The organism is Pseudomonas urethralis, from assembly GCF_021602465.1.
Classification (GTDB): domain Bacteria; phylum Pseudomonadota; class Gammaproteobacteria; order Pseudomonadales; family Pseudomonadaceae; genus Aquipseudomonas; species Aquipseudomonas vlassakiae.
This window is the reverse complement of sequence record NZ_BQIJ01000003.1, coordinates 336702-394100: the sequence shown is the minus strand read 5'-3', so window position 1 is coordinate 394100 and position 57399 is coordinate 336702. Positions and strand designations below refer to the sequence as shown.

The 57399-nt window shown below is 62.4% G+C and carries 49 protein-coding genes (2 of these 49 running past the window's edge); 33 read left to right on the top strand and 16 right to left on the bottom strand.

The genetic code is table 11. The features are described from left to right. From L6D64_RS07350 to L6D64_RS07335, 4 genes are all read left to right on the top strand, one after another. Positions 1-433 carry the 3' portion of an RnfABCDGE type electron transport complex subunit G gene (locus tag L6D64_RS07350; protein WP_176506034.1) on the top strand. The gene continues 170 nt to the left of window position 1, outside the view, so only the last 433 of its 603 coding nucleotides appear in the window; its start codon lies off the left edge, out of view; it ends in the stop codon at positions 431-433. Then, positions 426-944: an Rnf-Nqr domain containing protein gene (locus L6D64_RS07345; protein WP_176506033.1), complete on the top strand. Its 519-nt coding sequence runs from the start codon at positions 426-428 to the stop codon at positions 942-944. Before L6D64_RS07350 ends, L6D64_RS07345 begins: the two co-directional genes overlap by 8 nt. 4 nt (positions 945-948) lie before the next feature. Then, complete coding sequence (nth, locus tag L6D64_RS07340) at positions 949-1587, top strand: endonuclease III (RefSeq protein WP_054885856.1); 639 nt, start codon at positions 949-951, stop codon at positions 1585-1587. A gap of 104 nt (positions 1588-1691) precedes the next feature. Continuing rightward, entirely contained in the window at positions 1692-1868 is a 177-nt protein-coding gene (locus tag L6D64_RS07335) for a PA3496 family putative envelope integrity protein (RefSeq protein WP_027918964.1), read from the top strand. Positions 1869-1912: 44 nt separating this feature from the next. On the opposite strand, the gene L6D64_RS07330 is transcribed toward L6D64_RS07335, so the two are convergent. Next, positions 1913-2539 carry a response regulator transcription factor gene (locus tag L6D64_RS07330; RefSeq protein WP_176506032.1) on the bottom strand — a complete coding sequence of 209 codons (627 nt, stop codon included), beginning with the start codon at positions 2537-2539 and terminating at the stop codon, positions 1913-1915. Positions 2540-2843: 304 nt separating this feature from the next. Between L6D64_RS07330 and L6D64_RS07325 the strand changes: the two genes are divergently transcribed. After that, positions 2844-3272: a hypothetical protein gene (locus tag L6D64_RS07325; RefSeq protein ID WP_176506031.1), complete on the top strand. Its 429-nt coding sequence runs from the start codon at positions 2844-2846 to the stop codon at positions 3270-3272. A gap of 78 nt (positions 3273-3350) precedes the next feature. Here L6D64_RS07325 and L6D64_RS07320 read toward each other — a convergent pair whose 3' ends face one another. Then, on the bottom strand, positions 3351-4568 hold the full coding sequence (locus L6D64_RS07320; RefSeq protein ID WP_054885859.1) for an argininosuccinate synthase: 1218 nt from the start codon (positions 4566-4568) through the stop codon (positions 3351-3353). Between the two features lie 259 nt (positions 4569-4827). Next, positions 4828-5775 carry a flagellar protein MotY gene (locus L6D64_RS07315; protein ID WP_176506030.1) on the bottom strand — a complete coding sequence of 316 codons (948 nt, stop codon included), beginning with the start codon at positions 5773-5775 and terminating at the stop codon, positions 4828-4830. 130 nt (positions 5776-5905) lie between these two features. Here L6D64_RS07315 and pyrC point away from each other — a divergent pair, with 130 nt between their 5' ends. Then, positions 5906-6952, top strand: coding sequence for a dihydroorotase (pyrC, locus tag L6D64_RS07310; RefSeq protein WP_085675229.1), 1047 nt, complete (start codon positions 5906-5908; stop codon positions 6950-6952). Between the two features lie 59 nt (positions 6953-7011). Then, positions 7012-7623, top strand: a complete 612-nt coding sequence (gene rnt, locus L6D64_RS07305; protein ID WP_225923474.1) for a ribonuclease T — start codon at positions 7012-7014, stop codon at positions 7621-7623. 96 nt (positions 7624-7719) lie between these two features. Here the strand turns inward: rnt and L6D64_RS07300 are convergent, their stop codons facing one another. Then, positions 7720-8322, bottom strand: a complete 603-nt coding sequence (locus L6D64_RS07300) for a peroxiredoxin (protein WP_027918971.1) — start codon at positions 8320-8322, stop codon at positions 7720-7722. 214 nt (positions 8323-8536) lie between these two features. Between L6D64_RS07300 and L6D64_RS07295 the strand changes: the two genes are divergently transcribed. Continuing rightward, on the top strand, positions 8537-8758 hold the full coding sequence (locus L6D64_RS07295) for a bacterioferritin-associated ferredoxin (protein ID WP_054885863.1): 222 nt from the start codon (positions 8537-8539) through the stop codon (positions 8756-8758). Between the two features lie 201 nt (positions 8759-8959). After that, on the top strand, positions 8960-9433 hold the full coding sequence (gene bfr, locus L6D64_RS07290; RefSeq protein ID WP_176506029.1) for a bacterioferritin: 474 nt from the start codon (positions 8960-8962) through the stop codon (positions 9431-9433). Positions 9434-9490: 57 nt separating this feature from the next. Here bfr and grxD read toward each other — a convergent pair whose 3' ends face one another. Both grxD and L6D64_RS07280 read right to left on the bottom strand, forming a co-directional pair. After that, on the bottom strand, positions 9491-9826 hold the full coding sequence (gene grxD, locus L6D64_RS07285; RefSeq protein ID WP_054885865.1) for a Grx4 family monothiol glutaredoxin: 336 nt from the start codon (positions 9824-9826) through the stop codon (positions 9491-9493). Positions 9827-9917: 91 nt separating this feature from the next. Then, complete coding sequence (locus L6D64_RS07280) at positions 9918-12026, bottom strand: molybdopterin oxidoreductase family protein (protein ID WP_176506028.1); 2109 nt, start codon at positions 12024-12026, stop codon at positions 9918-9920. Between the two features lie 384 nt (positions 12027-12410). Between L6D64_RS07280 and argF the strand changes: the two genes are divergently transcribed. Together argF and L6D64_RS07270 are read left to right on the top strand one after the other, a co-directional pair. After that, positions 12411-13331, top strand: a complete 921-nt coding sequence (argF, locus tag L6D64_RS07275; protein ID WP_176506027.1) for an ornithine carbamoyltransferase — start codon at positions 12411-12413, stop codon at positions 13329-13331. Then, on the top strand, positions 13328-14437 hold the full coding sequence (locus L6D64_RS07270) for an ABC transporter ATP-binding protein (RefSeq protein ID WP_054885868.1): 1110 nt from the start codon (positions 13328-13330) through the stop codon (positions 14435-14437). Before argF ends, L6D64_RS07270 begins: the two co-directional genes overlap by 4 nt. 37 nt (positions 14438-14474) lie before the next feature. Here the strand turns inward: L6D64_RS07270 and ybaK are convergent, their stop codons facing one another. Continuing rightward, on the bottom strand, positions 14475-14945 hold the full coding sequence (ybaK, locus tag L6D64_RS07265) for a Cys-tRNA(Pro) deacylase (RefSeq protein ID WP_054885869.1): 471 nt from the start codon (positions 14943-14945) through the stop codon (positions 14475-14477). Between the two features lie 302 nt (positions 14946-15247). Between ybaK and L6D64_RS07260 the strand changes: the two genes are divergently transcribed. The 4 genes from L6D64_RS07260 (at position 15248) to glpD (ending at position 20288) form a co-directional block, all read left to right on the top strand. Then, positions 15248-16099, top strand: a complete 852-nt coding sequence (locus tag L6D64_RS07260; protein ID WP_176506026.1) for an MIP/aquaporin family protein — start codon at positions 15248-15250, stop codon at positions 16097-16099. Positions 16100-16141: 42 nt separating this feature from the next. Beyond that, on the top strand, positions 16142-17641 hold the full coding sequence (gene glpK, locus L6D64_RS07255) for a glycerol kinase GlpK (protein WP_176506025.1): 1500 nt from the start codon (positions 16142-16144) through the stop codon (positions 17639-17641). Between the two features lie 101 nt (positions 17642-17742). Continuing rightward, entirely contained in the window at positions 17743-18498 is a 756-nt protein-coding gene (glpR, locus tag L6D64_RS07250; RefSeq protein ID WP_054885872.1) for a DNA-binding transcriptional repressor GlpR, read from the top strand. Positions 18499-18749: 251 nt separating this feature from the next. Next, a complete protein-coding gene (gene glpD, locus L6D64_RS07245; protein WP_176506024.1) occupies positions 18750-20288 on the top strand; it encodes a glycerol-3-phosphate dehydrogenase in 1539 nt (512 codons plus the stop codon). Between the two features lie 20 nt (positions 20289-20308). Here the strand turns inward: glpD and L6D64_RS07240 are convergent, their stop codons facing one another. Beyond that, positions 20309-24427, bottom strand: a complete 4119-nt coding sequence (locus L6D64_RS07240; protein ID WP_176506023.1) for an NEL-type E3 ubiquitin ligase domain-containing protein — start codon at positions 24425-24427, stop codon at positions 20309-20311. Positions 24428-24756: 329 nt separating this feature from the next. Here L6D64_RS07240 and L6D64_RS07235 point away from each other — a divergent pair, with 329 nt between their 5' ends. From L6D64_RS07235 to aauR, 6 genes are all read left to right on the top strand, one after another. Continuing rightward, on the top strand, positions 24757-25674 hold the full coding sequence (locus tag L6D64_RS07235) for a glutamate/aspartate ABC transporter substrate-binding protein (RefSeq protein WP_176506022.1): 918 nt from the start codon (positions 24757-24759) through the stop codon (positions 25672-25674). A gap of 145 nt (positions 25675-25819) precedes the next feature. Continuing rightward, positions 25820-26566: an amino acid ABC transporter permease gene (locus L6D64_RS07230; protein WP_176506021.1), complete on the top strand. Its 747-nt coding sequence runs from the start codon at positions 25820-25822 to the stop codon at positions 26564-26566. Then, on the top strand, positions 26567-27238 hold the full coding sequence (locus tag L6D64_RS07225; RefSeq protein ID WP_054885876.1) for an amino acid ABC transporter permease: 672 nt from the start codon (positions 26567-26569) through the stop codon (positions 27236-27238). After that, positions 27235-27969, top strand: coding sequence for an amino acid ABC transporter ATP-binding protein (locus L6D64_RS07220; RefSeq protein ID WP_003258023.1), 735 nt, complete (start codon positions 27235-27237; stop codon positions 27967-27969). The genes L6D64_RS07225 and L6D64_RS07220 overlap by 4 nt, the downstream gene beginning before the upstream one ends. Before the next feature lie 69 nt (positions 27970-28038). Continuing rightward, positions 28039-29943, top strand: a complete 1905-nt coding sequence (aauS, locus tag L6D64_RS07215) for a two-component sensor histidine kinase AauS (protein WP_054885877.1) — start codon at positions 28039-28041, stop codon at positions 29941-29943. After that, entirely contained in the window at positions 29940-31268 is a 1329-nt protein-coding gene (gene aauR, locus L6D64_RS07210; protein ID WP_176506020.1) for a two-component response regulator AauR, read from the top strand. The genes aauS and aauR overlap by 4 nt, the downstream gene beginning before the upstream one ends. A 10-nt stretch (positions 31269-31278) precedes the next feature. Here the strand turns inward: aauR and L6D64_RS07205 are convergent, their stop codons facing one another. Next, positions 31279-32274, bottom strand: a complete 996-nt coding sequence (locus tag L6D64_RS07205) for an alpha/beta fold hydrolase (protein WP_176506019.1) — start codon at positions 32272-32274, stop codon at positions 31279-31281. Between the two features lie 198 nt (positions 32275-32472). Here L6D64_RS07205 and metR point away from each other — a divergent pair, with 198 nt between their 5' ends. After that, positions 32473-33390 (top strand): transcriptional regulator MetR, encoded by a 918-nt coding sequence (metR, locus tag L6D64_RS07200; protein WP_003258025.1) that lies wholly within the window; start codon positions 32473-32475, stop codon positions 33388-33390. Here the strand turns inward: metR and L6D64_RS07195 are convergent. After that, entirely contained in the window at positions 33374-33787 is a 414-nt protein-coding gene (locus tag L6D64_RS07195; RefSeq protein ID WP_176506018.1) for an NUDIX hydrolase, read from the bottom strand. The two genes, metR and L6D64_RS07195, sit on opposite strands and share 17 nt — an antisense overlap. A gap of 90 nt (positions 33788-33877) precedes the next feature. Between L6D64_RS07195 and L6D64_RS07190 the strand changes: the two genes are divergently transcribed. The 4 genes from L6D64_RS07190 to L6D64_RS07175 all read left to right on the top strand — a co-directional run bounded on the left by L6D64_RS07190 (position 33878) and on the right by L6D64_RS07175 (position 40949). Next, the gene (locus L6D64_RS07190) at positions 33878-38158 is read left to right on the top strand and encodes a DEAD/DEAH box helicase (protein ID WP_176506017.1); all 4281 of its coding nucleotides are present in this window, start codon (positions 33878-33880) and stop codon (positions 38156-38158) included. A 330-nt stretch (positions 38159-38488) separates the two neighbouring features. Next, a complete protein-coding gene (locus tag L6D64_RS07185; protein ID WP_176506016.1) occupies positions 38489-38770 on the top strand; it encodes a hypothetical protein in 282 nt (93 codons plus the stop codon). A 143-nt stretch (positions 38771-38913) separates the two neighbouring features. Continuing rightward, complete coding sequence (locus tag L6D64_RS07180) at positions 38914-39177, top strand: DUF3077 domain-containing protein (protein ID WP_176506015.1); 264 nt, start codon at positions 38914-38916, stop codon at positions 39175-39177. 161 nt (positions 39178-39338) lie between these two features. Next, complete coding sequence (locus tag L6D64_RS07175) at positions 39339-40949, top strand: FMN-binding glutamate synthase family protein (protein WP_176506014.1); 1611 nt, start codon at positions 39339-39341, stop codon at positions 40947-40949. A gap of 6 nt (positions 40950-40955) precedes the next feature. On the opposite strand, the gene L6D64_RS07170 is transcribed toward L6D64_RS07175, so the two are convergent. From L6D64_RS07170 to L6D64_RS07160, 3 genes are read right to left on the bottom strand one after another with little or no spacing between them, the layout of a single operon-like run. Further along, on the bottom strand, positions 40956-42488 hold the full coding sequence (locus tag L6D64_RS07170) for a glycosyltransferase family 39 protein (RefSeq protein WP_176506013.1): 1533 nt from the start codon (positions 42486-42488) through the stop codon (positions 40956-40958). Continuing rightward, positions 42485-43450 (bottom strand): glycosyltransferase family 2 protein, encoded by a 966-nt coding sequence (locus L6D64_RS07165; RefSeq protein ID WP_176506012.1) that lies wholly within the window; start codon positions 43448-43450, stop codon positions 42485-42487. The genes L6D64_RS07170 and L6D64_RS07165 overlap by 4 nt, the downstream gene beginning before the upstream one ends. Next, positions 43435-43803, bottom strand: coding sequence for a GtrA family protein (locus L6D64_RS07160; protein WP_176506011.1), 369 nt, complete (start codon positions 43801-43803; stop codon positions 43435-43437). Before L6D64_RS07160 ends, L6D64_RS07165 begins: the two co-directional genes overlap by 16 nt. 216 nt (positions 43804-44019) lie before the next feature. Between L6D64_RS07160 and L6D64_RS07155 the strand changes: the two genes are divergently transcribed. Continuing rightward, positions 44020-44520 (top strand): DUF417 family protein, encoded by a 501-nt coding sequence (locus L6D64_RS07155; RefSeq protein WP_176506010.1) that lies wholly within the window; start codon positions 44020-44022, stop codon positions 44518-44520. 36 nt (positions 44521-44556) lie between these two features. Here the strand turns inward: L6D64_RS07155 and L6D64_RS07150 are convergent, their stop codons facing one another. Beyond that, complete coding sequence (locus L6D64_RS07150; protein ID WP_176506009.1) at positions 44557-45975, bottom strand: amino acid permease; 1419 nt, start codon at positions 45973-45975, stop codon at positions 44557-44559. A 389-nt stretch (positions 45976-46364) separates the two neighbouring features. Here L6D64_RS07150 and L6D64_RS07145 point away from each other — a divergent pair, with 389 nt between their 5' ends. The 3 genes from L6D64_RS07145 to L6D64_RS07135 all read left to right on the top strand — a co-directional run bounded on the left by L6D64_RS07145 (position 46365) and on the right by L6D64_RS07135 (position 50885). Beyond that, entirely contained in the window at positions 46365-49502 is a 3138-nt protein-coding gene (locus L6D64_RS07145) for a transglycosylase domain-containing protein (RefSeq protein WP_176506008.1), read from the top strand. 86 nt (positions 49503-49588) lie between these two features. Next, positions 49589-50134, top strand: a complete 546-nt coding sequence (locus L6D64_RS07140) for a PadR family transcriptional regulator (protein WP_176506007.1) — start codon at positions 49589-49591, stop codon at positions 50132-50134. Then, positions 50127-50885 carry a siderophore-interacting protein gene (locus tag L6D64_RS07135; protein WP_176506006.1) on the top strand — a complete coding sequence of 253 codons (759 nt, stop codon included), beginning with the start codon at positions 50127-50129 and terminating at the stop codon, positions 50883-50885. Before L6D64_RS07140 ends, L6D64_RS07135 begins: the two co-directional genes overlap by 8 nt. A gap of 119 nt (positions 50886-51004) precedes the next feature. On the opposite strand, the gene L6D64_RS07130 is transcribed toward L6D64_RS07135, so the two are convergent. Beyond that, positions 51005-51640: a Pr6Pr family membrane protein gene (locus L6D64_RS07130; protein WP_176506005.1), complete on the bottom strand. Its 636-nt coding sequence runs from the start codon at positions 51638-51640 to the stop codon at positions 51005-51007. A 1-nt stretch (position 51641) separates the two neighbouring features. Further along, complete coding sequence (locus L6D64_RS07125) at positions 51642-51863, bottom strand: VF530 family protein (RefSeq protein WP_023378991.1); 222 nt, start codon at positions 51861-51863, stop codon at positions 51642-51644. A gap of 163 nt (positions 51864-52026) precedes the next feature. Between L6D64_RS07125 and L6D64_RS07120 the strand changes: the two genes are divergently transcribed. From L6D64_RS07120 to L6D64_RS07110, 3 genes are all read left to right on the top strand, one after another. Further along, complete coding sequence (locus L6D64_RS07120; protein ID WP_176506004.1) at positions 52027-54066, top strand: TonB-dependent receptor; 2040 nt, start codon at positions 52027-52029, stop codon at positions 54064-54066. 326 nt (positions 54067-54392) lie between these two features. Then, positions 54393-55739, top strand: a complete 1347-nt coding sequence (locus L6D64_RS07115) for a carbohydrate porin (RefSeq protein WP_176506003.1) — start codon at positions 54393-54395, stop codon at positions 55737-55739. A gap of 27 nt (positions 55740-55766) precedes the next feature. Beyond that, positions 55767-57399, top strand: partial view of a glucose/quinate/shikimate family membrane-bound PQQ-dependent dehydrogenase gene (locus L6D64_RS07110; RefSeq protein WP_176506002.1) — the 5' portion only. It continues 779 nt past the right edge of the window; 1633 of the gene's 2412 nt are visible here — the first part of the coding sequence; its start codon is at positions 55767-55769; its stop codon lies off the right edge, out of view.

The following is a 57399-nucleotide window of genomic DNA, read 5'->3' as shown; positions in this document are numbered from 1 at the left end:
CCCTTTGGACAGCGCGTTGCCATTGCCCGCCGAACAGCCGCAGCACAGCAAGGTACTCGCGGCTTATCGCGCGAGCCACGGGACTTTGCCAACAGCCATCGTGCTGGTGAGCCAGGTGCAGGGCTATGCCGGCCCCATCAAGCTGGCCATCGCCATCGCTGCCGATGGCCGCCTGATCGGCACTCGGGTGGTCGAACAGCAGGAAAGCCCTGGGTTGGGCGGCCAGATTGCCGATCCGCAGTCTGGCTGGCTGAACCAGTTTGCCAAGCACGGTCTTGGCGACCGCTGGGCAATCAGACGCGACCAGGGCGATTTCGATCAGTTGGCCGGCGCGACCGTTACGTCCCGGGCCGTCATCGATGCCCAGCAGGAGGCCTTGCGGTTTTTTGATCAGCATCGCAGCGAACTGCTTGGAACCTCTCCCCATGAATAGATTCTGCCTGCTGATCACCGGCCTGGCTCCGCTGCTTGGCGCGACTGGCACTGTCACCCATGCACTGGCCATCGCCGCGTCCATGTGGGTGATGATCCTTCTCCACCAAGCCTTGCTTGGCCCGCTGCGGGCATCACTCAGCGGCGCCAGGTACTGGCTGGCAAGCCTGCTGCTGCTGGCTGCGCTTGGCAGTTGCCTGCAATTGGCCCTACGTGCCTGGGCATTGCCCTTGGCGCAGACGCTTGGGTTTTATCCGGCGCTGATTTGCCTGCAGTGCCTTGCCGTCGACAGGTTGCTGCCAACAGCAGGGCGCTGGCGGCATCTGTTACGTCATCTGAGTGGCCTGCTGCTCACCTGCCTGCTGCTTGGCGCGGCGCGCCAGTGGCTGGAGGCGTTCGCAGGCATGCACCTGGCCCACCTGCCATCCGGTGGGCTGCTACTGCTCGGCGCGCTGCTGGCCTTGTACAATCGGCTTTGCCTCACCCTCACTCGTCGTCAAGGAAAGCGTTGAAACCATGAATGCCGCCAAACGCCTGGAGATCTTTCGCAGGCTGCACGAAGACAATCCCGATCCGAAAACGGAATTGGCTTACACCACCCCCTTTGAGCTTCTGGTTGCCGTGACGCTTTCCGCACAGTCCACCGATGTCGGGGTCAACAAGGCCACCGCACGCCTGTTTCCGGTCGCCAATACACCGCAGGCCATCTACGCGCTGGGTGTCGAGGGGCTGAGCGAATACATCAAGACCATCGGCCTCTATAACAGCAAGGCCAAGAACGTCATCGAGGCGTGCCGCCTGCTGATCGAGCGCCACGGCGGCGAAGTGCCGCAAACCCGAGAAGCACTGGAGGCGTTACCAGGCGTTGGGCGCAAGACCGCCAACGTGGTGCTCAACACCGCCTTCCGCCAGCCAACCATGGCGGTGGACACGCACATATTCAGGGTCAGCAACCGCACCGGTATCGCGCCTGGCAAGACCGTGCTGGAAGTCGAGAAGAAACTGGTCAAGTTCGTACCCAAGGACTACCTGCTCGACGCTCACCATTGGCTTATCCTGCATGGCCGCTACGTGTGCCAGGCACGCAAGCCTCGTTGTGGCAGCTGCCGCATCGAAGATCTGTGCGAATACAAGCACAAGACCTGCGACGATTGAGCCAATAGCAAAAATGGCTGCGTTGCGATTGAAAAAATCTTTTTTACCGGACATCGCTTTCTCGTTATAAGGACGGCCAATGGCCCTTTGGCTTGGAGCGACTCATGAGTACCGATAAAGACGACCTGTCGATCGAAGATGACTTTGCTACCGCTGACGACGAAGCGGAGCCTCAGGTAGAAACCGCGAAAACCAACCTGAGCAAGCGTCGTACCATTGACAACCTCCTCGAAGAGCGACGCCTGCAACGGCAACTAGCCGATTTCGACTACGACCTTTAGCCCCCACCAAAGCCTCCCTTGCGGAGGCTTTGTCCATGGCTGGTTCAGCTCAGGCCATGGCGGCGGGCCAGCTCGATCAGGTCCACCAGTGAATGGGCATTGAGCTTCAGCAACAGGCGCGTCTTGTAGGTGCTGACCGTCTTGTTGCTGAGGTACATGCTGTCGGCTATCTCCTTGTTGGAGCGTCCCCGCGCCAACTGCTGCAGGACCATCATCTCCCTGGCAGACAGGCGATCGACCATTTCCGTTTCGTTTACTCCTCCAACCCGGCCACGTGACTTGTGCAAGGCCTGGTTCGGGAAATAACTGTAACCAGAGAGCACAGCCTTGATGGCGCTCAGCAGCTCGGTGAGCTCCTGCTGCTTGTATACATAGCCAGCGGCGCCCGCTTGCATGCAGCGCATGGAGAAATGCCCGGGCGCCTGCGAGGTCAGTACCAGCACACGACTGCCAGGACTCGCTGCGGCCATCCGGCCAATGACCTCCAGGCCGTCGAGCTTGGGGATGCCGATATCCAGTACGACAATGTCGGGAAGGTGTTCGCGAGTGAGCTGCAAGGCCGCTATGCCGTTGTCTGTTTCCGCGACAACATCGTACCCATGCCGCTCCATCAGCATGCGCACTGCCAAGCGTATGACCGGATGATCATCCACGATAAGGACTTTGTTCATACGATATCCATCATTCGTTATTTTACTTTGACGACGGCTTCACAATAACCGAGCAGAACGCTCAATGGCGCATCCATTCCCCCCTCAAATAACCGAATAGATGAACCCTACGTCGGTTTGGGAATTTTCCTACACGAAAAAATTTACAACCTTGTCTGTAGAGTGGTTGAGAACTCCTGAATGAGTTTGAGCGATTTGTTCCCGTCACATGCGCCGAACAATTACCGCCCCCGGAAAAAGTCCACAATTTGGTTGAGGCAGTCAGTGGGTTATTCATAGGCAACACATGCAGGAGGCCACTAACATGACTGAGAACCAACCTGTCGCTCCGCTGACGATAATCGCCATATTTGCAGGCATTATCGAAGCCTCTGCCTTGGCTACCTTGCCTTTCCTCAGCGATAAAAGTCAGACCTACTACACCTGGTTCCTTGTAGGATTTCCTTTCTTCCTCACGGCACTGTTCTTCCTCACCCTGAACTTCAACTCCAAGTCCTTCTACAAGCCTGATCAGGCCGGGCCTCAGCCAAAAGCCGAGCCAGCGCTGCGCTCCGATACACAAGAAACAGTGACCGTGATGTTCTCCGGCCCTGACGCCCAGAAACGGATAGAACAACATGTCATGCAAGCCATTGCCCAACCGCTTGCCGAAAACAGGCACTGGCGCTTGTGCAATATGGATCTGCAACAGTGCGTACACCTATCAACCACCCGCCTGAGGGATGAGCCATGACATCGATCAGCCCCCATTCAAGAGGGCAAAAAAAACCCCGGCCAGAGCCGGGGTTCGTTTGCCGCTTCAGCCGGGTGCTCAGAGCATCCCACGACCTTTGTTGGCAGCGATGCGCATGCGCAGCGCGTTGAGCTTGATGAAGCCGGCAGCATCGGCCTGGTTGTAGGCGCCGCCATCTTCTTCGAAGGTCGCGATGTTGGCATCGAACAGCGAGTCGTCCGACTTGCGGCCAACCACGATGACGTTGCCCTTGTACAGCTTCAGGCGCACGACGCCATTAACGTTGACCTGCGAAGCGTCGATCATCTTCTGCAGCATCAGACGCTCCGGACTCCACCAGTAGCCGGTGTAGATCAGGCTGGCGTATTTCGGCATCAGCTCGTCTTTCAGGTGAGCGACTTCGCGGTCCAGGGTGATCGACTCGATGGCACGGTGGGCCTTGAGCATGATGGTGCCGCCAGGGGTCTCATAGCAGCCGCGGGACTTCATGCCCACGTAACGGTTCTCTACGATGTCCAGACGGCCGATACCGTTGGCGCCGCCGATGCGGTTCAGTTCGGCAAGCACGGTGGCCGGGGTCATGTCGACGCCGTCGATGGCGACGATGTCACCATTGCGGTAGGTCAGTTCGATGTAGGTAGCCTGGTCCGGGGCGTTCTCTGGCGAGACGCTCCAGCGCCACATGTCTTCTTCGTGCTCGGTCCAGGTATCTTCCAGCACACCGCCTTCGTAGGAAATGTGCAGCAGGTTGGCGTCCATCGAGTATGGCGACTTCTTCTTGCCGTGACGCTCGATCGGAATGCCATGCTTTTCGGCGTAGTCCATCAGCTTTTCGCGGGACAGCAGGTCCCACTCGCGCCATGGAGCGATGACCTTGACGCCAGGCTTGAGCGCGTAGGCACCCAGCTCGAAACGGACCTGGTCGTTACCCTTGCCGGTCGCGCCGTGAGAAATGGCGTCGGCGCCGGTTTCGTTGGCGATTTCGATCAGGCGCTTGGCGATCAGCGGGCGGGCGATGGAAGTACCCAGCAGGTACTCGCCTTCATAGACGGTGTTGGCGCGGAACATCGGGAAGACGAAATCACGCACGAATTCTTCGCGCAGGTCGTCGATGTAGATCTCTTTTACGCCCATCGCCTGAGCTTTGGCGCGAGCCGGCTCGACTTCTTCGCCCTGACCCAGGTCAGCGGTGAACGTCACCACTTCGCAGTTGTAGGTATCCTGCAGCCACTTGAGAATCACCGAAGTATCAAGGCCGCCGGAATACGCCAGTACGACCTTTTTTACGTCCGCCATGCCATCACTCCACGGGGTTGTACGGAAAGGGACCGATTCTACCGGCGTTGCGGATAAATTTACAGTGGGGCGACAGCTTCTGACGACAAAGCGACAGGAACTGTCGGTAGCGCGACGTGCTTGCCGTAAAGGGTTCAGCGCCTATCAGATCGAGCGCCGCGCGGGCGGCGCTCGATCTGATAGGCGCTGAAGATGTTGTGGCAAGCACCCTGTGGCGCCGATGCAACCCCGAGTCATACCCCAGGCATACACCTTGAAATCAGGGTGCCTTCGCTCCGGGCGCTGGCGCAGCTGGCGCAGGCGGAACAGCAGATGCAGCCGGCACCGTTTGCTGCACCACCGGTTTCTCTGCCATCGCCACCCGATCCAGCTCGATATTCACCCGCCGGTTACGTGCCCGATTGGCCGGACTGTTGTTTTTCACCAGCGGATAGCGCTCGCCATGGAAGCGCACGACGATCTGTTCTTCCGGCACACCATGGGCCTTGAAGTAATCGGCAACGGCCAAGGCCCGACGTCGCGAAGCATCGCGATTGGTCAGGCGGTTACCACTGTTGTCGGAATGGCCGTTGAGTTCGATGTGGTTCACCGTCGGGTCAGCCTTGAGGTAATCGAGGATCACGTCCAGCCGCGCACGGGCATCGGCGTCCAGGTCGAAGCCACCGCCCGGGAAGCCCACCTGGGTCTGGCGCACCTGGTCATAGTTCATCGGCAGCATCTTGCTGGCACAGGCCTGATAGTCGCCGTAGGCCTTGGCGAAGCTGACCGGCAGCACGCGTACTTCCATCGCCCTGCCGCCTTCGCCGGTGTAATTGCGCACCACCGTGCTGCGTCCATCGAGCAGGCCGTTGATCAGGCGGCTGGCCTGGCTCTGCGACGAGCTGAACAGCACGCCGCTGCGGGCCATGCGCACAGCGCCGAGGTTCACATCCGCGCGGCCCGGCTGCCAAGGGGCAGCGGCAGCCAGCAAGGTGGCCGAACCTGCGCCAAGCACATTACTGTGCGAACGCAGCTGGAACACCGGCTGCTCACCGGCCTTGCGCACGAACTCGCCACTGCCGAAACCGTCGATCGGCTGGATCAGGCGGCATTCGAACTGGTCACCCTCGACTTTCCAGGCGACATTCTCCATGCGGGTCTGGAAGGTCAGTGCACCGGCCGGCAGGCTGGCGACAAGGGTCAACAGGGCTAGGTAACGCTGGCGCACGGGTGGCTCCACAAATTCTGACGGCTTACAGGCAGGCTATCGGACGCTCGCCGGAAAACTTGATAGCCGTGCTCGGACCGGGGTTTTCCGGTAGCATTGGGGCCTGAGTTCGACCCGCCTGGAATTCCCAATGTCCGATCGCCTGACCCTCCTGCGTCCCGACGACTGGCACATCCATCTGCGCGATGGTGCCGTCCTGCCCCATACCGTTGGCGATGTGGCGCGTACTTTCGCCCGTGCCATCATCATGCCCAACCTGGTTCCGCCGGTGCGCAACGCCGTCGAAGCTGGCGCCTACCGCGAGCGCATCCTTGCCGCACGCCCGGCTGGCAGCCGCTTCGAACCGCTGATGGTGCTGTACCTCACCGACCGCACCAGCCCCGAGGACATCCGCGCGGCCAAGGCCAGCGGTATCGTCTACGCCGCCAAGCTGTACCCGGCCGGCGCAACGACCAACTCCGATTCGGGCGTGACCAGCATCGACAACATCTTCCCGGCCATCGAGGCCCTGGCGGAGGTCGGCATGCCCTTGCTGGTGCACGGTGAAGTCACCCGCAGCGAAATCGACGTGTTCGACCGCGAGAAGCGCTTCATCGACGAGCACATGCGCCGCCTGGTCGAGCGCTTTCCGACCCTGAAAGTGGTCTTCGAGCACATCACCACAGGCGACGCCGCGCAGTTCGTCACCGAAGCCCCGGCCAACGTCGGTGCAACCATCACTGCCCAGCACCTGCTGTACAACCGCAACCACATGCTGGTCGGCGGTATCCGCCCGCACTTCTATTGCTTGCCGATCCTCAAGCGCAACACCCACCAGGTGGCGCTGCTGGACGCGGCCACCAGCGGCAACCCGAAGTTCTTCCTCGGCACCGACTCGGCACCGCATGCCCGTCACGCCAAGGAAGCCGCCTGCGGTTGTGCCGGCTGCTACACCGCATACGCTGCCATCGAGATGTACGCCGAGGCGTTCGAGCAGCGCAATGCGCTGGACAAGCTGGAAGGTTTCGCCAGCCTGCATGGCCCGGCCTTCTATGGCCTGCCAGCGAACACCGACACCATCACCTTGGTTCGCGAAGAATGGACCGCCCCGGACAGCCTGCCATTCGGCGAGCAAACCGTGATCCCGCTGCGCGCCGGTGAGAAACTGCGCTGGCGCCTGCTGGAGGACAACGCGTGAGCGAAGACCTGTACGAAGACGACCAGGACGGTCAGGTCGGCGGCGGCTCGCGCCACCCGATGGCCGAGCGCTTCCGTGGCTATCTGCCGGTAGTCGTGGATGTCGAGACTGGCGGCTTCAACAGCGCCACCGACGCCCTGCTGGAAATTGCCGCAGTGACCATCGGCATGGACGAAAAGGGCTTTCTGTTCCCGGAGCACACCTACTTCTACCGGGTCGAACCGTTCGAAGGGGCCAACATCGAGCCGGCCGCGCTGGAGTTCACCGGCATCAAGCTGGATCACCCGCTGCGCATGGCGGTGAGCGAGGAAAGCGCGCTCACCGACATTTTCCGCGGTGTGCGCAAGGCGCTCAAAGCCAACGGCTGCAAACGGGCGATCCTGGTCGGCCACAACAGCAGCTTCGACCTTGGTTTCCTTAATGCGGCGGTCACGCGTAACGACATCAAGCGTAACCCGTTCCACCCGTTCTCCAGCTTCGACACCGCGACCCTGGCTGGCCTGGCCTACGGCCAGACCGTACTGGCACGAGCCTGCCAGAGCGCCGACATCGACTTCGACGGGCGTGAAGCGCACTCGGCGCGTTACGACACCGAGAAGACGGCCGAGCTGTTCTGCGGCATCGTCAACCGCTGGAAGGAAATGGGCGGCTGGCGCGACTTCAACGACTGACCTGAAAAGCTTCGCGGGCGAGCCCGCGAAGCGGCCAGAACAAGCTGGCACAAAAAAAACCGGCCACGTGGGCCGGTTTTTTCATGCGCATGGCAATTACAGCTTGCCAGCGTTCTCGCTCAGGTAAGCAGCCACGCCTTCTGGCGAAGCGGTCATGCCCTGGTCGCCTTTCTTCCAGTTGGCAGGGCAGACTTCGCCGTGCTCTTCGTGGAATTGCAGGGCGTCGACCAGACGCAGCAGCTCGTCCATGTTGCGGCCCAGCGGCAGGTCGTTGACGATCTGCGAACGGACAACACCGTTGGTGTCGATCAGGAAGGCGCCGCGGAAAGCTACGCCGCCTTCGGACTCGACGTCGTAGGCCTTGCAGATTTCGTGAGTGATGTCGGCAGCCAGGGTGTACTTGACCTGGCCGATACCGCCGGCATTGACCGGGGTGTTACGCCAGGCGTTGTGGGTGAAGTGCGAGTCGATCGAAACGCCGATCACTTCGACGTTGCGCGCCTGGAAGTCAGGGATGCGGTTGTCCAGGGCGATCAGCTCGGACGGGCAGACGAAGGTGAAGTCCAGTGGGTAGAAGAACACCAGGCCGTACTTGCCCTTGATAGCCGAAGCCAGGTTGAAGCTGTCGACGATTTCGCCATTGCCCAGGACAGCTGGGACGGTGAAGTCGGGGGCTTGTTTGCCAACGAGTACGCTCATTGTAATCTCCTGATGAGGGTGAAGAACCGTTTGCCGGGCCAAGGCAGGCTTGCCCGACATCCAACAAAGGCTGACCATCATACACGGCTTCCAGTGACAGGCCGAATGCAACCGTCGGTCGCTCAAGCACGGCCCTTTCAGAAAGTCCTTTGACAAGCATTCTCATTAACATTAAGCTCCAACCCATCGACTCAACCCGCGATGGTCAGCCCTTATGTATGTGTGTCTTTGTGTCGGCGTCACCGACGGACAGATCCGCGATGCGATCTATGAAGGATGCTGCAGTTACAAGGAAGTCCGTGCAGCGACCAACGTCGCCAGCCAGTGTGGCAAATGCGCCTGCCTGGCCAAAGAGGTGGTCCGTGAGACCCTCACCGAATTGCAGGTGAGCCAGCACGCCGCCCTGCCCTATCCGGTGGAATTTACTGCTGCCTGATATTACCGAATTCGAAGAACCGGACCCCGTGTCCGGTTTTTTTATGCCTGAATATCAATAAGTTAGCGTTCCAACGCGGTTCACAAACATTCTTATTCCTATTAATTTTCACTTATTATTCAAACACTTAGGTTTGACAGTCCCCCGTTGCAGGCTCAAACTTCGCTGTATTGGCACACCTCTACAGGGCAGGAACCCGACATGAAAGGCGACGTAAGCGTCATCCAGCATCTCAACAAGATCCTCGGAAACGAGCTGGTCGCGATCAACCAGTACTTCCTGCACGCGCGCATGTATGAAGATTGGGGCCTGAACAAGCTCGGCAAGCACGAGTACAAGGAATCCATCGATGAAATGAAGCACGCTGACAAACTGATCAAGCGTATTCTTTTCCTCGAAGGCATCCCCAACGTCCAGGACCTTGGCAAGCTGCTGATCGGTGAGCACACCAAAGAGATGCTCGAGTGCGACCTGAAGATCGAACAGAAAGGCCTGGTCGACCTGAAAGCCGCCATCGCCCACTGCGAAACCGCTGGCGACTTCGGCTCGCGTGACCTGCTCGAAGACATCCTCGAATCCGAGGAAGAACACATCGACTGGCTGGAAACCCAGCTGGGCCTGATCGACAAGATCGGCATCGAGAACTACCTGCAGTCGCAGATGGGCGAAGAGTAAAATTCCCGCCCATGAAAAAACCCGCTCTGAGCGGGTTTTTTCATGGCTGCCTGATGATCAGGCTTCGGAGGCCTTGGCCTTGGCGGTGGCGTCCTTGATCAGGGTCTGCAGCTCACCCTTCTCGAACATTTCCAGCATGATATCGCTACCGCCAACCAGCTCGCCGGCTACCCACAGTTGCGGGAAAGTCGGCCAGTTGGCGTATTTTGGCAGGTTGGCGCGGATTTCCGGGTTCTGCAGGATGTCGACGTAGGCGAACTTCTCGCCGCAACCCATCACAGCCTGCGAAGCACGCGCGGAGAAGCCACACTGCGGGGCATTCGGCGAGCCTTTCATGTAAAGCAGAACGGTGTTGTTGGCAATCTGCTCTTTGATCGTTTCGATGATATCCATGTAGCACCTCGGCTGAACTTTCCGACGCGATCGTCGGCACGGTGAGGCATTGTATCGGAAAGCCGAGCAGCGTGCTCGGCCTTACCGTTGCTCAGGCAGCCTCGACCTGCACGGGCACGCCATTGAGCGCAGCATTGCCGGAAACCGCGTCACGCAGGCGCTCGTCCGTCAGGTCATTGGCGCTCACACCGGCTTGTGCCTGGGCGATCTGCAACTGAACGCCCTGGCGACCATGACCGAAACCATGGGGCAGGCTGACCACCCCGGGCATCATGTCTTCACAGGCCTGCACCTCGACTTCCAGCAGGCCAGTGCGCGAACGGATACGCACCCGCTGGCCATCCTGTAATTGCCGGTCGTGCATGTCGTGGGGGTGCATCAGCAGGTGATGACGCGGCTTGCCTTTGACCAAGCGATGATAGTTGTGCATCCACGAATTGTTGCTGCGCACATGGCGTCGACCGATCAGCAGCAATTCGCCCGGCGCATGAGGCGCCTGCGAGGCCAACCGCTGCAGGTCATCCAGCAGCACCTGCGGCGCCGCCTCGACGGCTTTGCTGGCGGTTGCCAGGCGCGTCGCCAGGTTGGCGCGCAGCGGTCCCAGGTCAAGCCCGTGGGGGTATTGCTCCAGTGCCTGCAGCGACAGGTTCCAGGCGCTGGCCTCGCCATAGCGCCCCTTGCGCAGGGCCAGATCGATCATCTGCGCTGGCGGCCAGGTCGGTTTCAGTTCAAGTTCTGCGCGCTTGGCGAAGGCCTGGGCGAGGCCTACGAAAATCTCCCAGTCATGCAGGGCACCTGCCGGCTTGGCCAGGATGGCGCGATTGAAACGGGTCACGTTGCGCACGGCCAGCAGATTGAAGGTGCTGTCGTAATGGTCGTTTTCCAGCGCCGAGGTCGACGGCAGGATCAGGTCGGCGTGACGGGTAGTTTCATTGATGTAGAGGTCGATGCTGAGCATGAACTCGAGGCCCTCCAGCGCCGCATCCAGCTGCCGGCCATTGGGGGTGGACAGCACCGGATTGCCGGCGACCGTCACCAGGGCGCGTACCTGCCCCTCCCCCGGGGTCAGCATCTCCTCGGCCAAGGCCGCCACGGGCAGCTCGCCCGCGTACTCCGGCAAACCCGAGACGCGGCTCTGCCAGGCATTGAAATGGCCACCTGAGGTGGTCGCCACCAGATCGACCGCAGGCTCGGTGCACAGTGCTCCACCCTCTCGGTCGAGGTTGCCGGTCACCAGGTTGATCATCTGCACCAGCCAGTGGCACAACGTGCCGAACGCCTGGGTCGAAACCCCCATGCGGCCATAGCAGACCGCCTTGTCCGCAGCGGCAAAGTCCCGCGCCAATTGACGTATTTGACTGGCGGCGATGCCACAGTGTGCGCTCATCGCTTCTGCGCTAAACGGCGCAATCGCTTCGCGTACAGGCAGCAGGCCGCTGACCGGCAAATGCGAGCCGCGCGTGAGCCCTTCATCGAACAAGGTGTTGAGCAGGCCACAGAGCAAGGCAGCATCGCCGCCGGGCCGGATGAACAGATGCAGGTCGGCCATGGCAGCGGTTTCGCTACGGCGGGGATCGACCACTACCAGGCGCCCCCCTCGACCACGCAGGGCTTTCAGGCGTTTTTCCACGTCGGGCACGGTCATGATGCTGCCATTGGAGGCCAGCGGGTTGCCACCCAGGATCAGCATGAAGTCGGTATGGTCGATGTCCGGTATGGGCAACAGCAGGCCGTGGCCATACATCAGATGGCTGATCAGATGCTGTGGCAACTGGTCGACCGAGGTGGCAGAGAAGCGGTTGCGGGTCTTGAGCAGGCCGAGGAAGTAATTGCTGTGGGTCATCAGCCCATAGTTGTGCACGCTGGGGTTGCCCTGATATACCGCCACGGCATTGCGCCCGTGGGCCTGCTGGACCGCCCACAACCTGTCGGCGGCCAAGGCGAAAGCTTCATCCCAGCCAATCGGCTGCCACTCGCTCCCGACCCGTCGGTGAGGCTGGCGCAGGCGGTCCGGGTCGTTCTGGATATCCTGCAGGGCCACTGCCTTGGGGCAGATGTGGCCCCGGCTGAACGGGTCTTGCGGGTCCCCCTTGATCGAGCTGATCAGCGCCTGCCCGTCTTGTTCATGGCTGACTTCAATGTTCAAGCCGCAGATCGCTTCGCACAGGTGACAGGCACGGTGATGCAGGGTCTTGGTCATGGCCGCTTCTGCCTTGGTGGTGTAAGGGCTGGTCGAGCAACGACTATGCGCCGCAGCACTCGCCCCGGCCAGCGTGCTTCGCGGCGTGAATCCCGCGACATCAGGCGTACGATTCGCGACAGCCATTTGCCAAATTGCCAGCAAGCCGTGTACAACCTTCTGTAGCAAATAAAAAACAGCACTGGCTCAAGGGGGACGACACCCTTTGTAACCTGTCAAGCACCCTCTGCTGTTTCCCCCTCTTGGTTTCAGGCGACATTTAATTATAGTATTGCGCCTTTCCCCATTTCGTCCGCCCCGTGCGGCTTACGCCGCAGGTCACCCCCGTTGTCAAAAAAAACCATACGGTCGACCTGCATACCGTTGCAGATAAGGTAGTCAATCATGAGCGCTAGGCACTTTCTCTCCCTGCTGGATTTCACCACCGACGAATTGCTCGGTGTGATCCGCCGAGGCATCGAGCTGAAGGACCTGCGCAAGCGAGGCGTGCTGTTCGAGCCTTTGAAGAATCGTGTGCTGGGCATGATCTTCGAGAAGTCCTCGACCCGTACCCGTGTGTCGTTCGAAGCAGGCATGATCCAGCTGGGTGGCCAGGCCATCTTCCTCTCGCCGCGCGACACCCAGCTGGGCCGTGGCGAACCGATCGGCGACAGCGCCATCGTGCTGTCGAGCATGCTCGACGTGGTGATGATCCGTACCCACGCCCACAGCACCCTGACCGAATTCGCTGCCAAATCCCGCGTGCCGGTGATCAACGCCTTGTCCGACGAGTCGCACCCGTGCCAGTTGCTGGCCGACATGCAGACCTTCTTCGAGCACCGCGGCTCGATCCAGGGCAAGACCGTGGCCTGGATCGGCGACGGTTTCAACATGTGCAACTCGTACATCGAGGCGGCCAGGCAGTTCGACTTCCAGCTGCGCATCGCCTGCCCGGAGGGCTACGAGCCCGATCCGCGCTTCATGGCCCTGGGTGGCGATCATGTGCAGATTGTCCGCGATCCGCAGGAAGCCGTGCGCGGTGCGCACCTGGTGACCACGGATGTCTGGACTTCCATGGGCCAGGAAGAGGAAACTGCACGGCGCCTGGCGCATTTCGCGCCTTACCAGGTCACCCGCGCATTGCTCGACCTGGCGGCACCCGACGCCCTGTTCATGCACTGCCTGCCCGCCCACCGGGGCGAGGAAATCAGCCATGACCTGCTCGACGACCCTCGTTCGGTCGCCTGGGATCAGGCTGAGAACCGCTTGCATGCACAGAAGGCCCTCCTCGAATTCCTTGTCGAACCGGCTTACCACCACGCATGAGTCAACCCCTACTGCTCAACCTGCGCAACCTCGCCTGTGGCTACGGCGAGCAGCGCATCGTCCAGAACCTCAACCTGCATTTGAACGCAGGCGACATCGGTTGCCTGCTGGGTTCATCGGGTTGCGGCAAGACCACCACCCTGCGTGCCATCGCCGGCTTCGAGCCGGTGCACGAGGGTGAAATACAGTTGGCCGGCGAGGTGATTTCCCGCGCTGGCTTCACGCTGGCTCCGGAAAAACGCCGGATCGGCATGGTGTTCCAGGACTACGCCCTGTTCCCGCACCTGACCGTGGCGCAGAACATCGCCTTCGGCATCGCCAAGCACCCGAACCAGGCGCAGGTGATCGAAGAGATGCTCGAACTGGTCAAGCTCGCCGGCCTTGGCGGGCGCTACCCACATGAGCTGTCGGGTGGCCAGCAACAGCGTGTCGCCCTGGCGCGTGCCCTGGCACCGGAGCCACAGCTGTTGTTGCTCGACGAACCGTTCTCCAACCTCGACGTGGAACTGCGCCGGCGCCTCAGCCACGAAGTGCGCGACATCCTCAAGAGCCGCGGCACCAGTGCGATTCTGGTGACCCATGACCAGGAAGAAGCGTTTGCCGTGAGCGATCACGTCGGTGTGTTCAAGGAAGGCCGGCTCGAACAATGGGACACGCCGTACAACCTGTATCACGAACCACAGACGCCGTTCGTGGCCAGTTTCGTCGGCCAGGGCTACTTCATCCGTGGCCAGATGAGCAGCCATGAAGCGGTCAATACCGAATTGGGCGAGCTGCGTGGCAACCGCGCCTACAGCATGGCGCCGGGCAGCTCGGTGGATGTGCTGCTGCGCCCTGATGACATCGTGCCGGCGCCAGGCAGCGCCCTGCAGGCCAACATCGTCGGCAAGAGCTTCCTGGGTGCCTCGACGTTGTACCGTTTGCAACTGCCCACTGGCAGCCAGCTCGAAGCGATCTTCCCGAGCCACATCGACCACCAGGTGGGTGAGGACGTAGGTATCGCGGTGAAGGCCGATCACCTGGTGCTGTTCCCCGTGCCGGGCAGTGTCGCGACGCAGTCGGCGCGCCAGGAGAATGGGGTTCGCCGCTACAGCTCGGCGACCTGATTGCAGAACCCGGGGCCGCAGTGCGGCCCCAATGGTTTCAAACCTTACCGATGGCGGCGAATGCCCCCTGGGTATGCTCGGCCAGCACCGCCGCCGCCAACTCGACCTCCAGCCCCCGCCGTCCGGCGCTGACATGGATGGTGGCAAAATCCTGCGCCGAATCATCGATGAAGGTGCGCAGCCGTTTCTTCTGCCCCAAGGGGCTGATCCCACCCACCAGGTAACCGGTTGCCCGCTGGGCCACAGCCGGGTCTGCCATTTCGCACTTCTTCACGCCAGCCGCATGGGCCAGCGCCTTGAGGTCCAGCGTCCCGACCACCGGCACCACCGCCACCAGCAACTCGCCCTTCTCGCTGCTCGCGAGCAAGGTCTTGAACACCTGCTGCGGTTCGAGGCCGAGCTTTTCCGCCGCCTCCAGCCCATAGGACGCCGACTTGGGGTCATGCTCATAGCTGTGCACGCGATGTTCGGCGCGGGCTTTTTTCAACAGGTCGAGTGCGGGGGTCATGCATTGCTCCGGTCCGGGACAGGTCGCGGCTACTTTAGGGCAAATCCTGCATCCCAGCCAGCCAACGGCTGACGCGGCCGTCTACGACGGGCTTCAGCCCTTGAAACAGGCGAGCAAAACGTGACTACCCGTTCACTTTCGACCTTTGACATCAGCGTTTCTTGTCTATATTTTTTCGTTTCTGAATAAATGGTGCACTTTTAAGGTGCGCTTCTTAACACCCGCCTGAGGTCAATGGGGATAGACATCAGGCTTTGCTGTCGAGCGCTTTGCGCCTCACAACAAAAACAACGAGGTCATACATGACGACTGCACTACGCGAACCCACTCTATCCAGCCAATGCCTGGCCGAGTTTCTCGGCACCGCCTTGCTGATCTTCTTCGGCACGGGTTGCGTCGCCGCCCTCAAGGTCGCCGGCGCCAGCTTCGGCCTGTGGGAAATCAGCATCATCTGGGGCGTCGGCGTAAGCATGGCGATCTACCTCACCGCGGGCATTTCCGGCGCGCACCTGAACCCGGCCGTGAGCATCGCGCTCACCCTGTTTGCCGGCTTCGACAAGCGCAAGCTGCCGTTCTACGCGCTTGCCCAGGTCTGTGGCGCATTCTGTGGCGCCGCGCTCGTTTACACGCTCTACAGCAACCTGTTCTTCGATTTCGAACAGGCCCACGCCCTGTTGCGTGGCAGCACCCAGAGCCTCGAACTGGCCTCGGTATTCTCGACCTATCCGCACCCATCACTGTCCACTGGCCAGGCATTTCTGGTCGAGGTGGTGATCACGGCGATCCTGATGGCGGTGATCATGGCCCTGACCGACGACAACAATGGCCTGCCGCGCGGCGCCATGGCGCCACTGCTGATCGGCCTGCTGATCGCCGTGATTGGCAGCGCCATGGGCCCGCTGACCGGCTTTGCGATGAACCCGGCCCGCGATTTTGGGCCCAAGTTGATGACCTTCCTGGCTGGCTGGGGCGAAATCGCCTTCACTGGCGGTCGGGACATTCCCTATTTCCTGGTTCCGGTGTTCGCACCGATCCTCGGCGCTTGCCTGGGTGCCGCTGCCTACCGCGGCCTTATCGCCCGCAACCTGCCGACGGCGCAAGGCGCAAGCGCCGAGACAACCGACAATCGCCAGGGCGATACTCAAGCCAACTGATACTGGCGCCCTGAACTCCTCTTTTATGCAAGGCCTACGACCATGACAGACACCCAGGATAAGAACTACATCATCGCCCTGGACCAGGGCACCACCAGCTCGCGAGCGATCATCTTCGACCGCGATGCCAACGTGGTCGGTACCTCGCAGCGCGAGTTCGCCCAGCATTACCCGCATGCCGGCTGGGTCGAGCACGATCCGATGGAGATCTTCGCCACCCAGAGCGCGACCATGGTCGAGGCCCTGGCCCAGGCCGGCATCAGCCATGCCCAGGTGGCCGCGCTGGGGATTACCAATCAGCGTGAAACCACCGTGGTGTGGGACAAGGAAACCGGCCGACCGGTGTACAACGCGATCGTCTGGCAATGCCGCCGCAGTACCGAGATCTGTGCCCAGCTCAAGCGAGATGGCCATGAAGACTACATCCGCGAAACCACCGGCCTGGTCACTGACCCGTACTTCTCCGGCACCAAGCTGAAGTGGATCCTCGATAACGTCGAAGGTGCCCGCGAACGCGCCGAGCGCGGCGAACTGCTGTTCGGCACCATCGATACCTGGCTGATCTGGAAGTTCTCCGGCGGCAAGGTGCATGTCACCGACTACACCAACGCTTCGCGTACGCTGATGTTCAACATCCACAGCCTGCAGTGGGACCAAAAGCTGCTGGAAATCCTCGGCATCCCGCGGCAGATGCTGCCCGAAGTACGCCCCTCGTCGGAAGTGTACGGCCACACCAAGAGCGGCATCGCCATCGCCGGTATCGCCGGCGACCAGCAGTCGGCGCTGTTCGGCCAGATGTGCGTGGAGCCAGGCCAGGCCAAGAACACCTACGGCACCGGCTGTTTCCTGTTGATGAACACCGGCAACCAGGCCGTGAAGTCTTCCCACGGCCTGCTCACCACCATCGCCTGCGGCCCGCGTGGCGAGGTGGCCTATGCCCTGGAAGGCGCGGTCTTCAACGGTGGTTCCACCGTGCAGTGGCTGCGTGACGAGCTGAAAATCGTCAACGATGCGCTGGACACCGAATACTTCGCCAGCAAGGTCAAGGACAGCAACGGTGTGTACCTGGTGCCTGCGTTCACCGGTCTCGGCGCGCCCTATTGGGACCCGTATGCCCGCGGCGCGCTGTTTGGCCTGACCCGTGGCGTGAAGGTCGACCACATCATTCGCGCCGCGCTGGAGTCGATTGCCTACCAGACGCGCGACGTGCTCGACGCCATGCAGCAGGACTGCGGCCAGCGCCTGTCGGAACTACGCGTGGACGGTGGCGCAGTGGCCAACAACTTCCTCATGCAGTTCCAGGCCGACATCCTCGGTACCTGCGTCGAGCGTCCGAAAATGCGCGAAACCACCGCCCTCGGCGCCGCCTACCTGGCTGGCCTGGCCTGTGGCTTCTGGAGCGGCCTGGACGAACTGCGCGACAAGGCGATCATCGAGCGCGAGTTCAGCCCGCAGCTGGACGAGGCCGCCAAAGAAAAGCTGTACGCCGGCTGGAAGAAAGCCGTCGAGCGCACCCGTGACTGGGAAGATCACGAAGCGTAAATCAGGCCGGGGCCGCCACGCGGCCCCACTGGTCTACTGGCCGTCATCCCCTTCCTACGGCATCATTGCAGAATTTGCCCGGCAGCCCCAAAGGACCGCCCATGAATCTGCACCCACGCCAACAACAAATCCTAGAACTGGTGCGCGATCGCGGCTACGTCAGTATCGAAGAAATGGCGCAGCTGTTCGTCGTCACACCGCAAACCATCCGCCGCGACATCAACCAGCTCGCCGAACTCAACCTGCTGCGCCGCTACCATGGCGGTGCGGCCTATGATTCGAGCATCGAGAACACCGCCTATGCCATGCGCGCCGACCAGATGCGCGATGAAAAACAACGCATCGCCGAAGCGGTGGCGCGGCAGATTCCCGACCATGCCTCACTGTTCATCAATATCGGCACTACCACCGAATCGATTGCCCGGGCATTGCTCAACCACAACCACCTCAAAGTCATCACCAACAACCTGCATGTGGCCGCGATTCTCGCCGCCAAGGATGACTTCGAGGTGCTGGTAGCCGGCGGCACTGTCCGTCGTGATGGCGGCGTGGTGGGCCAGGCCAGCGTCGACTTCATCAACCAGTTCAAGGTTGATTTCGCCCTGGTCGGCATCAGCGGCATCGATGAGGACGGTAGTCTGCTCGATTTCGATTATCAGGAAGTACGGGTTTCCCAGGCGATCATCGCCAATGCCCGCCAGGTCGTGCTTGCCGCCGACTCCAGCAAGTTCGGGCGCAACGCCATGGTGCGCCTGGGGTCGATCAGCCTGGTCGACTGCCTGGTGACCGACCAGGCACCTGCGCCTGCCCTCACTCAATTGCTGAACCAGTACAAGATTCGGCTTGAGGTGGTGTGAGGGCCTCTGGGCGCATGCAATATGCCTTTAGCGCCTGTGAGATCGAGCGCCGCGCAGGCGGCGCTCGATCTCACAGGCGCAAAACATCTCAAATCGATCACCCAGAATTTTCGCAAATGTTCACTTTCTTGTCATCTGATCAGTTTTTTCTATAAAGACTGACTGGCGACCGGCTTTCTGTTGCGCTAGTATTTTCGAAAACGAACATAAATGTTCATATTCGATGTGAGCAGCCACAGGAGGCCTTGCCCGTGTCCCAGCCCGTTTCGTCCAAGCCCCCAGTCGCCGACTGCTACGACCTCGCCGTCATCGGCGGCGGCATCAATGGTGTGGGTATCGCTGCAGACGCCGCCGGGCGCGGCTTGAAGGTGTTTCTTTGCGAGAAGGACGACCTGGCCCAGCACACCTCGTCGGCCAGCAGCAAGCTGATCCACGGCGGCCTGCGCTACCTGGAACACTACGAATTCCGCCTGGTGCGTGAAGCGCTGGCCGAACGCGAAGTGCTGCTGGCCAAGGCCCCGCACATCGTCAAACCGATGCGCTTCGTGCTGCCGCACCGCCCGCACCTGCGCCCGGCCTGGATGATCCGCGCCGGCCTGTTCCTTTACGACCACCTGGGCAAGCGCAAGCGCCTGGGTGCCTCGCGCAGCCTGCGCTTCGGCCCGGGCTACCCGCTCAAGCCGGCAATCACCCGCGGATTCGAATACGCCGACTGCGCCGTGGACGATGCCCGTCTGGTGGTGCTCAATGCCATGAGCGCCCGTGAAAACGGCGCACACATCCACACCCACACCCGTTGCCTGCGCGCTGAGCGTGTGGATGGCCTTTGGCAGGTTGAGCTGCAGCACGCCGATGGCAGGCTGCAGAGCATTCGCGCCCGCGCCCTGGTCAATGCCGCCGGCCCCTGGGTCGCCAGCTTTATCAAGGACGATCTCAAGCTTGATGCCCCTTACGGCATCCGCCTGATCCAGGGCAGCCACATCATCGTGCCGCGCCTGTACGAGGGCGAACACGCCTATATCCTGCAGAACGAAGACCAGCGCATCGTCTTCTGCATTCCGTACCTGGAGCGCTTTACCCTGATCGGTACCACCGACCGCGAATACAGCGGCGACCCGGCCAAGGTGGCAATCACCGAGCAAGAAACAGACTACTTGCTGAAAGTGGTCAACGAACACTTCAACCATCAGCTGGTGCACGACGATATCGTCCATACTTACTCGGGCGTCCGCCCACTGTGCAACGACGAATCAGACAACCCGTCTGCCGTCACCCGGGATTACACCTTGGCGCTGTCGGCCAGCGAAGGCCAGGCACCCTTGCTCTCGGTATTCGGCGGCAAGCTGACCACGTACCGCAAGCTGGCCGAATCGGCAATGGCCGAGCTCCAGGCGCATTTCCCGCACATGCGTGGCAGCTGGACGGCCAGTGCGCCACTGCCGGGTGGAGAAAACATGACCACTGTCCAGGCGTTGGTCGATGCGGTACTGGCGCGCTGCGGCTGGCTGCCGGTGGACATTGCCAAACGCTGGGCGCTCACCTATGGCTACCGCGTATGGCAGTTGCTCGATGGCGTGCATGGGCCGCAGGACCTGGGCCAGTCGATCGGCGGCGGGCTGTTCGCGCGCGAGGTGGACTACCTGTGCGACCAGGAATGGGCGTGCAGCGCCGACGATATCCTCTGGCGCCGCACCAAGCTGGGGCTGTTCACCAGCGCGGCTGAGCAACACGTGTTGAACGATTACCTGCAACAACGCGCGCAGCATCAGGCCGACATCCAGGCAGCCTGACGCTTCCTGCGGGGTAGCGCTCAGCCCACGGATCGCTGGCGCGCCCAGGCTTCGGTGGTAAGGTTGCGCATCAACGCCAACTCGTCGGCCTCATGCTCGTGCATCAGCGCCTGGGCCCGCCGGGCGTAGTCGCTTTCCTGCCCCGTAGTCGCCTGTACCTCAAGTGATTCCATGCGCTCATGGAAGGGGGCAGCGAGGGCCTGGAAGCGTTCTGGGTAGGTTTCGCGCAGGTAGTTCTGCCAGAAAGGCCGCTGCACCAGGGCGTCGAGCATGGCCACCGGCGTATCGGCCCTCAGCACGTCCAGCTCCGCATGGCTGAGGTCGGCGTGGCTTACGTGGGCGAATGAGGCGAAATGCATCCGGTCCGCTGATGCCGGCAGGTCCAGCGCGGCAGCTAGCCGTGAGCGGTAGTAAAGCCGCGTTTCGATTTCGTCGACCTCGACCAGGCCCTCCGAGCGCAGGCGCTGCACGTGGCGTGCGGCAATCTCATCGAGCAGATCCAGACGGTGCAGCTGGCGGCCCAGACGCAGGAAACGCGCCTCCCGTACGGCCAGCGGAACACCGTCGATCCCTTGGTAGGCCAAAATGCCCACCTCCATCTGGTTGAGCATCAACAACAAGCGGTCGTCGCAACTACGGGGCGCATCAGCCTCGCGGAACAGCTGCTCGCGCAAGGCTTCGTTGTGTTCACAGGCGTCGAGAATATGCCAGACACGCCGGCGATAATGCCGCGGATGCGCTTCGAAATCCTCGCCTTCGGCGAAATCGGCGAGGAAACGGAACAGCCCTGCCGAGCCTGGTTCTTCGATCAAACGGTCCCAGGTAGCTTCGCGGCGCGCGCGCAACGTTTCGTCCCGGCTGGCCACCCATTCAGCGCGCGTCTCGGCGTCCACCACCTGGTGCGTATACGATGCACCGCCCCGGGCGCTGGATTCGCTGACACCGCGTGCCTCGTCAAGGAACGCTGCGCTGCGTTCGTTGAGCGGGTTCTCGTGCAGGTTGAGCCTTTGCAGACGCAGGCGTAGACCGCGCATCTCGCGCTGCAACTCGCTGATCCGGTTGTCGCGCAGGTCGAGGTGCGCACGCAAGGCGACCCGTTGGTGGATCACGGCCATATCCGCCTGCCCGGTAGACCGCAGCCGCACGTCGCGCACGTGGGGCAAGGCCGAAAGGTCAGGCACGCCGTTGAGCGGGTTAAAGCTGAGGATCAGCGTATCCAGCAACTGCAACCTCGCCAGGTTGCCGCTTGCAGCTTCGTCCAGAATGATCTGGTTATTGCCCAGGTTGAGCCTTCTCAGCTGGGTAAGCCTTTCGATGCCGTCAGGCACGCGGATCAGGCGATTGCCGCTGAGGTCGAGATCGACAACATTCGGAAATAACCTGAGGAATGACGCGTCGATATCCAGCAGGTTCATGTTGCGCAACGTCAGCCGGCGGACATGGACGTAATCGATACCGGCAGGCAGGCTGGGCAGCGCATCGACATGCTCGCCGTCGATGGTCAGTTCGTACTGATCGTTACCGTCCACCAGCTTGCGCCGCCAGCTGCGGCGCAAGGTATCGGCGACCCGGCGGCGGCGGATGGCGTCTATCGGTGTATGCCAATCGGCCTGCCATTGGCGCAGCACCTCGCGCAGCTGGGTGAGCTGGCGTTGCAGCGTCTGGTAATGGTCCCACAGGTTTTCACCGCGCTGGCGCACCGCATCCATGTAGGCTTCGAGCTGCATTTCGCTCAGGGTCGGGAAAATCTGGTGAATGCCTCGCCGTATTGCCTGCCGACTGCTTTCGCCACCACCGCTGAGCCGATAGGCCAGGCGCCCATCGGCAAAACGCCGCGGTGGACGCACGCCAGCCCCCTGTGGAGCGAGCCCTATCAACCTGGCCGCTTGCTCTCGCTCGTCGGCGGCGCTGTTGAGCAACGTGTCGCGTAATTGCGTCGCCTGCAGGTCGATGTTGCCCAACGCTACCTTCTGGTTGTCATCAAGGCACTGCACCATCGCCTGCAGCAAGGAACCGGGGCTACTTGTGCCGGTGTCCAGCGCATACGCCTGGTCATGCTTGATGATCACCCTGGTCTCGCTCGCAGCCTCGCCCTGGCTTGCACACAACAACAACCCATCGCGGCTGCCCACGCGCAGTTCCACCCGTACCGAGTCGGGCCAGGGCGCCTTGCGTTCGATCAACCCGAAGATGAGCTTCTCGCCATCGGCATTGAGCATTTGCGGCAGCCGCACGCCCAGGCAGGCCCGATCCACGCGACTGTCGCGCACATACCAGCGTGCGCGCTCGGCCATCACCAGCGGAATCCGCGACTCGGCGAGCAGTTGTTGCTGCACGGCCGAGCTGCTGTGGTCGATGATTTCCTGGGCGCCGCGGGGCGTCAGGCCGCTGAATGCCTTGATTAATTTGCCTTGCTCGGGGGTGGCTGGTTGGCGCGCCTGCTCCAGCGCCGGGCCGCGCAGGCCTGGTTGGGCGGCATGCAGTTCGAGACGCTCGTGCATGTCCAGTAGCCGGGCGGGCGCGGCACCGCGCTCAATGGCCAGGCGCCGCAGTTGGTCGGTCTGCAGGCCTGTGGCATCCAGCAATACACGGGCCCGTGACGAGAGCGTATTGGCGAAATTCCCGCCCGCTAGTCCCTGGAGCATGACCAACGGGTTGCTTTCGCGAGGCAGGTAATGAGGGTCGTGCCTGAGCCTCACACTGCCTGCGGGCAGCACTTTCGGCGCCAGTTCGTCCACCCACGAGACGCGCTTGACGCCGTGAAGCACGGCGGACGTGGCCCCTGCCAGTGCCACGCCCTCGACCACGTTGAAAACATGATCCAATGCGCCTTGTCGATCACCCAGTTTCCAGTGCTGGTAGCCCTCGTACACTTCGTCGAGCAGCTGCGCGGCGCTTACCACCAGCAGCAGCTCGCCCAATACGGGCACGAAGAGCGCAGCCAGGCCCAGCAGATCCAGCCCGGCAGCCTCCATCGCCTGCAAGCGCTTGTGCCGGCTCAGGCGGTCTTCATCGTCGGTAGGCACCGCGACGTAACGCGCATCATCGTAGAACCTGGCTTGCACCTGAGCCTGGGTATAGCTGAACAGCTCGCCTTCGACCGGCAGGTTGCGCCCGTCCAGCTCCAGCGGCTTTTCCGGTGCCGCAGCGGCCAGCGCGCGCGACAACGCCGTGTCGAAACGTTGCCGATCCCGGGCCCTGACAAAGCGGCGAATGCAGTTTTGCAGCGGCTTGTCCTTCATGCGGGTCGCCAGGTCGGCGTACAGCTCGTCCCAGGAGTCGTAATGGCGCAGGCTCTTTTGCGGATCGCCCGGCAACCACAGAATTACTTCATCGATGGCCGCATCTGGCGCAGGCCGCCACTCCAGGGCAATGACCCCGACCATGGGCGCACCCAACAGGTACAACTGGCGCGCGGTCAACGTGCCGCCCTGATAGGCGGGCAGGGGCGGTCGCTCGAGCACCGGCAACAGACGCTGCAGATCGCGCTCGTCCAGTTGGCCCTTGATCCGCACCTCATACAACGCAGCCATCATTTGTGTCCGCAGGCCGTCCTGAAACAGCTGGTCAATGCCTTTGCGTGCCTGGTCGACCGGTTGGCCTCGCCCTGCCTTGGGCTGCAGTACGGTCTTGAGCAGCGCCTGGTACCGACCACCGATGTCCAGCGTGCGACACAGTTTTACGAAATGCTCGAAGCTCATCTTCAAGCGTGCCGTTTTGGCGTCGACCAGATACGCCTTGCGCAGTAACCAGGGTTCGGCCTCATGCGCTTCGAAATTGTGCATTGCCGAAGCCAACAATGACTGGCGGGTGGTGTAGGTAACGGTCGGGCGATAAAGCTTTTCCGCCGCCGAAGGCAGAGAAAACTCTTCCGTGACCACGGTGAACGCCTGCCGCGGATCGACGTGACCCAGCCCGGCCTCGGCCAGGGCTTTTTCCAGCAACGGCGCGCCGAAGTCCTCGACGCTCGGTATGCGGCTCAACAGGTGCCGCAATTGGTCGGCAACTTGCTGCTGTTCATGCAATGCCTTGCGGTAGGCCTCGGCATGCTGCGTCTGGGCAGTGGTAATCCAATCGGGCAAACGTCGTGTGATCAGATGATCGACCGAGTCGGACGGGTAGATATCGGCAGAGGGCATGGTGGTCTCCTGGTCTTTAAGGAGACGCAGGACACCATGCGCCAGCGGAGCATTGTCGGTACTTAATGCTGGATACCCTATACCCTTCATTCGGATTTCCGACTGCCCGGTAATCACTCGTTCGGAAATCCGGTAATTCCCAGTTACCTGGAAACTGTCATAAAAGCTTGATCCCCAGGCTTTTCGCGACGTTATGATCGACAGCAGAGCTTGGCACGACTCATGCTCTACACTTGGTAGCCGAATGCAATCGCTTATAGCGGTATTCGTTGAACGAAAGAGTCCGCCAACGGCTCCATAAAAAAAACAAACACGTCGAGGAAAATTTGATGCGCATCGTTCGTCATCTGTTGGGCGCAACCATCGCCGCCGCGATCATCGCTTCGCCAGTTATGGCCGAAGAACTGACCGGCACCCTGAAGAAGATCAAGGACTCGGGCACCATCACCCTGGGCCACCGCGACTCTTCGATTCCATTTTCCTATCTGGCCGGCGGTCAAACGCCCGTGGGCTACTCCCACGACATCCAGCTGGCCGTGGTCGATGCCCTGAAAAAACAACTGGGTACCGACATCAAGGTCAAGTACAACCTCGTTACTTCCCAGACCCGCATCCCGCTGGTGCAGAACGGCACCGTCGACCTTGAGTGCGGCTCCACCACCAACAACGTCGAGCGCCAGCAGCAAGTCGGCTTCTCGGTCGGCATCTTCGAAGTCGGCACCCGCCTGCTGACCAAGGTCAAGGACGGGCAGCCGGCCTACAAGGACTTCCCGGACCTGGCCGGCAAGAACGTGGTAACCACCGCGGGTACCACCTCTGAGCGCCTGCTCAAGGCGATGAACGCCGACAAGCAGATGAAGATGAACGTGATTTCCGCCAAGGACCACGGTGAAGCCTTCAACATGCTCGAGAGCGGCCGTGCCGTGGCGTTCATGATGGACGACGCCCTGCTCGCCGGCGAGATGGCCAAGGCGCGCAATCCGAAGGACTGGGTCATTACCGGTACTCCACAGTCGTACGAAATCTATGGCTGCATGGTGCGCAAGGACGACCCTGAGTTCAAGAAAGCGGTCGATAAAGCCATCAAGGACTACTACGAGTCGGGCAAAGTCAACGAGAGCTACGACAAGTGGTTCACCCAGCCGATCCCGCCAAAAGGCCTGAACCTGAACTTCCAGATGAGCGACGAGCTGAAGAAACTGATCGCCGAGCCGACCGACAAGGCCGCCGACGAGAAGAAGTCCTGATCCTCAGCAGTTAGTGGCCTGCTGCTCGCTAGCGCGAATCAATCCTGCAGGGCACCCATTAGTGTCTAACCTTTCATCCGAGGGCGCCCAGCGCCCCCGGATGCTCGAAGGTGCCCGTGAAACAACCGTCTGAGGGGAAATCCCGATGAATTACAACTGGGACTGGGGCGTGTTCTTCAAGTCCACCGGCGTGGGCAGCGAGACCTATCTGGACTGGTACATCACCGGTCTGGGCTGGACCATCGCCATCGCCATCTCCGCCTGGGTCATCGCACTGCTGCTGGGGTCGGTCCTCGGTGTGATGCGTACCGTGCCGAACCGTCTGGTATCGGGCATCGCCACCGCCTACGTGGAGCTGTTCCGCAACGTGCCGCTGCTGGTGCAGCTGTTCATCTGGTACTTCCTGGTGCCGGACCTGCTGCCCGAAGGCCTGCAGGAATGGTTCAAGCAAGACCTCAACCCGACCACCTCGGCACTGATCAGCGTGGTCATCTGCCTGGGCCTGTTCACTGCCGCCCGCGTCTGCGAACAGGTACGCACCGGCATCCAGGCGCTGCCGCGCGGCCAGGAAGCCGCCGCCCGCGCCATGGGCTTCAGCCTGCCGCAGATCTACAACAACGTGCTGCTGCCGCAGGCCTACCGGATCATCATTCCGCCACTCACCTCGGAATTCCTGAACGTGTTCAAGAACTCCTCGGTGGCCTCGTTGATCGGCCTGATGGAGCTGCTGGCGCAGACCAAGCAGACCGCCGAATTCTCGGCCAACCTGTTCGAGGCCTTCACCCTGGCCACGCTGATCTACTTCACCCTGAACATGGGCCTGATGCTGCTGATGCGCATGGTCGAGAAGAAAGTCGCCGTGCCTGGCCTGATCTCCGTGGGGGGCAAGTAAATGGACATGGATTTCAGCGAAATCATCCCCGCCCTGCCAGCCCTCTGGGACGGCATGCTCATGACCCTGCAACTGATGGTCATGGGCGTGGTCGGCGGTATCGTGCTGGGTACCATCCTCGCACTGATGCGCCTGTCGTCGAGCAAGCTGCTGTCGCGTGTGGCCGGTGCGTACGTCAACTACTTCCGTTCGATCCCGCTGCTGCTGGTGATCACCTGGTTCTACCTCGCGGTGCCGTTCGTGCTGCGCTGGATCACCGGCGAGGACACCCCGGTGGGTGCGTTCACCTCGTGCGTGGTGGCGTTCATGATGTTCGAGGCCGCCTACTTCTGCGAAATCGTCCGCGCCGGTGTGCAGTCGATCTCCAAGGGCCAGATGGGCGCAGCCCAGGCCCTGGGCATGACCTACGGCCAGACCATGCGCCTGATCATCCTGCCCCAGGCCTTCCGCAAGATGACCCCGCTGCTGCTGCAGCAGAGCATCATCCTGTTCCAGGACACCTCGCTGGTGTACACCGTAGGCCTGGTGGACTTCCTCAACTCGGCACGCTCCAACGGCGACATCATCGGGCGCTCCCATGAGTTCCTGATCTTCGCCGGGGTCGTGTACTTCGTCATCAGCTTCTCCGCTTCGTGGCTGGTCAAGCGCCTGCAAAAAAGGATCACCGTATGATTTCCATCAAGAACGTCAACAAGTGGTACGGCGACTTCCAGGTGCTGACCGACTGCAGCACCGAGGTCAAGAAAGGTGAAGTGGTTGTGGTCTGCGGCCCTTCGGGCTCGGGCAAATCGACCCTGATCAAGTGCGTCAACGCGCTGGAGCCGTTCCAGAAGGGCGACATCGTGGTCGACGGCACGTCGATCGCCGACCCCAAGACCAACCTGCCCAAGCTGCGCTCGCGCGTCGGCATGGTGTTCCAGCACTTCGAGCTGTTCCCGCACCTGAGCATCACCGAGAACCTGACCATCGCCCAGCGCAAGGTGCTCGGCCGCAGCGAGGCGGAAGCGACCAAGAAGGGCCTGGCCCTGCTCGACCGCGTCGGCCTCGGCGCCCACGCCAAGAAGCACCCCGGCCAGCTGTCTGGCGGCCAGCAGCAGCGCGTGGCCATTGCCCGCGCGCTGTCGATGGACCCGATCGTCATGCTGTTCGACGAACCGACCTCGGCGCTGGACCCGGAGATGGTCAACGAAGTACTGGACGTGATGGTCGAGCTGGCCCACGAAGGCATGACCATGATGTGCGTGACCCACGAAATGGGCTTCGCCCGCAAAGTGGCCAACCGGGTGATCTTCATGGACAAGGGCAACATCATCGAGGACTGCCAGAAGGAAGACTTCTTCGGCAACCCGAGCGCTCGCCACGAACGCACCCAGCACTTCCTCAGCAAGATCCTGCAACACTGATTCGGCAACAACGGCACCGCTGCCCGGGTTCGCCCGGCAGCGGGTGCTGGCCGTGACAAGGCCACTGTGATGAAATGCGACCCTTCGCTTCTTCTCCCTGCCAAGCCCGCCGTGAAATCCCGCCTGATTCGCCAATTGCTGCTGCCGCCCCTGATCATCCTGCTGATGGTCGGACTGGGCATGGCCGGCTTCCTGATCAGCGAAAGCAATGGCATCCGCACCTTGAGCGAAAGCGGCGAACGTGCGCTGGAGCTGCATGCGCGAACGGTCGAGAGCGAAATCAGCAAGTACACCTACCTGCCGAGCCTGCTGGAGCTGGAAGACAGCGTCTCGCAACTGCTCACCGACCCTGATGGCGCCAACCGGCAGACCGTCAACGAATACCTCGAAGGCCTGAACCGCCGCAGCCGCAGCCGGGCGATCTTCGTTCTCGACACCAATGGCCGCGTACAGGCCAGCAGCAACTGGCGCGACGCCGACTCGTTCCTCGGTGAAGACCTGTCGTTCCGGGCCTATTTCCAGAGCGCCGTGCGTGGCGAACCGGGCCGCTTCTACGGGATCGGCAGCACCACGGGCGAGGCTGGCTATTACCTTGCTCACGGCCTGGAAGAACACGGCAAGATCATCGGCGTGGCGGTGATCAAGGTGCGCCTGGATACCCTGGAAGAGCGCTGGCAGCGGGCCCGCCTGGAAGCCTTCGTCAGCGACGAGAACGGCATCATCATTCTTTCCAGCGACCCAGCCCGGCGCTTGAAGTCGGTGCGCCCGCTGACTCCGCAGATCAAGGAGCGCCTGGCGCGCAGCCTGCAGTATTACTGGTGGCCGCTGAACGAGCTGCAGCCATTGGCGCGGGAAACCCTGGCCGATGGCGTGGAGAAGCTGACCTTCCCGGCCAACGCCGAAACTGCCCAAGGCAAGCCCCATGAAGTGAGCTACCTGGCCCAGACCCGGCGCCTGGCCGATACGCCCTGGCACTTCACCCTGCTCACCCCGCTGCAGGACCTGCGACGCGAGTCCATGGTGCAGGGCATCCTGGTCGGCGTGGCCTTCGCCCTGCTGACCATCCTCGGCATCGCCTGGAACGAACGGCGCAAGGTCGTTGCCACACGCCTGGCCGCCCGCGAGGCACTGGAAGAAGCCAACAGCCAGCTGGAGCGGCGCATCGCCGACCGCACCGCCGACCTGCGCGCCAGCAACGAACGGCTCAAGGGCCAGATCCGCGAGCGCCGGCATGCCGAACAGACCCTGCGCCATGCCCAGGACGAACTGGTCCAGGCCGGCAAGCTGGCGGCCATCGGCCAGATGTCCACCAGCATCGCCCACGAACTCAACCAGCCTCTGGCGGCGCTGCGGACCCTGTCTGGCAACACCGTGCGCTTTCTCGAGCGGGGTGCACTGGACACCGCCAGCACCAACCTGCGCACCATGAACGGCTTGATCGACCGCATGGGCCGCATCACCGCCAGCCTGCGCTCGTTCGCCCGGCGCGGTGACGACAGTGGCCAGGCGTCGCTGGCCAAGGCCGTGGAGGCGTCCTTGCAGGTACTGAACGACCGCATCACGGGCTGCAACCTGCAGTTGCACCACCAGTTCGACGACCAGCAACTGGCCATCGACCAGACCCGCCTTGAGCAGATCCTGGTCAACCTGATCGGCAACGCCCTTGACGCCATGGCCACCCAGCCACTGCCCGAGCTGTGGCTCGAAGGCGAGCTGCAAGGCGACAAGTATCGCCTGCGGGTACGCGATAACGGCCACGGCATCGATGCCGAAACCCGCAAGCACCTGTTCGAACCTTTCTTCACCACCAAACCGGGCGAACATGGCCTGGGCCTGGGGCTGACCTTGTCGGCGAGCCTTGCCGCCGCTGCCAAGGGCAGTCTGAACGTCGAGCACCCCGCCACCGGCGGCACGGCCTTCGTCCTCGCCCTGCCTTTGGTCACGCCCCCCAGCGAATCGGCAGAGCAACCATGAACCAAGCGCCACTTACCGTTCTGATCGTCGAAGACGACCCGCATGTGCTGCTCGGCTGCCAGCAGGCATTGGCCCTGGAGGACATTGCCTGCGAGGGTGTCGGCAGTGCTGAACAGGCCCTGGAGCGCATCGGCGATGATTTTGCCGGCATCGTCGTCAGCGATATCCGCCTGCCAGGCATCGATGGCCTGGAGCTGCTCAACCGCCTCAAGGCCCGCGACCGCAGCCTGCCGGTGGTGCTGATCACCGGCCACGGTGATATCGACATGGCAGTCGGTGCCATGCGCAACGGCGCCTACGATTTCATGGAGAAGCCGTTCTCACCCGAGCGTCTGGTCGATGTGGTGCGCCGCGCGCTGGAGCAGCGCGGGCTGTCCCGCGAAGTGGTGGCCCTGCGCCGGCAACTGGCCGAGCAGAGCAGCCTGGAGGGGCGCATCATCGGCCGCTCGCCTGCGATGGAGCACCTGCGCGAGCTGATCGCCAACGTCGCCGATACGTCGGCCAACGTGCTGATCGAGGGGGAAACCGGCACCGGCAAGGAGCTGGTCGCCCGCTGCCTGCACGATTTCAGCCGGCGCCAGGGCCAGCCGTTCGTGGCGCTGAACTGCGGTGGCCTGCCGGAAAACCTGTTCGAAAGCGAGATCTTCGGCCACGAAGCCAACGCCTTCACCGGTGCCGGCAAGCGCCGCATCGGCAAGATCGAACACGCCAATGGCGGCACGCTGTTCCTCGACGAGGTCGAGAGCATGCCGATCAACCTGCAGATCAAGCTGCTGCGCGTGCTGCAGGAACGCACCCTGGAGCGCCTGGGCTCGAACCAGAGCATCGCGGTGGATTGCCGGGTGATTGCAGCCACCAAATCCGACCTCGACGCCCTCGGTCAGACCGGGCAGTTCCGTAGCGACCTCTATTACCGCTTGAACGTGGTCACCCTGGAGCTGCCGCCGCTGCGCGAACGTCGGGAAGACATCCTGCAACTGTTCGAGCACTTCCTGCAGCAGTCGGCGCTGCGATTCGACCGCGAAGCACCGACACTGGACAGCCAGACCCTGTCGCGCTTGATGGCCCATGACTGGCCGGGCAACGTGCGCGAGTTGCGCAACGTGGCCGAGCGCTATGCCCTTGGGCTGCCAGCCTTCAAGAAAGGCCCGAGCGGCGGCGCCAGCCAAGGGCTTGGCTTTGCCGAGGCGGTGGAAGCGTTCGAACGCAACCTGCTCAGTGACGCCCTGCAGCGCACCGGTGGCAACCTCAGCCAGGCCAGCCAGGAGCTGGGCATGGCCAAGACCACGCTGTTCGACAAGGTCAAGAAGTACGGGCTCGGCTGACGACGCAGCATCAAAGCCCTGCGATATGGGTCACATCCTGCCGGTGTGCCTGCAGATAAGGCAGCACCGCCGCCAGCAACGGTGCCTTGAAGGGCTCCTGGAAGCGATGTGCCAAGCCCGGAATCAACCTCAGCTGGCTGCCCTGGATATGCGCTGCCAGGTGCACCCCATGCATCACCGGCAACAGCGGATCGGCCGTGCCATGCACCACCAGCGTCGGCACCCGTAACTCATTCAGTAACGGCACCCGGCTCGGCTCGGCCAGGATCGCCATGATCTGGCGTTTTGCCCCCTCCGGGTTGAACGCCCGGTCATACGCTATCGCCGCCTGCTGCAGCAGCACCGCCCGGTCATCGTGCACCTGTGGGCTACCCAGCGCCGCCAGCAGGTCGGCCTGCTGCTCGATGGCCACCTCGCGATTCGGCGCACTGCGCCGCGCCAGCAACTGCACCAACGCCGGATCAGGTGCCGGCAGCCCGGCCGCTCCCGAACTGGACATCACCAGGGTCAGGCTACGCACCCGCTCCGGGGCCATGGCTGCCAGGTGCTGGGCGATCATCCCACCCATGCTCACCCCCAGCACATGGAACTGGCGGATGCCCAGTACGTTCATCAACTGCAGGCCATCATCGGCCATGTCGGTCAGGGTATAGGGCGCCGCTACCGGCAGGCCCAGCTTGTAGCGCAACAGTTCGACCGTGAGGTTGGCCGAAGGCGGCAGCTGGTTCCAGCGCGACAGGCCGACATCGCGATTGTCGTAGCGAATGACCCGAAAGCCCTGGCGGCACATTGCCTCCACCACATCGTCAGGCCAATGGATCAGTTGCCCGCCCAGGCCCATGACCAGCAGCAAGGCCGGATCGCGAGGCGCGCCGACGCTTTGATAGACCAGGCTCAGGTTGCCGACTTCGGCACGTTGTACCGGCACATGGGCGTCGCAGCGCGTGTCGGCCAAGCTGGCCGAAGCGCTGGACAGCAGAAAGAAAAACAGCAGAAAAGCCCGCATGAAAGAAACACCAGAATGCAGATCCCCAGTAGAGCGCGAGTCTGATGACTTTCCTTCGGGCGCGCTGCCACAGTTCAGTGACAGTTTGATGAACCCTGCCGAGCGGTGCGGCTGATCGTCCAGTCGACAGCCTGGGGCAACATGAGTGAAACTCAACTCATTCCCCGTTTTCTCAAAAAATCTTCTCGGAGACAGCCCGTGCTGGAGATCCGCCACCTGAAAACCCTTCATGCCCTGCGCGAGGCCGACAGCCTGGTTGAGGCGGCCGAACGCCTGCACCTGACCCAGTCGGCGTTGTCGCACCAGTTCAAGGAGCTTGAAGAGCGCCTGGGCCTGCCACTGTTCGTGCGCAAGACCAAGCCGATCCGCTTCACCAGCGCCGGCCTGCGCCTGTTGCAACTGGCCGATGCCACCCTGCCGCTGCTGCGCGGCGCCGAGCGTGACATCGCCCGCCTGGCGGGTGGCACCGCCGGGCGCCTGCACATGGCCATCGAGTGCCACAGCTGCTTCCAGTGGCTGATGCCAACCATCGACCAGTTCCGCGATGCCTGGCCGGAAGTGGAGCTGGACCTGGCCTCGGGCTTCGCCTTCGCCCCGCTGCCGGCGCTGGCGCGGGGCGACCTCGACCTGGTGGTGACCTCCGACCCGCTGGACCTTGCCGGCATCACCTATGTGCCGCTGTTCACCTACGAGGCCATGCTCGCCGTGGCCAACCAGCACCCGTTGGCCAGCAAACCGTACATCGTGCCCCAGGACCTGCTCGACCAGACCCTGATCACCTACCCGGTGGAGCGCGATCGCCTGGACATCTTCACCCGCTTCCTGGAGCCGGCCGACATCGAGCCGGCTGCCGTGCGCACGTCCGAGCTGACAGTGATGATGATGCAACTGGTAGCCAGCGGCCGTGGCGTCTGCGGCATGCCACACTGGGCGCTGCATGAATACAGCTCGCGCGGCTATGTGAAGGGCAAGCGCCTGGGCGAGAAAGGGCTGTTTGCCACGCTGTATGCAGCGGTGCGCACCGACATGCTCGATGCGCCCTACATGCGCGACTTCCTGCTGACCGCCAAGGACACTTCGTTCGCCACCCTCGACGGGGTCAGCGCGGTACGCTGACCGCCTGGCGGTACAGCGGCAGTATCAGGTCGCGGGTCAGCGGCGCCAGGTCCAGCGTTTCGGCCTGATCGGCGCCCAGCCACCGCACTTCTTCGATTTCCGCCGCCGGGGCTACAGCCTCGGCACTGTCGACGCGGAACAGTTCGGCCTGCACCTCGCAGCCCGGCTCGTTGGCGGCCGGCGCGCTGAACTGGCCCAGGGGCACCGCGTGGGCGGGGTCGATACGCAGGCCCAATTCTTCGAACAACTCGCGTACCAGCGCCTGGACAGGCGACTCTCCGGCATCGATCTTGCCACCTGGCTGCATGAACGCCTGGGTACCACGCTTGCGCACCAGCAGGGTGCGGCCTTGCGGGTCGATCAACAGGGCGGCGGCGATGCGGATGATAGTGGGCATGGGTAGGCTCGCTGAAAAACCGACAGTCTACAGAAGATCGACGACGAACGGCCCCTTGCCAACCCGCCCATCACCCGCCATAACGGACTCATGAACCTGCCAGCCCACCAGCACCCGGTGCTCGAGCTGTTCCACCCGGCCGTCGGCACCTGGTTTCGCCGTCACTTCGCCACGGTCACCGATGCCCAGGCCCGTGCCTGGCCGCTGATCCATGCCGGCCAGTCGATGCTGCTCGCCGCGCCAACCGGTTCGGGCAAGACCTTGAGCGCCTTCCTGGCGGTGCTCGACGAACTGGTCCGCGAGGGGCTGGAGCATGGCGGCGAGCTGCCTGCTCACACCCAGGTCGTCTACGTCTCGCCTCTCAAGGCGCTGTCCAACGACATCCGCCTGAACCTGCAGGCGCCGCTCGAAGGCATCAGCCAGGCGCTACAGGACCAGGGCCTGAAAGCGCCACGCATCACCACCGCCGTGCGCACTGGCGATACGCCGCAGAAGGAACGCACGGCGATGCGCAAACTGGCACCGCATATCCTGGTGACCACACCCGAATCGCTGTACGTACTGATGGGCTCGGCTTCCGGCCGCGAAGGCCTGGCCAGCGTGCACACGGTGATCGTCGACGAGATCCATGCCCTGGCCGGCAACAAGCGCGGAGCCCACCTGGCGCTGACCCTGGAGCGCATGCAAGCCTTGTGCGGGCGGCCACTGCGGCGCATCGGCCTGTCCGCCACCCAACGCCCGGTGGAGCGCGTGGCGCAGTTCCTGGTCGGCTGCCAGCGCCCTTGCGCGATCATCGACGTTGGCCATGCGCGCCAGCGCGACCTCGCCATCGAAGTGCCCCCGGTGCCACTCGGCGCGGTCATGGCCACCGACGTCTGGGGCTTGGTCTACGACCGCCTGGCTGCCTTGGCCCGCGCACATCGCACCACACTGGTATTCGTCAACACCCGGCGCCTGGCCGAACGCATCACCCGCCACCTCAGCGACCGCCTGGGTAAAGCGGCCGTGGCCGCGCACCATGGCAGCCTGGCCAAGGAATTGCGCCTGGACGCCGAACAGCGCCTGAAGCACGGCCAGCTGCAGGTGCTGGTGGCCACCGCCTCGCTGGAGCTGGGCATCGACATCGGCGACGTCGACCTGGTCTGCCAGATCGAATCGCCCGGCTCGATCGCCGCCTTCTTGCAGCGCGTCGGGCGCTCCGGGCACCAGGTCGATGGTATTCCCAAAGGGCGGCTGTTCGCGACCTCACGAGATGACCTGATCGAATGCGTGGCGTTGCTCGACTGCATTCGCCTTGGCGAACTCGACGAATTGCATATCCCCAAGGCCCCCCTGGATGTGCTGGCCCAGCAGATCGTCGCCGAAGTCAGCAACCAGGCTTGGCAGGAACAGGCGTTGCTCGACTGCCTGCGCCAGGCAACGCCATACGCAGAACTCGACCCAAGGCGTTACCAGGCCCTGTTGTGCATGCTCGCCGAGGGCTACAACGGCCGCCAGGGTATCCGCAGCGCGTATCTTCATCGTGATGCGGTCAGCGGCACGTTGCGCGGCCGCCGGGGCAGCCAGCTGACGGCGCTGACCAGCGGCGGCACCATTCCCGACAATGCCGACTACGCGGTGCTGCTCGAACCACAGGCGCTGAACATCGGCAGCGTCAACGAAGACTTCGCCGTGGAGAGCATCGCAGGCGATATCTTCCAACTGGGCAACGCGTCCTACCGCATCCTCAGGGTCGAGCCTGGCCGGGTGCGGGTCGAGGACGCCCAGGGCCTGCCACCGACCATCCCGTTCTGGCTTGGCGAAGCACCGGGGCGCAGCGATGAACTGTCCGCTGCGGTCGCCCGCCTGCAGGCGCGCATCGATGAGCAGCTGGTGCTGAACGAAGGCGACCTTGCTGCGGTACAGCAGTGGCTACAGACCACGTTCGAGCTGGATGAGGCCAGCGCCAGCCAGTTGCTCGACTACCTCGCCCGCACCCACGAAGTGCTGGGCGCCCTGCCCTCACAGCAGACCTTGGTGATGGAGCGCTTCTTCGACGAGTCTGGCGGTACCCAACTGATCATCCACTCGCCCTATGGCAGCCGCATCAACCGTGCCTGGGGCCTGGCCCTGCGCAAACGCTTCTGCCGTACCTTCAATTTCGAGCTGCAGGCCGCGGCCAGCGAGGACGCCATCGTGCTGTCGCTGTCGACCAGCCACAGTTTCGAGCTGGATGAAGTGTGGCGCTACCTCAACAGCCGCGGTGCCGAGCAGATCCTCATCCAGGCCGTGCTCGACGCGCCGTTGTTCGGCGTGCGCTGGCGCTGGAATGCCGGCGTGGCCATGGCCCTGCCGCGCTTCGTCGGCGGGCGCAAGGTGGCGCCGCAGATCCAGCGCATGAAAAGCGAAGACCTGATCGCTGCGGTATTCCCCGACCAGATCGCCTGCCTGGAGAACATCGTCGGCGAGCGGCAGATCCCTGATCACCCACTGGTCGAGCAGACCCTTGACGACTGCCTGCACGAGGCCATGGACAGCGAAGGCTGGCTGGCGTTGCTGCGGCGCATGGAAAGCGGCCAGGTGCGCCTGCTGTGCCGCGACCTGCCAGCGCCCTCGCCACTGGCCTCGGCGATTCTCAATGCCAGGCCATACGCCTTTCTTGATGACGCGCCGCTCGAAGAGCGGCGTACCCAGGCGGTGCTCAATAGGCGCTGGAATGAAGTTCACAGCGGCGATGATCTCGGCGCGCTGGACGCCGATGCGATCACCGCCGTGCAGACCGAAGCCTGGCCGCAGCCAAGCAATGCCGACGAGATGCACGAGGCGCTGATGACCCTGGGCGCCATCAGCCATGAGGAAGTCCAGGCCAACCCCAGCTGGGACCTGCTGCTGCGTCAGCTGGCCAAGGCCGGGCGAGCCCTGCGCCTGACCGCTGAAAAGCTGTGGCTGGCGCGCGAGCGCCTGAACCTGCTGCAAGCGCTGTATCCGTCTGCACACATGGAGCCTGCGCTGGACGTACTGCCCGGCTTCGATCAGGCCATCGACCCGGACAGGGCACTGCGCGAACTGCTACGCGCTCGCCTGAGCGGCTACGGTCCGCTCAGCGTTGCACAGATTGGCGCACCACTGGGCAAGCCTGCAGCCGAGGTCGAGCAGGCGCTGGCCCGCCTGGAAGCCGAAGGCTATGTGCTGCGCGGCCACTTCAGCCCTGGAGCGCTGGACCTGCAATGGTGCGAGCGCCATCTGCTGGCACGCATCCATCGCTACACGGTGAAACGCCTGCGCCGGGAGATCGAGCCCGTCAGCCTGCAGGACTTCATGCGTTTTCTGTTCGACTGGCAGCACCTGGCCCCTGACGAGCGTTTGCGAGGCCCCCAAGCCGTGGCCGAAGTGCTGGGGCAGTTGCAGGGCTTCCCCAGTGCCGCCGGCGCCTGGGAGGCGGAGCTGCTGCCTGCGCGCATCAAGGATTACAGCCCGCACTGGCTGGACGATGCCTGCCGCAGCGGGCAGTTTGCCTGGAGCCGCCTGGCGGCGACGCTGGCGAGCAATACCTTGTCGAGCACACCGTTGGTGTTGCTGCCGCGTGAGCACATGGGGTTGTGGCGTAGCCTCGCCCCCGAGCCGGCACCGGATGCACTTGGCGGGCGGGCACAACGGGTGTTTGAGGCACTGCAGGCTCAGGGAGCATTGTTTTTCGACGAGTTGACCGTTGATGCCCACCTGCTGCCCAGCGAGCTGGAAACAGCGTTGCAGGAACTGGTGGGTGCCGGCCTGGTAGGCGCCGACAGTTTCACCGGCCTGCGCAGCCTGATTACCCCGGCGGCCAAGCGCACATCGCGCAACAGCCGGCGCGGCCACCCGCCGCTGTCCAGCAGCATGGCCCACGCCGGGCGCTGGGCCTTGTTGCGCCGGGGCGGCGGCACTGTCGATGAACACCAGCGCCTGGAGCACATCGCCCGCGCACTGCTGCGGCGTTATGGGGTGATCTGCTGGCGGCTGCTGGAACGGGAGAGCGATGTGCTGCCGCCCTGGCGTGAACTGCTGCGTTGCTATCATCGCCTGGAGGCGCGTGGCGAGATTCGCGGTGGGCGCTTCATTGCCGGGCTGGCGGGTGAGCAATTCGCCTTGCCGGAAGCTGTCGGGTTGCTGAGGCAAGTGCGGCGTCGGGCCTTGGATGCGGGGTTGGTGGTGGTGAGTGCGAGCGACCCGCTGAACCTGATCGGGTCGTTGCTGCCTGGGGCGAAAGTGCCTGCTGTCGGTGGCAACCGGCTGCTGTATCGCGACGGTGTGCCGGTGGCGGTGCGGGTGGCTGGGCGGTATAGCTACCTGGTAGATGGCACAGCGCAGGAGCAGGAAGAGTGGAAGCAGAAATTGCTGCGCGACACGCTTTGACTGATTCTGACGAAGGATTCAGATATTTCCCACACATATGAACTGGCGATCACTAGCTAAGGAAAATATCCTACAAGCCCTGTCGACTCGCGTCTGATTGTCCCTGGAAACACCGCCCTTTAGGCTTTTCGGGTCGCTGAAAACTTCAGCGATGCGGGTGTGGAAACCCGGATACTCACTTAGATCGCTGTCGTCATGGCAGCTGTGCGCGGGAGGCCTTCAGGCCTGCCGGGGTTCCTAGGTGACCGGTTTTCCACCCCGCGTACAGTTGCCGCCTCTTCGTGTGGAAACGTAAGCGGTAGCTCCTTCGTACCCACCTGGGAGTTGCTTATGAAAAAGATCGTCCCCGACCCACCGCATCATTTCGACCTTCCCTCCGACAAGACCCTCACCAACGCCGTCAGCGAAGGCATCGTGCCCATCGATCACGTGGTGATGAACGTCACTCACTACCTGATGCTTGCCTACAACCATTGCCACCGGACCCTCGACGCCATCGAAGATGACCGCACCCGGGAATTGCTGGTGAATGGGTTGCGTGCCATGCAGATTGCCTGGGGCCAGGCGGATGCACTGTCGCTGGCCTTGGAGCGGAGTACCAACCTTCATTGAGGTTGGATTTGCGGGCCTCTTCGCGGGTAAACCCGCTCCCACAGGGTCATCACAGTCTCGAAGACTTGCGCCTGACCTGTGGGAGCGGGTTTACCCGCGAAGAGGCCATAACAGGCAGTCGAGAAATTTCAGGAGAGGAATCGATGAGCACAGACGACACCCAATTCACTGTCGGCAAAACCACCTTCTTCCAGGGCGAACACCAGACTCATCCCCTGTTCCGCATCGAGCCAGGCATTCCTTGCCGGGATGCCCGCGAGCAAGCCTCGGAACTGATGGGCTATGTCCGCGAACTGACCATCATCGGCTTGATGGACGAGAAGCCAATGATGATCTGGGCATCCCATTACCTGAGTGCCATGGCCAAAGCACTGATGGATGACGCCGAACTGGGCATGCGGCAGTGAGCATCGGGGTGGCCCACCCAATACCCATGGCCACCCCGCAGCAAAGCTCGGCGAGAATGATTTTCGCTACCCCGATTTTAATTTGCAGCGCCATGCAACTTGGCTATGGTCGAGGTTTGCCCCAGGCCCTGAGCCTGACCGCGCCATCGCAAGGACCCCGTATGAGCCTGTCACTTCTCAGCCGCTATGCCTTCTTCACCGCCTGCGTTTTGTTCACCCTGGCGAGCCTGCCGTTCCTCCACCACGAATGGTTGTGGCCGTTCACCCTGGCCACCGGGGTGCTCAGCCTGATCGGGGTGTTCGACCTGCTGCAGCAACGCCACGCGGTGCGCCGCAACTATCCGATCCTCGGCAACATCCGCTACCTGGTCGAGGCCATCCGCCCGGAAATCCGCCAGTACCTGCTGGAAGCCGACAGCGACGCCCTGCCCTTCTCCCGTGCCCAGCGCTCGCTGGTGTACGCCAGAGCCAAGAACGAAGCCTCGGACAAACCCTTCGGTACCCTGATCGACGTCTACGAGTCGGGCTTCGAGTTCATCGGCCACTCCATGCGCCCGGCGCCGCTGACCGACCCGGCAAGCTTCCGCGTCATCGTTGGCGGCCCACAGTGCAGCCAGCCGTATTCGGCATCGATCTTCAACATCTCGGCCATGAGCTTCGGCTCGCTCAGTGCCAACGCCATCCGCGCCCTGAACAAGGGCGCCAAGCTGGGCAACTTCCACCACGACACCGGTGAAGGCAGCATCAGCCCCTACCACCGCGAACACGGTGGCGACCTGGTGTGGGAACTGGGCAGCGGTTACTTCGGCTGCCGCACCGCGGACGGGCGCTTCGACCCGGAACGTTTCGCCGCCCAGGCCCGTACCCCGCAGGTACGGATGATCGAGATCAAGATGAGCCAGGGCGCCAAGCCCGGCCACGGCGGCATCCTGCCCAAACACAAGGTGACCGAGGAAATTGCCGAAACCCGCGGTGTGCTGATGGGCGAGGACTGCATTTCGCCCTCGCGCCACAGCGCCTTCTCCACCCCGATCGAGATGATGCACTTCATCGCCCAGCTGCGTGAGCTGTCCGGTGGCAAGCCGGTAGGCTTCAAGTTCTGTCTGGGCCACCCGTGGGAATTCATGGGCATCGCCAAGGCCATGCTGGAAACCGGCATCCTCCCCGACTTCATCGTGGTCGATGGCAAGGAAGGTGGCACCGGCGCCGCGCCAGTGGAGTTCACCGACCACATCGGCGTGCCCCTGCGCGAAGGCCTGCTGTTCGTGCACAACACCCTGGTCGGCCTTAACCTGCGCGACAAGATCAAGCTCGGTGCCAGCGGCAAGATCGTCAGCGCCTTTGACATCGCCAGCGTGCTGGCCATCGGCGCCGACTGGGCCAACTCGGCGCGCGGCTTCATGTTCGCCATCGGCTGCATCCAGTCGCAGAGCTGCCACACCAACAAGTGCCCTACCGGCGTCGCGACTCAGGACCCGTTGCGCCAGCGCGCACTGGTAGTGCCGGACAAGGCCCAGCGGGTGCTGAACTTCCACCACAACACCCTGCGTGCGCTGGCCGAGATGCTGGCCGCAGCGGGCCTCGAGCACCCGGCGCAGCTGGAGGCCAAGCACCTGGTGCGGCGCGTGTCGGCCACCGAGATCAAGCTGTTCTCCCAGATGCATGTGTTCCTCAAGCCGGGCGAGTTGCTGACCGGGGAGGTCGATGGGCAGTTCTATTCGCGCATGTGGCAGATGGCCCGGGCCGACAGTTTCGAGCCGATGGTCGCCTGAAAATGTTCAAGGACTGCCACTTAAAATCATGGGCACTGTGTACAACAGTGCCCTGGAGGAAGCACTACGGATCTCAGCGGTTTTGGTCCATGCTTCGTTCATCTGCCGCTCGGTAGCCGACTCATCCAGGTTGGTTATCCACCAGACTCTCCGGTATCGCTGCGACAACGACAAGGGGTCATTCACATATAAGGAGCCAGACTGTTGATAAAACAATGTCATGGCTCCATACGTGTCGCGTTCAACGCCGGCAGTGTCGGCCGCAACCCATGTATACACCAAGGCTCGCTGGCCAGTCTTGTTGTAATAAAAGACAGATAAGTATCGCCAGGTACTGTCCACCAAAACTGCATCGCCCTCATGCCACTGGCCATTAACCTCATGCATGACGGTGCTTAATCCGGAAACTGGATTATTGGGACCTAGCTGATCGCTATAAAACTTAACCAGACCGGACATTTCCAGTACCCAGCAGGCGACAACCGCTAACACTAATTTTCTGGTCTGCATCGTATCGAATGTAATCGCCAGAACAATAGGAATTCCAAGCAGCGCGAACAATACATAGCGCTCCATGAACAGCGGAAATAAGTAGGAGACGAGCCAGACTGTAATGATGGGCAGCAGACAGTATGTCAAGAGAAAAGCTTTAGCATCCTCATGAAGGAGCGCTCGTCGAATAAATACCCGCAACAACGAAATCAACACACCTGCCGTGACGACAGCGTAAATATCTGCATATAGCAAATCACTTGCCGAGGTGATTGCGGACCACATGCCCCTGGGAATAGTCATGAGCGAAATAGGCGTGTAATCAGCAATCCAAGCGACCAGGTGCCTGTGTTGAAACTGCCGATACAATACCGGTAGCCAAGGCATGAATGCCAAGGCCACGACGCCATTGCACAGCCACCATCCAGGTGACCGCAGAAGCGTATGTTCTTTGCGGGCCTGCCCTACGAGCAAAAATGTCCAGTTTGCCGCCACGCACAGTATCGCAAAATAGTGTGTATACAACGCCGCCAGTATCAAAGCGCCATAGGCCACCAGGTAACGCGTCTGTCGCTTGTGAACCCATGACCACAGCATGCACATGGCGGCCATCAGCAAGCATCCCAGCAAGGCATACATCCGCGCCTCCTGGCTGTAATGAATCGCGACAGGCAAAACTGCCAGCAGCAGACCGGCGATGAATGCGGCCCGCCATGACGCCAGCTGCCGAGCCAGCAGCATACCAAAAGCAACAGTGGCTACCCCCGTCAGTACGCTCAAGCTACGCACTGCCAATGCGCCGTCGCCCAGCCCCTGCATCCAGAAATGCAGGATCAGGTAATAAAGGGGGGGATGTACGTCACGTGCGGTATGAAACAAGATCTGCTCAAGAGGCAACCGGCTGAGCAAGATGCTGAAGCTTTCATCGCTCCATAAAACCGGTACAGTGACCTGAAAGAGCCGTCCAGCAAAGCTGATCAAAAGGATGGCCAATACAGCCCCGGTGCGTATTGCATGGCTATCCCGCTTGAACAGACGCTCTCTCATTTTTCATCCTTGAACAGTTGACGATCATGTCGGGACTTGCGGCCGCCTGCCACGGCTCTCAACACATACCGCGGCCGATGTTTGGATTCCATGTAGATACGCCCTATGTACTCCCCCAAAACGCCGATCCCGATCAGTTGCACACCGCCCAGAAAAAGTATTGCCACCATCAGCGAGGGGTATCCCGGCACGGGGTTGCCAAACAGCAATTTATCCATGACCTGATAAACCGCAGAGGCCAGTGCGAGCAGTGCGATGGCGCCACCTGCGTAGGTCCAGAACCGCAACGGCACGGTACTGAACGAGGTAATCCCGTCCAATGCCAGGTTCCAGAGTTTCCAGGCGTTGAAGTGGCTCTTCCCAGCGCTGCGCGAGGTGCGATCGTACTCGACTACCGTGGTTCTGAACCCGGCCCACGACAGCATGCCCTTCATGAACAGTTGTTGTTCGGGCATTGATTTGATGACCTCCACAACTTTGCGATCGAGCAGTCTGAAATCGCCAACGTTCGCTTCGATGTGGATCTGCGAAATGTGGTTCAGCAGTGCGTAGAACCCAGCTGCCGTGTACCGTTTCAGAAAACTGTCACACGAACGATCACGTCGCTTGGCGAGCACGACATCGAAGCCTGCCCGCCATTGCTCGATCAGCAATGGAATCACTTCGACCGGATCTTGCAGGTCGACGTCGATTGGAATGACGGCATCGCCACTGGCCTGTTCCAGCCCAGCGAACAGCGCGGCTTCCTTGCCAAAGTTACGTGAAAGGTCGATGAGGGCAACATCGGGATCACCCGCGATCAGTTGGCGGATCTGTTTTTCGGTTCCATCCTGGCTACCGTCATTGATGAAGATCAGCTCGACCTGATCGCCCTGATTGGCAAGCGCGCGACGCACCGCGTCATAGAACGGCCTGATCGCCTGCTCCTCATTGAACACGGGTACGATCAGCGAAATATCCATCTACGCTTCTCCCTGAAGACCCACCGCGCAAATGCAAAGCCCAGCAGCAGGCTGACCAGCGAAAACAGCCCGACCGTCAGCCATGGCGCCCAGCCGCGCCCATCGGCAAGGTGCCCCACCCACACACTGATGCTGCCCATTCCCGCTACGAACACGACGTAGCGCATGAGCGAAACAGGCACTCTGAAGGTGAACCAGGCGTTGCCCAGGAATGAAAAGGAAGTGGCGATGATGAAGGCGACCAAGTTGCTAAGTGCCTGGCCATTGCCCGCCACCTGCATGGCGGTGAACACCCCCACATGAATGGCGGTGTTGAAGATGCCCACAATGATGTATTTGATAAATGCCGGCATATCCAACGCCTTCGCGTCTTCACCTGCCGACCAACTTAGGGCAAACCTCGCAGACGCACTACTGGCAAATATGCCAGTTGACGCTGGCGGTCCACGCACGCCCAAGTCCATCTCGTAATGCATGGCGCCGATTCCCACAACCTGCGTGGGTACCGCCTCATAGCGAAGTACAACTCGCCTGCCAATACTGGTGCACGTTCTCAAGGAGCCTGTACCATGCCGCTAATGCAACGACTCACCAACCGTCCTTATCTGCCAACGCCTTGCCAGTTGCAGGCGGCCGGCAGCCTTATCGCAATGCTGGGCGTGGCCCTGCCAATGCTGATGATCGGCCTGCTCAAGTTCACTTCCATCGAAGTGGAGGCGCTGATACCGCTGATCAGCAATACGCCCTGGCTGGCCTGGCTCCACCTGCTGTTCGGCGAGGCCGGCGCGTCCTATTTCCTGGGCGTTGTCGAAATATTGGCGGCAATCCTCGTCCTCGCCTCGCGTTGGAGCAGCAAGGCAGCAATCGCCGGGGGATCGCTGTGCTCGCTGACGTTCATCATCACCCTGTCAACGATGCTCAGCGTCCCCATCTGGGAAGCGGAATCCGGCGGTTTCCCATGGCTGAACCACTATGGGAGCTTCCTGATCAAGGACACCGCGCTGCTGGGCATCAGCCTGATGATCCTGGCTCAGGGCCTGGCGCCAGCAGGCACGGCAGCGAGCCGCTGACAGCGAAGCCCCGGCTCCAGGCCGGGGCTTTTGGGTTCAGGCGAGGCCGTCGACCGCGCCGGGCTCCTGGCGCGGTGCCAGACGCAGCGTGTAGTACAGCACCGTCAGCACGACCAGGAACGCCGGGCCGATATACAACGCCACACGGGTATCCTCGAAGTACGCCATCAGGCCCACCACCAGCACCAGGAAGGCCAGGGCCAGGTAGGAGCTCAGCGGCCACAGCCACATGCGGTACTTCAGCCCCTTCTGCTCGGTGGTCGACAGGCCGGCGCGGAACTTGATCTGCGCCAGCAGGATCATCACCCAGGTCCAGATCGCGCCGAAGGTGGCGATCGAGGTCACCCAGACGAACACCTTTTCCGGCACCAGGTAGTTGGCCAGCACGCCCAGCAGCAGTGCACCGATCGACAGCAGCAGGGCATTGCGCGGCACGCCGCTTTTCGAAGTGCGGGCAAAGGCGGCCGGGGCCTGGCCGTTCTGCGCCAGGCTGTAGAGCATGCGCCCGGTACTGAAGATGCCGCCGTTGCACGACGACAGCGCAGCGGTAATCACCACGAAGTTGATGATCCCGGCAGCGGTCTTGATGCCCAGACGCTCGAAGGTCATGACGAACGGGCTGCCCTGGCTGCCGATGCCGTCCCACGGGTAGATCGACAGGATCACGAACAGGGCGCCGACGTAGAACAGCAGGATGCGCCAGAACACCGAACCGATCGCCTGCGGGATGGTTTTCTGCGGGTTGCGTGCTTCGCCCGCGGTCAGGCCGATCATTTCCACGCCGAGGTAGGCGAACATGACCATCTGCAGCGACATCAGCACACCGGTCACGCCGTTGGGCATGAAGCCGCCGTTGCTCCACAGGTTGGCGATGCCCACGGCGACGCCCTCATTACCAAAGCCGAACGCGATCACGCCGATGCCACCGAGAACCATGGCAATGATGGTGACGATCTTGATCAGGGCAAACCAGAACTCGAACTCGCCGAACGCCTTGACCGCGATGAGGTTGACTGCGCCCATGCTGCCCAGCGCCATCAATGCCCAGATCCAGCGCGGCACGTCAGGGAACCAGATGCCCATGTAGATAGCCACCGCAGTGATTTCCGCGACGCAGGTCACCAGCCACAGGAACCAGTAGTTCCAGCCAGTGAGAAAGCCCGCCAGCGGGCCAAGGTAGTCCTGGGCATAGCGGCTGAACGAACCGGCGACCGGGTTGTGCACGGCCATCTCGCCGAGGGCACGCATGATCACCAGGATCGCCAGGCCACCAATGATGTAGGAAAGCATGATCGCAGGACCGGCCATTTCGATGGCTTTGGCCGAACCGAGGAAAAGTCCGACGCCGATACAAGCGCCCAGCGCCATCAAACGGATGTGCCGTTCGCCCAGCTCACGCTTGAGCGGGCCGCCCTCGGTGGGCTCGGCAGGGGCAGAAGGGTTGCCGACTGGCATAGCAATACAACCTCATTTTGTTATTGGAGTAGACCTTCGTGCAGCACCGGCCCTGCCGATAGGCGGGACGTTGGCTTGCCAGGCTGGCCTCGTGGGCCGGCCCGTGTGCCGGGCTAGAGCGGCCGGCACGGCGAAGGGCCGAGCAGTATAGGAAGTCCGATACAGGGATTTTCGCTGTATAACCAGGAAAATTCAGCGAGTTTTTCGGGGCTGTTGCGCCAGCCCCAATTCCACTACCACCCTATCAACAACGTCACAGGAATAAACCCACACCAAAGCCGCATAGTCCTACACCGCTATTCTCGGCTTCCTACAAATTTTTCACCTGCTCCCACCAACGTCTAAGCTTCAGACAAGCAAGACGAAGATACCTGGCCGGATAGAAGACTATGGGCGCATTGTGGCAATCGGAACCAACCAGAACGGAAGCATCTGAAGCACCTCCGGCCATGACGCCACAACCGCAGCCCCCACGTCAGCGCAGGCTCTGGTGGCGGCTGATTTTCCTGATCCTGCTGGTGGCACTGATCGCCATCGGTTTTGCTGCCTACGACGAGTTCCGCACCTCCAACCTGCAGTCGCGCGAATTCAGCAAGCTGGCCACCACCCTCACCTATTCGCTGCAGCCAGGGCCGAGCGATGCGATCATCTATCCGGGCGATGGGCCCTTTGACAAGCGCCTGGGCTACAGCGGGCTGGGCGAGTTCCTGCCACGCCTGCTGAAGCGCGACTACCTGATCAGCGAGCAGGTGCGGTTTTCCCCGGCGCTGATGCGCTATGTCGAACATGGCCTGTTCGCGCCGTACATCGAAAAGATCCAGGCCGGCCTGTCGATCACCGACTGCCGGGGCGAGACGCTTTACCAGTACAACTACCCGCAACACCTGTACCCGGATTTCGCCTCCATTCCGCCCGTGATAGTCAACAGCCTGCTATTCATCGAGAACCGCGACCTGCTCGATACCAAGGATGTCAAGAACAACCCGGCCGTGGACTGGCCGCGCTTTGCCAAGGCCGCGTACAGCCAGGTGGCCAAGTACCTGGCCTTGCCTGGCCAGTCAGCGGGTGGCAGTACCCTCGCCACCCAACTGGAGAAGTACCGCCACTCACCGGATGGCCTGACCGTCAATGGTGCCGAGAAGATCCGTCAGATGATCTCGGCCAGCGTACGCGCCTACCAGGGTGGCCCCGACACCAGCGAAGCGCGCCACCGCATCGTGCGCGACTACCTCAACAGCGTGCCGCTGTCGGCAGTGCCCGGGCATGGCGAGGTGCATGGCATGGCCGAGGGCCTGCGGGTCTGGTACGGCGCCGATTTCGATCAGGTCAACCAGGCCCTGACTTCCACCGCCACCGACCCTGAAAGCATGGCCGCACGCGGCCTGGCCCTGCGCCAGGTGCTGTCGCTGATGATTGCCCAGCGCCGCCCTTCGCATTACCTGTCCAAGGGCCGGGTCGAACTGGCCGAACTCACCGACGCGCATATCCGCGTACTGGCGGCCGCCAAGATCATCGAGCCACCGCTGGCCAGTGCGGCGCTGGCCAGCAAGGCGGTCTACCGCGACTGGGTCGCCCAGCCGACCATCGTGCCGATCATCACCAACAAAGGCATCAGCCTGGCGCGCAACCGCCTGGCAGCCATGCTCAACCGCCCGCTGTACGATCTCGACCGCCTCGACGTGTCAGCCACCAGTACCCTGCAGGCTGACCTGCAGTTGCAAGTCAGCCAGTACCTGAAAAACCTTGCCGACCCGGAGTTCGCTGCGCAGATGGGCCTGATCGGCGAACGCCTGCTCACCGCCAAGACCACCGACCAGGTGAGCTACAGCTTCACCTTGTTCGAGCGCACGGCCGATGGTTCACGGGTGCGGGTGCAGACCGACAGTACCAACCAGCCCTTCGACATCAACGAAGGCAGCAAGCTGGAACTGGGCTCGACCGCCAAGCTGCGGGTGCTCACGACCTACCTGGAGATCATCGCCGAGCTGCACGACAAGTACGCCGGCAAACCTGCCGCCGAGCTGAAGAAAGTCGAAGTCGCCGAGCTCGACCGCATCACCCAGTGGTCGCTGGAATGGCTGGCCCAGAACAGCAAGAACCAGAGCCTGGACGCCATGCTCGATGCGGCGCTGGAGCGCAAGTACTCGGCCAACACTGGCGAGGCCTTCTTCACCGGTGGCGGCATGCACGTGTTCAACAACTTCCGCAAGGAAGACAACAACCGCAACCCGACCCTCAAGGATGCCTTGCGCGAGTCGATCAACCTGCCGTTCATCCGCCTGATGCGCGACCTGGTGCGCTACGTCACCTACCAGCAGCCGTTCAACCGCGTGCCGCTGCTCAAGGACGACTCCGACCCGCGCCGCCAGGAATACCTGGCCCGCTTCGCCGACAAGGAAGGCACCAGCTACCTGATGCGCTTCTGGAAGAAGTACCAGCGCAAGACCTCCCAGCAACGCCTGGATACCTTCCTCGACAGCATGCGCGCCACCCCGCAGCGCCTGGCTGCGGTGCACCGTTACCTGTTCCCGGAAGCCGGCCAGGAAACCTTCAATGCCTTCGTCCGTGCCCACAGCAAGGATGACAAGATCGCCCTGGGCAAACTCACCGACGGCAAGCTGGCCGAGATGTACGAAGCCTATGGCCCAGGCAAGTACGACCTGCCCGACCAGGGCTACATTGCCAAGGTTCACCCGCTGGACCTGTGGCTGCTGGGCTACCTGTTGAAGAACCCGAGTTCCACGCTCACCGAAATGGTCAATGCCAGCCGTTTCGAGCGCCAGGAAGTCTACAGCTGGCTGTTCAAGAGCCGGCACCAGGGTGCGCGTGACAGCCGTATCCGCACCATGGTCGAGATCGAGGCGTTCCTCGACATCCATCAACGCTGGAAACGCGTGGGCTACCCGTTCGATCACCTGGTACCCTCACTGGCAACCGCCATCGGCAGCTCCGGCGACCGCCCGGCTGCGCTGTCGGAACTGGTCGGCATCATTCAGAACGATGGCGTGCGCCTGCCGACGCTGCGTATCGACACGTTGCATTTCGCCGCCAATACGCCCTATGAAACCAAGCTGGTCAGCGACCCGGACCGTGGTGTGCGTATCCTGCCGGTGGCCGTGGCGCGGGCGCTGAAGGGAGCCATGTCACAGGTGGTCGATGCCGGTACCGCAAGGCGCATCTCCGGCAGCTTCAAGCTCAATGACGGCACGCCGCTGGTAATGGGCGGCAAGACCGGTACCGGTGACAACCGTATCGAGAGCTTCGGTGCCGGCGGCCGGCTGATCGGCTCGCGTTCGCTGAACCGTACCGCCACCTTCGTGTTCTTCCTCGGCGACAACCACTTCGGCACCCTGACGGCCTTCGTGCCTGGGCGCTCGGCTGAGGCGTTCAAGTTCACATCGGCATTGCCCGTGCAGGTGCTCAAGGGCATGGCGCCCATCCTGATGCCGTACTTACAACCGGGCAACCCGAACGAATGCAAGCCACCGCAGGTTGCGATGCATGGCAACGATTCATCCAAGACGTAGATGATAATCATCGGCATTTAGAGGCTTGTATTTAGATATATCTTGAGTAATATCTTGCGATATATCTAAACACCGGAAGCCTGCTAATGCGTGACCATGGCGCACATGACCCTTTTGAACGCCGCCCCGCCCGGGGCGAGCGTGGCCCGCGGGTGTTCGCCCCGGGTGACCTCAAGCTGCTGATGCTGTCGATGCTCTGCGAGCAACCGGGCCACGGCTATGACCTGATCCGCCAGATCGAGAACCTGTTCGAGGGCAACTACACGCCGAGCCCCGGGGTGATCTACCCCACCCTCAATTTCCTCGAAGAAGCCGAGCTGATCAGTGGCCAGGTGCATGGCAGCAAACGCCTGTACGCCATCACCGCAGCCGGCCGCACCGCATTGGCCGATCAGGCCGTCGCCCTGGATGGCGTGCGCATGCGCATCGAAGTCAGCAAGCGCGCCCTGCGTGGCCACGACCGCCCGCCAGAAATCCACGAAGCGGTCGGCAATTTGCGCCATGCCCTGCACATGCACAGCGGCCGCTGGACAGCGGAAGAAATCGAACGGGTACGCAACCTGCTCAACGACACTGCCAAGGCCATTGCCTCCGGGCCAGCCGATCCAGTCAGGGAGAATCCTCATGAGTGACACCATTCATCGCGTCAATCACGAAATCCGCCAACGTCGCTTGCAGGTACTGCGGGTGACCGACCTCACCCCGCGCATGCGCCGCATCACCCTGGGTGGCGCCGAGCTGCAGGGTTTCACCAGCCTGGGCAGTGACGACCACATCAAGTTGCTGTTCGCGGAAACTGCCGAGCAGCAGCAAGCCATCGACGCCCGCAACCTGGGCCGTGACGGCGGCGCTCGGCCAACCATGCGCGAGTACACGCCGCGCCGTATCGACCTGGTGGCCAACGAACTGGACATCGACTTCGTGCTGCACGGCGACGGCCCTGCTTCGACCTGGGCTGCGCAGGCAGAACCTGGGCAAACGCTGAACATCGCCGGGCCTCGGGCATCGATGGTGGTACCGGATATTTTCGACAGCTACCTGCTGGTGGGTGACGAGACGGCGATTCCGGCGATTGGCCGGCGCCTGGAAGAACTGCCAGCTGGGCGTCGCGTACTGGCGCTAATCCAGATCGAAGATGAGCAGGAGCGCCAGCCACTGCCGAGCGCGGCGCAGGTGGAAGTCATCTGGATCAAGCGGGATGAAGATCTGCTGGCGTTGCTAAAGGGGCTGGAACTGCCCGAAGGCAAGCTTTACAGCTGGGTCGCACTGGAAAAATCGCTGACCCGGCAGGCCAAGGCACTGCTGCTGGAGAAGGGCGTGGCCGAAGATGCCCTCAAAGCCGCCGCTTACTGGCGTGCCGACGGAACTGCCGACGACGAGTGATCAGTGCTCTCCTGCACTGGCCTCTTCGCGGGTAACCCCGCTCCTACAGGTACTGCATAGGCTCAAGGTCAGTGGTATCCCTGTGGGAGCGGGTTTTCCCGCGAAGAGGCCGGTACAGCTCAAGCCAATCGGTACCTTCCCCGCCACCGGTCCAGCGCCAGCAACACCAGGCCAATTCCCCAGAATCCCGCCAACACGCCCAGGGCATTGAGCATCACCTGCCCGTAGCCCAGGCTCGCCACGTCGATGAACGGATAGGCATACGCCCCAATCTCACGCCCCCGCCACAGTGCATAGGCGAAATACACCGCTGGGTAAAGCGCCCACACCATCAGGTGCCGGAACCGCAGGCTGCCCTTGGGCACCTCGAACCACCAGTACAAGGCAAACAGCAGCGGCATCACATCGTGCAGCAGTTCATCCGCCAGCCACTGCCAGCCCTCGGGCTGCCACAGGTGGCGCAGCAGCACGCTGTAGGCAAGGGCCACCAGCACGATGCTGGCGGCCACCGCCGAACTCACCGATGGCGACAGAAAGAAGCGCCTGGCCGCCGACTCCCGGCCAAAGGCCGCGTAGCTGAGCACCGTCGCCACCAGGGTATTGGTCAGTACCGTGAAGTATCCGAATAGATTGATCAGCCCGCCAATCAGGCTGGCCTGCTCCTGCCAGCGCGCCAGCAGCACCAGGTAGACCTGCACCGCCAGGCCGAACCAGCCAAGCAATGCCATTGACGTCAGCCAGGGGCGCCGTGGCATGTCAGGCCTGGCGCTGCAGCTTCACGTACAACTGCTCGACCTTCTCCCGCGCCCAGGGCGTCTTGCGCAGGAAGGTCAGGCTCGACTTGATGCTCGGGTTGCTCTTGAAGCAGCGCACGTCAACGCGTTCGGCCAGGCCCTGCCATTGGTAGTGCGCCACCAGTTCGGTGAGGATCTGTTCGAGGGTCTTGCCGTGCAGCGCATTGTGTTGGGCCGTGCTCATGCCAGTGCTCCGTAGGAAAGATGCGCACCTTACACGAGTGTAGTGGTGGGTGGGATGTGTGGTGCTTGCGGAAAAACCGCTGGCCAGGCGCAAAACCTCTGTGCTGAAATAGCAATGTTATATCGTAACAACACGACTATCTGCCAAGGAACGCCTCATCCCCATGCTGCACATCCCGCTTCGTCTCTCCCCCCTCGCTGTTGCCCTGTGGCTCGCTTCGTCACCCAGCCAGGCCGTGGAACTGGAACCCCAGGTCATCACCGCCAACCCCTTAGGCAATCGTCAACTGGCTGCACCCAGCACCGTCCTTGAAGGTGACGACCTGCTGCAACAGCAGCATGGCAGCCTCGGTGAAACCCTGAACAAGCAACCCGGCGTGGCCTCCACCTGGTTCGGCCCTGGCGCCAGCCGCCCGGTGATTCGTGGCCTGGATGGCGACCGCATTCGTATCCTGCGCAATGGCGTGGGGGCCCTGGATGCCTCGTCGCTGTCCTACGACCACGCGGTGCCGCTGGATCCGGTCACGGTCGACCGCGTGGAGATCGTCCGCGGCCCGGCCGCCCTGCTCTACGGCGGCAATGCCATCGGCGGCGTGGTCAACACCTTCGACAATCGCATCCCCGATTCACCGATCGAGGGCATCCACGGTGCCGGCGAACTGCGCTACGGCGGCGCCGACACCACCCGCAGCAGCGCCGGCAAGCTGGAAGCCGGTGACGGCACCTTCGCCTTGCACCTGGACGCCAACAGTCGACAGTTCAACGACCTGCGCATCCCCGGCTACGCGCAGAGCGCCAAGGTCCGTGACGCCGACGCACCAGGCAGCCGCCACCGCCTGGAAAACAGCGACGGCCGCCAGGATGGAGGCGCGATCGGCGGCTCCTACAACTGGGAGCATGGCTACGCCGGCCTGTCCTACAGCCGCTACGACAGCAACTACGGTTCGGTGGCCGAATCCGGCGTGCGTCTGGACATGAAGCAAGACCACTACGCCTTTGCCTCTGAACTGCGTGACCTGGACGGCCCCTTCAGTTCGGTCAAGGTCGATGCCGGCTACACCGACTACGAGCACAGCGAGATCGAAGAAGGCGAGGTGCATACCACCTTCAAGAACAAGGGCTACGAAGCCCGTATCGAAGCGCGTCATCAACCGCTCGGCCCGCTTGAAGGGGTGATCGGCGCGCAGGTCAGCCGCAACGAATTCTCGGCATTGGGCGAGGAAGCCTTCGTCCCGCACACCGACACCGACAGCCTGGCGCTGTTCATGCTCGAACAGTGGCAGGCCAGCGAGCGCCTGAACCTGAGCCTGGGCGCCCGCATGGAACATACTCGGGTCGACCCTGATGCCAAGGGTAACGAGAACTTCGTCGATGCCGACAGCGCCAGCAGTTTCAATGCCTTCAGCCTGTCTTCGGGCGCGGTGTACCAGCTCGACCCGATCTGGTCGCTGGCGGCCAACCTCAGCTACACCGAGCGCGCGCCGACCTTCTACGAGCTGTACGCCAATGGTGCCCATGTCGCCACCGGCGCATTCGAAGTCGGCGACGCCAGCCTGAACAAGGAAAAGGCCATTTCCAGCGATCTGGCCCTGCGCTTCGACAATGGCACCCACAAGGGCAGCGTCGGCGTGTTCTACAGCCACTTCCGTAACTACATCGGCCTGATCGGCACCGGCAACCTGCGTGAAGGCCATGACCATGACGAGGATGATCACGACCACGATCATGACCATGACGGGCTGCCCGAGTATCGTTACGAGGGTGTCCGTGCGCGCTTCTATGGCATCGAGGCACAAGATCGCTGGAAGTTGCTGGAGAACCGCTATGGCAGCTTCGCGCTGGAGTTGTCCGGCGACTACACCCGGGCCAAGAACCTCGACAGCGGCGAGCCCTTGCCGCGTATTGCCCCCTTGCGGCTGAACAGTGGGCTGGTATGGGAACTGGACCGCTGGCAGGCGCGGCTCGATGTGCAGCATGCCGCATCGCAGCATCGCAAACCTGAAAATGAGACCAGTACCGATGGCTACACTACGCTCGGCGCCAGCGTCGGCTACCGCTTCGATATCGGCCAGAGCCAGTGGCTGGCCTTCGTGCGTGGGGAGAACCTGACCGACCAGACCGTGCGCTATGCGAGTTCCATCCTGCGCGATATTGCCCCCGCGCCGGGGCGCAGTGTGGAAGTCGGGTTGCGCACCACTTTCTGAAGTCGCTGGGGCTGCTTTGCAGCCCTTTCGCAACACAAGGCCGCTCCCACAAGTTATGCACCGCAGTAACCGGCAGCGCCGTCCCTGTGGGAGCGGCCTTGTGTCGCGAAAGGGGCGCAAGGCGCCCCCAGTTATTCCAAGACTGTTACTGGATCGGCAACAATCAACTGCGACAATTTGTCTTTTTTTCTTACAACTTCCCCTATATCCTCCCGGCCGCAAGCTGAATCGCTTCACCCAGCATTCCCAATTGCCACTTACATCGAAGAGCACGCTCCTCGGTGCGCTTGCCATTTGCTCAATAATCAAAAAGACAGCGCTATCTCATGTTCCAACTGCCCAAAACCCGCTACACCGGCTTTGCCCTCATCGCTTTCACCGCCGCCCTGCCAGGCTCGGCCAGCGCCAGCGAACCCTTCGCCAAGGACTCCCCCTGGATGTTCGGCGACTGGGGCGGCACCCGCAGCGAGCTGCTGGACAAAGGCTACGACTTCACCCTCGGCTACACCGGCGAGATGGGCAGCAACCTGCACGGCGGCTACGACCACGACCGCACGGCCCGCTACAGCGACCAGTTCACCTTTGGCAGCCACCTGGACCTGGAGAAGATCCTCGGCTGGAACGACACCGAGCTGCAGCTGACTGTCACTGAACGCCACGGCGATAACATCAGCAATGACCGCATCAACGACCCGCGGGTCGGCGGCTTCACCTCGGCTCAGGAGGTCTGGGGCCGCGGCGAAACCTGGCGGCTGACGCAAATGTGGATCAAGCAGAAATATTTCGACGGTGCCCTGGACGTGAAAGTCGGCCGTTTCGGCGAAGGCGAGGATTTCAACAGCTTCCCTTGCGACTTCCAGAACCTGGCTTTCTGCGGCTCGCAGGTGGGCAACTGGGTTGGCGGCATCTGGTACAACTGGCCGGTCAGCCAGTGGGCCATGCGCGTGCGCTACAACCTTTCCCCTGAGCTGTACGCCCAAGTCGGTGTGTACGAGCAGAACCCGTCCAACCTGGAATCGGGCAACGGCTTCAAGCTCAGCGGCAGTGGCACCCAGGGCGCGGTGATGCCGATTGAACTGGTGTGGAGCCCACGCTTCCAAGACCTTAAAGGGGAATATCGCGTCGGCTACTACTACAGTAATGCCAAGGCACAGGATGTTCTCAAGGACAGTAACGGCCAGCCAGCTGCCATCAGTGGCGCCGCCTACCGCAGCAGCTCAAGCAAGCACGGCTTGTGGCTGGGCGCCCAGCAGCAGGTCACCTCGCTGGCGTCCGACCAGTCGCGCGGCCTGAGCCTGTTCGCCAACGCCACGGTGCACGACAAAAAGACCAATGTCATCGACAACTATGTTCAGGCAGGACTGGTTTACAAAGGCCCCTTCGACGCCCGCGCCAAGGACGACATCGGTTTCGCCGTCGCCCGCGTGCACGCCAACCCGGCCTACCGCAAGAACGCCCGCCTGGCCAATCAGGTGGCCGGGCTCGACGACTATGACAACCCGGGCTACCTGCCGGTGCAAGACACCGAATACAGCGCCGAACTCTATTACGGCATTCACCTGGCCGACTGGCTCACGGTGCGCCCGAACCTGCAATACATCCGCCATCCGGGCGGGGTGTCGCAGGTCGACAGCGCGCTGATCGGCGGCCTGAAGATCCAAAGCACTTTCTGACCACCTTCCTACAACGGAGAACCTAAAATGAGCACTGACAGTGCCAACCAAGGAACCCGCTGGCTACCACGCCTGATGGGCGTGCTGCTGTTGCTGATGGGCCTGGCCCTGCTGGCCGGCGGCATCAAGCTGAGCCAGTTGGGCGGATCGCTGTACTACCTGATTGCCGGTATCGGCTTCGCCGTGTCGGGCGCCCTGCTGCTGGCCAAGCGCCGCCTCGCCCTGGGCCTTTATGGCCTGGTGCTGCTGGGCAGTACCGTATGGGCCATGCTTGAAGTGGGCCTGGACTGGTGGCAACTGGTACCGCGCCTGGCCATCTGGTTCGCCATCGGCGTAGTGCTGCTGCTGCCGTGGGCACGCCGTCCGCTGAGCGGCCCTGCGGCCAAGGCCAACACCGCGCTGCTGAGTGTCGCCGTGCTGGCTTCGGGCGCCTGTGCCCTGGGCAGCCAGTTCACTCACCCGGGTGAAGTGTTTGGCGAACTCGGCCGCGACAACAGCGAAATGGGCAGCGCCGCACCGGCCATGCCGGATGGCGACTGGCAGGCCTATGGCCGCACCGAGCACGGCGACCGCTATTCGCCGCTGCGCCAGATCACCCGGCAGAACGCCTACCGCCTGGAAGAAGCCTGGCGCATCCGCACCGGTGACCTGCCGACCGACAACGACCCGGTCGAACTGACCAACGAAAACACCCCGCTGAAAGCCAACGGCATGCTCTATGCCTGCACCGCCCACAGCAAGGTGCTGGCCCTGGACCCGGACACCGGCGCCGAAATCTGGCGCTACGACCCACAGATCAAGACCCCGGTCGGCACTTTCAAGGGCTTCGCCCACATGACCTGCCGCGGCGTCTCGTACTATGACGAGAACAGCTACGTCAGCCGCGACGGCAGCCCGGCACCCAAGGTGTCCGACGCCGGCCAGGCCGTGGCTCAGGCCTGCCCACGCCGCCTCTACCTGCCGACCGCCGACGCCCGCCTGATTGCCATCAACGCCGACAACGGCAAGGTCTGCGAAGGCTTCGCCAACCAGGGTGCGATCGATCTGACCACCGGTATCGGCCCGTTCACCGCAGGCGGCTACTACTCCACCTCGCCCGTGGCGATCACCCGCAGCCTGGTGATCATCGGTGGCCATGTGACCGACAACGAGTCGACCAACGAACCGTCCGGCGTGATCCGCGCCTACGACGTGCACGATGGCCGCCTGGTATGGAACTGGGACAGCAACAACCCGGACGACACCAAGCCACTGGCCCCCGGCAAGATGTACAGCCGCAACTCGGCCAACATGTGGTCGCTGGCCAGCGTCGACGAGGACCTGGGCATGGTCTACCTGCCGCTGGGCAACCAGACCCCTGACCAGTGGGGCGCTGACCGCACCCCAGGCGCCGAGAAGTACAGTGCCGGCGTGGTTGCCCTGGACCTTGCCACCGGCAAGGCACGCTGGAACTACCAGTTCACCCACCACGACCTGTGGGACATGGACGTCGGCAGCCAGCCGACCCTGGTGCACCTCAAGACCAAGGACGAGATCAAGCCAGCGATCATCGTGCCGACCAAGCAGGGCAGCCTGTATGTGCTCGACCGCCGCGACGGCACGCCGATCGTGCCGATTCGCGAGATCCCGGTTCCGCAAGGCGCGGTCAAGGGTGACCACA

Bases quoted from the DNA above. Each gene is read 5' to 3' on its own strand.
- L6D64_RS07345 (WP_176506033.1), top strand. From the start codon at position 426: ATGAATAGATTCTGCCTGCTGATCACCGGCCTGGCTCCGCTGCTTGGC.
- nth (WP_054885856.1), top strand. From the start codon at position 949: ATGAATGCCGCCAAACGCCTGGAGATCTTTCGCAGGCTGCACGAAGAC.
- L6D64_RS07335 (WP_027918964.1), top strand. From the start codon at position 1,692: ATGAGTACCGATAAAGACGACCTGTCGATCGAAGATGACTTTGCTACC.
- L6D64_RS07330 (WP_176506032.1), bottom strand. From the start codon at position 2,539: ATGAACAAAGTCCTTATCGTGGATGATCATCCGGTCATACGCTTGGCA.
- L6D64_RS07325 (WP_176506031.1), top strand. From the start codon at position 2,844: ATGACTGAGAACCAACCTGTCGCTCCGCTGACGATAATCGCCATATTT.
- L6D64_RS07320 (WP_054885859.1), bottom strand. From the start codon at position 4,568: ATGGCGGACGTAAAAAAGGTCGTACTGGCGTATTCCGGCGGCCTTGAT.
- pyrC (WP_085675229.1), top strand. From the start codon at position 5,906: ATGTCCGATCGCCTGACCCTCCTGCGTCCCGACGACTGGCACATCCAT.
- rnt (WP_225923474.1), top strand. From the start codon at position 7,012: ATGGCCGAGCGCTTCCGTGGCTATCTGCCGGTAGTCGTGGATGTCGAG.
- L6D64_RS07300 (WP_027918971.1), bottom strand. From the start codon at position 8,322: ATGAGCGTACTCGTTGGCAAACAAGCCCCCGACTTCACCGTCCCAGCT.
- L6D64_RS07295 (WP_054885863.1), top strand. From the start codon at position 8,537: ATGTATGTGTGTCTTTGTGTCGGCGTCACCGACGGACAGATCCGCGAT.
- bfr (WP_176506029.1), top strand. From the start codon at position 8,960: ATGAAAGGCGACGTAAGCGTCATCCAGCATCTCAACAAGATCCTCGGA.
- grxD (WP_054885865.1), bottom strand. From the start codon at position 9,826: ATGGATATCATCGAAACGATCAAAGAGCAGATTGCCAACAACACCGTT.
- L6D64_RS07280 (WP_176506028.1), bottom strand. From the start codon at position 12,026: ATGACCAAGACCCTGCATCACCGTGCCTGTCACCTGTGCGAAGCGATC.
- argF (WP_176506027.1), top strand. From the start codon at position 12,411: ATGAGCGCTAGGCACTTTCTCTCCCTGCTGGATTTCACCACCGACGAA.
- L6D64_RS07270 (WP_054885868.1), top strand. From the start codon at position 13,328: ATGAGTCAACCCCTACTGCTCAACCTGCGCAACCTCGCCTGTGGCTAC.
- ybaK (WP_054885869.1), bottom strand. From the start codon at position 14,945: ATGACCCCCGCACTCGACCTGTTGAAAAAAGCCCGCGCCGAACATCGC.
- L6D64_RS07260 (WP_176506026.1), top strand. From the start codon at position 15,248: ATGACGACTGCACTACGCGAACCCACTCTATCCAGCCAATGCCTGGCC.
- glpK (WP_176506025.1), top strand. From the start codon at position 16,142: ATGACAGACACCCAGGATAAGAACTACATCATCGCCCTGGACCAGGGC.
- glpR (WP_054885872.1), top strand. From the start codon at position 17,743: ATGAATCTGCACCCACGCCAACAACAAATCCTAGAACTGGTGCGCGAT.
- L6D64_RS07240 (WP_176506023.1), bottom strand. From the start codon at position 24,427: ATGCCCTCTGCCGATATCTACCCGTCCGACTCGGTCGATCATCTGATC.
- L6D64_RS07235 (WP_176506022.1), top strand. From the start codon at position 24,757: ATGCGCATCGTTCGTCATCTGTTGGGCGCAACCATCGCCGCCGCGATC.
- L6D64_RS07230 (WP_176506021.1), top strand. From the start codon at position 25,820: ATGAATTACAACTGGGACTGGGGCGTGTTCTTCAAGTCCACCGGCGTG.
- L6D64_RS07225 (WP_054885876.1), top strand. From the start codon at position 26,567: ATGGACATGGATTTCAGCGAAATCATCCCCGCCCTGCCAGCCCTCTGG.
- L6D64_RS07220 (WP_003258023.1), top strand. From the start codon at position 27,235: ATGATTTCCATCAAGAACGTCAACAAGTGGTACGGCGACTTCCAGGTG.
- aauS (WP_054885877.1), top strand. From the start codon at position 28,039: ATGAAATGCGACCCTTCGCTTCTTCTCCCTGCCAAGCCCGCCGTGAAA.
- aauR (WP_176506020.1), top strand. From the start codon at position 29,940: ATGAACCAAGCGCCACTTACCGTTCTGATCGTCGAAGACGACCCGCAT.
- L6D64_RS07205 (WP_176506019.1), bottom strand. From the start codon at position 32,274: ATGCGGGCTTTTCTGCTGTTTTTCTTTCTGCTGTCCAGCGCTTCGGCC.
- L6D64_RS07195 (WP_176506018.1), bottom strand. From the start codon at position 33,787: ATGCCCACTATCATCCGCATCGCCGCCGCCCTGTTGATCGACCCGCAA.
- L6D64_RS07190 (WP_176506017.1), top strand. From the start codon at position 33,878: ATGAACCTGCCAGCCCACCAGCACCCGGTGCTCGAGCTGTTCCACCCG.
- L6D64_RS07185 (WP_176506016.1), top strand. From the start codon at position 38,489: ATGAAAAAGATCGTCCCCGACCCACCGCATCATTTCGACCTTCCCTCC.
- L6D64_RS07180 (WP_176506015.1), top strand. From the start codon at position 38,914: ATGAGCACAGACGACACCCAATTCACTGTCGGCAAAACCACCTTCTTC.
- L6D64_RS07175 (WP_176506014.1), top strand. From the start codon at position 39,339: ATGAGCCTGTCACTTCTCAGCCGCTATGCCTTCTTCACCGCCTGCGTT.
- L6D64_RS07170 (WP_176506013.1), bottom strand. From the start codon at position 42,488: ATGAGAGAGCGTCTGTTCAAGCGGGATAGCCATGCAATACGCACCGGG.
- L6D64_RS07165 (WP_176506012.1), bottom strand. From the start codon at position 43,450: ATGGATATTTCGCTGATCGTACCCGTGTTCAATGAGGAGCAGGCGATC.
- L6D64_RS07160 (WP_176506011.1), bottom strand. From the start codon at position 43,803: ATGCCGGCATTTATCAAATACATCATTGTGGGCATCTTCAACACCGCC.
- L6D64_RS07155 (WP_176506010.1), top strand. From the start codon at position 44,020: ATGCCGCTAATGCAACGACTCACCAACCGTCCTTATCTGCCAACGCCT.
- L6D64_RS07150 (WP_176506009.1), bottom strand. From the start codon at position 45,975: ATGCCAGTCGGCAACCCTTCTGCCCCTGCCGAGCCCACCGAGGGCGGC.
- L6D64_RS07145 (WP_176506008.1), top strand. From the start codon at position 46,365: ATGGGCGCATTGTGGCAATCGGAACCAACCAGAACGGAAGCATCTGAA.
- L6D64_RS07140 (WP_176506007.1), top strand. From the start codon at position 49,589: ATGCGTGACCATGGCGCACATGACCCTTTTGAACGCCGCCCCGCCCGG.
- L6D64_RS07135 (WP_176506006.1), top strand. From the start codon at position 50,127: ATGAGTGACACCATTCATCGCGTCAATCACGAAATCCGCCAACGTCGC.
- L6D64_RS07130 (WP_176506005.1), bottom strand. From the start codon at position 51,640: ATGCCACGGCGCCCCTGGCTGACGTCAATGGCATTGCTTGGCTGGTTC.
- L6D64_RS07125 (WP_023378991.1), bottom strand. From the start codon at position 51,863: ATGAGCACGGCCCAACACAATGCGCTGCACGGCAAGACCCTCGAACAG.
- L6D64_RS07120 (WP_176506004.1), top strand. From the start codon at position 52,027: ATGCTGCACATCCCGCTTCGTCTCTCCCCCCTCGCTGTTGCCCTGTGG.
- L6D64_RS07115 (WP_176506003.1), top strand. From the start codon at position 54,393: ATGTTCCAACTGCCCAAAACCCGCTACACCGGCTTTGCCCTCATCGCT.